The sequence below is a fragment of the Parasphingomonas frigoris genome (genome assembly GCF_036663815.1).
Taxonomy (GTDB): Bacteria; Pseudomonadota; Alphaproteobacteria; order Sphingomonadales; family Sphingomonadaceae; genus Sphingomonas.
This window is the reverse complement of record NZ_JAXOJQ010000012.1, coordinates 1-51,567: the sequence shown is the minus strand read 5'-3', so window position 1 is coordinate 51,567 and position 51,567 is coordinate 1. Positions and strand designations below refer to the sequence as shown.

40 protein-coding genes and 5 pseudogenes are annotated in these 51,567 nt (G+C 64.1%); 26 read left to right on the top strand and 19 right to left on the bottom strand.

The features are described from left to right. Window positions 1–258 (bottom strand): annotated as a pseudogene (locus U1872_RS20985) (prolyl oligopeptidase family serine peptidase); the annotation flags it as partial. Window positions 259–734: 476 nt separating this feature from the next. Between U1872_RS20985 and U1872_RS20980 the strand changes: the two are divergent. The 5 genes from U1872_RS20980 to asd all read left to right on the top strand — a co-directional run bounded on the left by U1872_RS20980 (window position 735) and on the right by asd (window position 2,962). Beyond that, window positions 735–1,043 carry a hypothetical protein gene (locus U1872_RS20980; RefSeq protein WP_332794840.1) on the top strand — a complete coding sequence of 103 codons (309 nt, stop codon included), beginning with the start codon at window positions 735–737 and terminating at the stop codon, window positions 1,041–1,043. Beyond that, complete coding sequence (locus tag U1872_RS20975) at window positions 1,018–1,371, top strand: hypothetical protein (RefSeq protein ID WP_332794839.1); 354 nt, start codon at window positions 1,018–1,020, stop codon at window positions 1,369–1,371. Before U1872_RS20980 ends, U1872_RS20975 begins: the two co-directional genes overlap by 26 nt. Window positions 1,372–1,642: 271 nt before the next feature. Continuing rightward, on the top strand, window positions 1,643–1,846 hold the full coding sequence (locus U1872_RS20970) for a hypothetical protein (RefSeq protein WP_332794838.1): 204 nt from the start codon (window positions 1,643–1,645) through the stop codon (window positions 1,844–1,846). Window positions 1,847–2,111: 265 nt separating this feature from the next. Further along, window positions 2,112–2,324: a phosphatidylserine decarboxylase gene (locus tag U1872_RS20965; RefSeq protein ID WP_332794837.1), complete on the top strand. Its 213-nt coding sequence runs from the start codon at window positions 2,112–2,114 to the stop codon at window positions 2,322–2,324. After that, complete coding sequence (gene asd / locus U1872_RS20960; protein ID WP_332794843.1) at window positions 2,321–2,962, top strand: archaetidylserine decarboxylase; 642 nt, start codon at window positions 2,321–2,323, stop codon at window positions 2,960–2,962. Before U1872_RS20965 ends, asd begins: the two co-directional genes overlap by 4 nt. A gap of 144 nt (window positions 2,963–3,106) precedes the next feature. Here asd and U1872_RS20955 read toward each other — a convergent pair. Together U1872_RS20955 and U1872_RS20950 are read right to left on the bottom strand one after the other, a co-directional pair. Beyond that, window positions 3,107–3,238: pseudogene (locus U1872_RS20955) on the bottom strand (methyltransferase); the annotation flags it as partial. 157 nt (window positions 3,239–3,395) lie between these two features. Continuing rightward, entirely contained in the window at window positions 3,396–4,232 is an 837-nt protein-coding gene (locus tag U1872_RS20950; protein ID WP_332794836.1) for a helix-turn-helix transcriptional regulator, read from the bottom strand. Between the two features lie 96 nt (window positions 4,233–4,328). On the opposite strand from U1872_RS20950, the gene U1872_RS20945 reads away from it, so the two are divergent. Next, on the top strand, window positions 4,329–5,231 hold the full coding sequence (locus U1872_RS20945) for an SDR family oxidoreductase (RefSeq protein ID WP_332794835.1): 903 nt from the start codon (window positions 4,329–4,331) through the stop codon (window positions 5,229–5,231). Between the two features lie 246 nt (window positions 5,232–5,477). Further along, entirely contained in the window at window positions 5,478–7,061 is a 1,584-nt protein-coding gene (locus U1872_RS20940) for an MFS transporter (RefSeq protein ID WP_332794834.1), read from the top strand. 270 nt (window positions 7,062–7,331) lie between these two features. Here the strand turns inward: U1872_RS20940 and U1872_RS20935 are convergent, their stop codons facing one another. Next, on the bottom strand, window positions 7,332–9,593 hold the full coding sequence (locus U1872_RS20935) for a hypothetical protein (RefSeq protein ID WP_332794833.1): 2,262 nt from the start codon (window positions 9,591–9,593) through the stop codon (window positions 7,332–7,334). Continuing rightward, window positions 9,590–10,375, bottom strand: coding sequence for a hypothetical protein (locus U1872_RS20930; protein WP_332794832.1), 786 nt, complete (start codon window positions 10,373–10,375; stop codon window positions 9,590–9,592). The genes U1872_RS20935 and U1872_RS20930 overlap by 4 nt, the downstream gene beginning before the upstream one ends. Before the next feature lie 369 nt (window positions 10,376–10,744). Here U1872_RS20930 and U1872_RS20925 point away from each other — a divergent pair, with 369 nt between their 5' ends. From U1872_RS20925 to cobA, 8 genes are all read left to right on the top strand, one after another. After that, complete coding sequence (locus U1872_RS20925; RefSeq protein WP_332794831.1) at window positions 10,745–11,323, top strand: ANTAR domain-containing response regulator; 579 nt, start codon at window positions 10,745–10,747, stop codon at window positions 11,321–11,323. Beyond that, window positions 11,320–12,534, top strand: a complete 1,215-nt coding sequence (locus U1872_RS20920) for an ABC transporter substrate-binding protein (RefSeq protein WP_332794830.1) — start codon at window positions 11,320–11,322, stop codon at window positions 12,532–12,534. The genes U1872_RS20925 and U1872_RS20920 overlap by 4 nt, the downstream gene beginning before the upstream one ends. 184 nt (window positions 12,535–12,718) lie before the next feature. Beyond that, entirely contained in the window at window positions 12,719–14,002 is a 1,284-nt protein-coding gene (locus U1872_RS20915) for a nitrate/nitrite transporter (RefSeq protein ID WP_332794829.1), read from the top strand. Next, window positions 14,002–15,219, top strand: a complete 1,218-nt coding sequence (locus U1872_RS20910) for an alginate export family protein (protein ID WP_332794828.1) — start codon at window positions 14,002–14,004, stop codon at window positions 15,217–15,219. Before U1872_RS20915 ends, U1872_RS20910 begins: the two co-directional genes overlap by 1 nt. Further along, a complete protein-coding gene (gene nirB / locus U1872_RS20905) occupies window positions 15,216–17,684 on the top strand; it encodes a nitrite reductase large subunit NirB (RefSeq protein ID WP_332794827.1) in 2,469 nt (822 codons plus the stop codon). The genes U1872_RS20910 and nirB overlap by 4 nt, the downstream gene beginning before the upstream one ends. After that, window positions 17,681–18,025, top strand: a complete 345-nt coding sequence (nirD, locus tag U1872_RS20900; protein ID WP_332794826.1) for a nitrite reductase small subunit NirD — start codon at window positions 17,681–17,683, stop codon at window positions 18,023–18,025. Before nirB ends, nirD begins: the two co-directional genes overlap by 4 nt. Continuing rightward, window positions 18,022–20,604, top strand: coding sequence for a molybdopterin-dependent oxidoreductase (locus U1872_RS20895; protein ID WP_332794825.1), 2,583 nt, complete (start codon window positions 18,022–18,024; stop codon window positions 20,602–20,604). The genes nirD and U1872_RS20895 overlap by 4 nt, the downstream gene beginning before the upstream one ends. Next, entirely contained in the window at window positions 20,591–21,457 is an 867-nt protein-coding gene (gene cobA / locus U1872_RS20890) for a uroporphyrinogen-III C-methyltransferase (RefSeq protein WP_332794824.1), read from the top strand. Before U1872_RS20895 ends, cobA begins: the two co-directional genes overlap by 14 nt. Window positions 21,458–21,639: 182 nt before the next feature. Here cobA and U1872_RS20885 read toward each other — a convergent pair whose 3' ends face one another. Genes U1872_RS20885 through U1872_RS20860 form a run of 6 tightly spaced genes read right to left on the bottom strand, consistent with a single transcriptional unit; the run spans window position 21,640 to window position 31,098 of the window. Further along, window positions 21,640–22,302, bottom strand: coding sequence for a phosphatase PAP2 family protein (locus U1872_RS20885; protein ID WP_332794823.1), 663 nt, complete (start codon window positions 22,300–22,302; stop codon window positions 21,640–21,642). A gap of 32 nt (window positions 22,303–22,334) precedes the next feature. Further along, window positions 22,335–24,668 carry a TonB-dependent receptor gene (locus tag U1872_RS20880; RefSeq protein ID WP_332794822.1) on the bottom strand — a complete coding sequence of 778 codons (2,334 nt, stop codon included), beginning with the start codon at window positions 24,666–24,668 and terminating at the stop codon, window positions 22,335–22,337. Window positions 24,669–24,714: 46 nt separating this feature from the next. Further along, entirely contained in the window at window positions 24,715–25,647 is a 933-nt protein-coding gene (locus U1872_RS20875; protein ID WP_332794821.1) for an ATP-grasp fold amidoligase family protein, read from the bottom strand. Further along, window positions 25,644–28,718: an efflux RND transporter permease subunit gene (locus U1872_RS20870; RefSeq protein WP_332794820.1), complete on the bottom strand. Its 3,075-nt coding sequence runs from the start codon at window positions 28,716–28,718 to the stop codon at window positions 25,644–25,646. The genes U1872_RS20875 and U1872_RS20870 overlap by 4 nt, the downstream gene beginning before the upstream one ends. Next, on the bottom strand, window positions 28,718–29,758 hold the full coding sequence (locus tag U1872_RS20865) for an efflux RND transporter periplasmic adaptor subunit (protein WP_332794819.1): 1,041 nt from the start codon (window positions 29,756–29,758) through the stop codon (window positions 28,718–28,720). Before U1872_RS20865 ends, U1872_RS20870 begins: the two co-directional genes overlap by 1 nt. After that, entirely contained in the window at window positions 29,755–31,098 is a 1,344-nt protein-coding gene (locus U1872_RS20860) for a TolC family protein (protein WP_443025426.1), read from the bottom strand. Before U1872_RS20860 ends, U1872_RS20865 begins: the two co-directional genes overlap by 4 nt. Before the next feature lie 193 nt (window positions 31,099–31,291). Between U1872_RS20860 and U1872_RS20855 the strand changes: the two genes are divergently transcribed. The 3 genes from U1872_RS20855 (at window position 31,292) to U1872_RS20845 (ending at window position 34,399) form a co-directional block, all read left to right on the top strand. After that, complete coding sequence (locus tag U1872_RS20855) at window positions 31,292–31,969, top strand: winged helix-turn-helix domain-containing protein (protein WP_332794842.1); 678 nt, start codon at window positions 31,292–31,294, stop codon at window positions 31,967–31,969. After that, window positions 31,953–33,311 (top strand): HAMP domain-containing sensor histidine kinase, encoded by a 1,359-nt coding sequence (locus U1872_RS20850; RefSeq protein ID WP_332794817.1) that lies wholly within the window; start codon window positions 31,953–31,955, stop codon window positions 33,309–33,311. The genes U1872_RS20855 and U1872_RS20850 overlap by 17 nt, the downstream gene beginning before the upstream one ends. Window positions 33,312–33,397: 86 nt before the next feature. Then, window positions 33,398–34,399: a YncE family protein gene (locus U1872_RS20845; RefSeq protein WP_332794816.1), complete on the top strand. Its 1,002-nt coding sequence runs from the start codon at window positions 33,398–33,400 to the stop codon at window positions 34,397–34,399. 518 nt (window positions 34,400–34,917) lie between these two features. Here the strand turns inward: U1872_RS20845 and U1872_RS20840 are convergent. Further along, window positions 34,918–35,964 carry an IS110 family RNA-guided transposase gene (locus U1872_RS20840; protein WP_332794815.1) on the bottom strand — a complete coding sequence of 349 codons (1,047 nt, stop codon included), beginning with the start codon at window positions 35,962–35,964 and terminating at the stop codon, window positions 34,918–34,920. 218 nt (window positions 35,965–36,182) lie between these two features. Continuing rightward, window positions 36,183–36,461 (bottom strand): annotated as a pseudogene (locus U1872_RS20835) (tyrosine-type recombinase/integrase); the annotation flags it as partial. Between U1872_RS20835 and U1872_RS20830 the strand changes: the two are divergent. Beyond that, entirely contained in the window at window positions 36,342–36,728 is a 387-nt protein-coding gene (locus U1872_RS20830; protein WP_332794841.1) for a winged helix-turn-helix transcriptional regulator, read from the top strand. The pseudogene U1872_RS20835 and the gene U1872_RS20830 sit on opposite strands and share 120 nt — an antisense overlap. A gap of 293 nt (window positions 36,729–37,021) precedes the next feature. Here the strand turns inward: U1872_RS20830 and U1872_RS20825 are convergent, their stop codons facing one another. Together U1872_RS20825 and U1872_RS20820 are read right to left on the bottom strand one after the other, a co-directional pair. Beyond that, a complete protein-coding gene (locus tag U1872_RS20825; protein WP_332794814.1) occupies window positions 37,022–39,349 on the bottom strand; it encodes a TonB-dependent receptor in 2,328 nt (775 codons plus the stop codon). A 104-nt stretch (window positions 39,350–39,453) separates the two neighbouring features. Beyond that, window positions 39,454–41,031, bottom strand: coding sequence for a carboxylesterase/lipase family protein (locus U1872_RS20820; RefSeq protein ID WP_332794813.1), 1,578 nt, complete (start codon window positions 41,029–41,031; stop codon window positions 39,454–39,456). Window positions 41,032–41,187: 156 nt separating this feature from the next. Here U1872_RS20820 and U1872_RS20815 point away from each other — a divergent pair. Next, window positions 41,188–42,333: pseudogene (locus U1872_RS20815) on the top strand (Tn3 family transposase); the annotation flags it as partial. A 300-nt stretch (window positions 42,334–42,633) separates the two neighbouring features. Here the strand turns inward: U1872_RS20815 and U1872_RS20810 are convergent. After that, window positions 42,634–43,314, bottom strand: a complete 681-nt coding sequence (locus tag U1872_RS20810; protein ID WP_332794812.1) for a response regulator transcription factor — start codon at window positions 43,312–43,314, stop codon at window positions 42,634–42,636. Then, entirely contained in the window at window positions 43,315–44,880 is a 1,566-nt protein-coding gene (locus tag U1872_RS20805; RefSeq protein ID WP_332794811.1) for a sensor histidine kinase, read from the bottom strand. Window positions 44,881–45,133: 253 nt separating this feature from the next. Between U1872_RS20805 and U1872_RS20800 the strand changes: the two genes are divergently transcribed. The 5 genes and pseudogenes from U1872_RS20800 (at window position 45,134) to U1872_RS20780 (ending at window position 47,439) form a co-directional block, all read left to right on the top strand. Beyond that, the gene (locus tag U1872_RS20800; RefSeq protein ID WP_332794810.1) at window positions 45,134–45,688 is read left to right on the top strand and encodes a hemerythrin domain-containing protein; all 555 of its coding nucleotides are present in this window, start codon (window positions 45,134–45,136) and stop codon (window positions 45,686–45,688) included. Between the two features lie 11 nt (window positions 45,689–45,699). Further along, entirely contained in the window at window positions 45,700–46,143 is a 444-nt protein-coding gene (locus U1872_RS20795) for a response regulator (RefSeq protein ID WP_332794809.1), read from the top strand. 3 nt (window positions 46,144–46,146) lie between these two features. Continuing rightward, complete coding sequence (locus U1872_RS20790; RefSeq protein WP_332794808.1) at window positions 46,147–46,611, top strand: BLUF domain-containing protein; 465 nt, start codon at window positions 46,147–46,149, stop codon at window positions 46,609–46,611. Between the two features lie 116 nt (window positions 46,612–46,727). After that, a pseudogene (locus U1872_RS20785) lies at window positions 46,728–47,063 on the top strand (DDE-type integrase/transposase/recombinase); the annotation flags it as partial. Between the two features lie 52 nt (window positions 47,064–47,115). Continuing rightward, window positions 47,116–47,439, top strand: a complete 324-nt coding sequence (locus tag U1872_RS20780) for a hypothetical protein (protein ID WP_332794806.1) — start codon at window positions 47,116–47,118, stop codon at window positions 47,437–47,439. Between the two features lie 10 nt (window positions 47,440–47,449). Here the strand turns inward: U1872_RS20780 and U1872_RS20775 are convergent, their stop codons facing one another. After that, the gene (locus tag U1872_RS20775; protein WP_332794805.1) at window positions 47,450–47,977 is read right to left on the bottom strand and encodes a lysozyme inhibitor LprI family protein; all 528 of its coding nucleotides are present in this window, start codon (window positions 47,975–47,977) and stop codon (window positions 47,450–47,452) included. Between the two features lie 1,229 nt (window positions 47,978–49,206). On the opposite strand from U1872_RS20775, the gene U1872_RS20770 reads away from it, so the two are divergent. After that, entirely contained in the window at window positions 49,207–50,145 is a 939-nt protein-coding gene (locus tag U1872_RS20770; RefSeq protein ID WP_332794804.1) for a GGDEF domain-containing protein, read from the top strand. A 609-nt stretch (window positions 50,146–50,754) separates the two neighbouring features. On the opposite strand, the gene U1872_RS20765 is transcribed toward U1872_RS20770, so the two are convergent. Continuing rightward, complete coding sequence (locus U1872_RS20765; protein ID WP_332794803.1) at window positions 50,755–51,285, bottom strand: P-loop nucleotide/nucleoside kinase family protein; 531 nt, start codon at window positions 51,283–51,285, stop codon at window positions 50,755–50,757. Between the last annotated feature and the right edge of the window lie 282 nt (window positions 51,286–51,567).

The following is a 51,567-nucleotide window of genomic DNA, read 5'->3' as shown; positions in this document are numbered from 1 at the left end:
CTCGCCGTGCGCGAAGGTCGGTGCGGGGATGCGATCTTTGGCCGACGCGATCTCGAGCGCTTGAGCGTAAAGCGTCGAATAGCGCCGGTCGGACTCCAGGACCGCGACACTGCGCGCGTTGTGCACATTCACCCAGTCCATCGCGCGCGGGGAGCTCACTTCCTCGAGCCAGAGGTACGGATCGTCCGTGCTCGACTGGGCGGGGGCCGCCGAAGGTGCAACGATGGAGAGTAGAAGTGCCGCTGGTATCAGACGCATCATCGACGTGGCTCGCGTTATTGATCGGCCAGTAGGTACATGTCGGTTAGCTGATCGCGAAGGGTATTTTCATCGTCGGACGACCGCGAAAGCCCTCCAAGGTTTATCCGTTTTAGCGGCTTCGAAAATCACAGCGCGTGCGATTTCCGGCTCGCTGCTTGTTTGCCGAGAGCAAACTGGCTCAAATCAATTTCGAACCGAAAAAAGCGTCCGCCTTCGGGGAAACAAAGGTACTTTGGGATCGACTGGGATTGGCTCCTCGCCGCCGCCAAGCTACCGGTCAGCGTAACGAAAAATGCCGAGTGCGCGGGCTTATTCTTGATCGCTGTGGACCGTGTGGGGGCGAGGACGGCGAACGGATAGTCGGTACCCCGTTCACCGTGCGCAAAATATCATACTTCGCCGTGCCCGATCCCTCCGCCGCGCGTTAAACACTTACGGCGATCGCTTGGCTCGCCCGAAAAGGGATTATTGTCATGCCGACGACGCTTACCGCCAACTTCGCGACCCGCCGCGAGGCCGATATGACGGTCGAACGCCTCGTCCAAGAGCTGGGCGTCGAGCGAACCGACATTTTCGTTGTGGCCGCAGGCGCTGATAACACCGCAGGGGACGAAGTCGCCGGGGCGGATGCCGAGCCGGGCGAGCCAAGACACGAAGCCAGCGACGACGCGGCGCTGAACGGACGGGTCACCGTGTCCGTCGACGTCGAGGACGATGATCGTGCCGACGAGATCCGGGGCGCCTTCGCCGAATTCAATGCTGCCGATGTCGCGATCGGGTGACGCGGGCCGTGCGTCCAGGCCGCGGGTCACGCCGGATGGGCGCTATATCGTGGTGCGGGGACGGCTGTGGCGCGCCGCCAACCCGCATCTTGAACCGGGGCACCGCAACGCACTCGTCGACGAGTTGATGCAGGCCCGCCGTGCCGTCGCGTCCGCGCGGCGGGCGGGTGTTTCCGAGGACCGTGCGCACGGCGCGGTCCAGGCTGCCAAGGTCGCGCTCGGCGAGCGCGGCCCGGTCTGGTGGGAAGACGGTGCCCCCGACCTCAACCGCCATATGGCACGAACAACAAGCTATGCGGACTGGTACGCGTCAGGACCCCGTTCGTGATGGATAGAGGTGCGGGCGCCATCGCCAAGCAATGTTCGATCCGCCGCTTAAAGGTGCTTTTAAGCAGTTTCTGGGTCATTGGGGACGGCGGACGACGAGCTGGATCGGCACCACGACCAATGCGATCGCTAGGATCGGGAGGCCTTGCTTATGTCAGAGGCCGCACCGATCACGCAGATGAGTGCCGGGATTGCATACCTTGTTCATTCGAGTTGCTGACATGCCGGCGGTCGCTATGCTGCTAAATGGCAAGAGGAAGTGAGGGCGCCCGTTGGCAGACGATCGATTCGATGAAAGCACCGAGGTGCGTCACTGGATGCAGGCCGCTGCTTTTATGGAAGCCCATGGGGAACGCTGGCCTGATGAAGCCTTCGCGAACTTCAGGGCTGTTGACGCCGTCGATCGTCGGAAATCCAAGCAGTGGTTAGAGATGATCGACAAGATGACGACTATCGCGGAAGCGCCACGCCATTAGGCTAAGCGCCTCAATCCGGCCCGTCCGGATCGACGTCTTAATCGGTCCGGCGCGCATAGGAACGGCTGGAGGGTTATCAAAACACCTCGATCGCAGATGAGGCGGATGGTCGCGGCCGGTATCGCTGCCCCGACCGCCCATACTGCCGATATAGTGGTTCTGTGGGCATTTTGGAGTGCGCCGTGTAGGAGATGTGCTTCATGAGATGCTCGCGTAGCGGAACTATTGACCGTCACATCCGCTGGCCGATACTCGAGGGTCCAAGATGTCCGATCGCTTTACTATCCTGGTTCAATATGCCCTGCCAAAACAACGCCTGACCCTTTTAGCTGGTCGCATCGCCCGGGCGCGAGGTGGTGCGATGACCACCCGACTAATCCGGTGGTTCGTCGCCCGATACGGGGTCGATATGAGCGAAGCCGAGAATTCGGATATCGCTAGCTACGCCAGCTTAACGACTTCTTCTCGCGGCCTCTGAGAGAGGGTGTTCGCCCACTAGCGCATGCTGACTTCATCTGCCCGGTCGATGGCGCGATCAGCCAAATCGGGGAGATCGACGATCATCACATTGTGCAGGCCAAGGGACACCGGTTCACCACTACCGAACTGATTGCCGGTGACGGCACACTGGCAGCCGAGTTTCGTCATGGCAGTTTCGTGAATCTTTATCTGTCGCCGCGTGACTATCACCGTCTGCATATGCCGTGCGCCGGCAGTTTGATCAGCATGAGCTACATTCCGGGCACTCTGTTTTCGGTAAACCCGGTCACTGCGCGCGGCGTGCCCAATCTGTTCGCGCGAAATGAACGCCTCGTATGCGTATTCGAGAGTTCGGATCACGGTACATTCGTGATGGTTCTCGTCGGAGCAACAATTGTCGGGAGCATGGCTACCGCATGGCACGGTACCGTCAACTCGAAGCGTACTGGCAAGCTGACGGAATGGCGCTACGCCAATCAAGAGGTAGCTCTCAAGCAGGGCGAGGAAATGGGGCGCTTCCTGCTTGGTTCGACGATCGTCATGCTGTTCCGGCAGGGAACGATCGCTTTTGATGAGAGCTGGATGCCAGCGCGGCCGGTGCGGCTTGGTGAGCGCATGGGCGATCACCCGATTTGACGCCCGAGCCTGAACCAACACACCTATCCTGAAACAGTCTATGATGAAATGAACGGATGTCGGGTCTTTGGAAGCGCTCGCCCGATCCTAGAAGTCCGGAACTGGGTCCTCTCCGCCGGAACGCTAAGCGACCGATTGGTGGGATCACTTCGGCTTTATGAACTTCAACGTCACCCTGTCGCTCTCGCCAATGGCAGCATAACGCGCCCGATCGTGATCACCGTCCGCAAAGCCCGGTGGCAGTGTCAAAACCCCCTTGGGTATCTCCAAGGTGTCGAGTCAGCGCCGTAGGATATATCGGGAGGGTGAAGTGCCCGTTTACATCTATGGTTGGCGATGTGCCGTGAACACACCGCCGAGATCGGGAAAGGGGGGAATGTAGGTCTCAGGCCTAGTTGTGGGTCGTATTTTCTGTCTCGGCGGGGCGATCCACTCAGCTTTCGCGAGCGTCCAGCAGAATTCGCAATCGCTCTGCGTCTGCTGCCGAGGCGGGATTATATATAATCATTCCGAGTTCCGGCCTCCCTTCAACTGCGAACGACGAGAACTCCATGGCGAGCAGTCCTGCCTCAGGGTGATGGATGCGCTTTATCCCCTCACCGTGAGCGACCACGTCGTTGTCTTGCCACAGCGCCTCGAACTCGGGGCTGATGCGGGACAATTCAGCGACAAGGTTGGTCACCGCCGCGCTGCTGTTGGCGCCCGCCCGCGCCACGTCTGCACGAAAGGCTCCAACGACGAAGCGCGCAACACCTTCCCAGTCCGCGTTTCGAACCCGGATATGGTCGCTGCCGAACATCATGCGAAGGATGTTGCGCCCTTCACGCGGCAGCTTGGCATAGTCTGTCAGCAGCACCGCCGCCGCCAGGTTCCAGCCCACGACATCCCACATCGCTGTCTTGATGATCGCCGGGCTCAGCACCATTCCGTCGAGCACCCGCTGCAGCCGTGGGGAGATGCCGTCGACCGGCAGATAGCGCGCCTCTGGCGGACGGCCGAGGCCCAGCATGTAGATGTGCTCGCGCTCCGGATCGGTAAGCATCAGGCCCTTGGCGATACGGTCGAGCACGTCGGCTGACGGCGCGCCGCCGCGACCCTGTTCGAGCCAGGTGTACCAGGTCGGGCTGATGTTCGCCCGGGCAGCCACTTCCTCGCGGCGAAGCCCAGGGGTGCGTCGCCGACCGCCGACAAACCCCAGGGCCACCGGGTCAAGGCGGGTGCGGCGATCGCGGAGATAGGCTCCAAGCGGATTGGGCGCTTCGCTGGCCATGATTGATCCTGTTAGACGGTATACCATGATAAGGTCACTACTTTAACACTCTCGAACCGGCCGCGATATGCCTTTCCGGCAAATGGGAGATTTGAAATGCGCGTGTTCCTCACCGGTGCGACCGGCTTCATCGGCTCGCAGGTCGTTCCCGAACTCATCGCGCGCGGCCATCAGGTGCTCGGGCTCGCCCGTTCCGACGCCGGCGCGCGGCACCTCGAAGCGGCCGGTGCAGGCGTCCATCGCGGTGACCTGGAACAGCCTGAGACGCTCGCGAGCGGCGCGGCGGCGGCCGATGCGGTGATCCACTGCGCGTTCGACCATAATTTCGCGACGTTCTTTGAAAATACCAAGAAGGACGAACGCGCCATCGCCGCGATGGGCGCGGCGCTGGAGGGGACCCAGAAACCGATCCTGATCACCTCGGGCGTCGGCATCGGCACGCCGCTGAACGGCGGCCCGGCGACCGAGGACGTGCTCAACCCGCGCCATGCCAACCCGCGCATCGCGACCGAACTCGCCGGCGCGGCGCTGATCGCTCGGAGCATCGACGTGCGCACTATCCGGCTGCCGCAAGTCCATGACACCACCAAGGCCGGCCTGATCACGCCGTTGGTCGCCGAGGCGCGCCGATCCGGGGCGGTGGCCTATGTCGGCGAGGGGCAGACGCGCTGGTCGGCGGCACATGTCAGCGATGTGGCGAAGCTGTACGTCCTGGCGCTGGAGAAGGGCGAACCGGGTGCGCGCTACAATGCGTCGGTAGAGGAGGGCGTCACCGCCCGCGCCATCGCCGAGGCGCTTGGAAAGGGAACCGGGCTGCCCGTCCGCTCAGTCGCAGCCGACGAAGTCGAGCAGTATTTTGGCTGGATGGCACCCTTCGCAGTGCTCGACATGATTGCGTCGAATGCCTGGACCCGCGCGCGGCTTGGGTGGGAGCCGACGGGCCCCGATCTGCTCACCGACCTCGCCGCGATGGACTTTTCGCCGCCCGCCGAGGCCTGATCCTGCAACGATCGCTGGCAAGCGGAATCGCCGAGCAAGCGAGCAACCCATCACCCCCGTGATAAAGGAGTAAGAGATGCTTCCTGGCACATGAACGAGCGGCCGGTGTTGGAAAGCCGCGCTGACGCACTGAATGTCGGCAATTGGATCTGAGCAGTCCGGGTGCGACAGGGTGCACCTTGCGCCCCCGCTGGACGTCGTGGTGGATCATGGGCAAGCCCAAGGCGCACATGGGGGCGATCAGACATGAAGGCTTTGAGCAGCACACTTTCGGACCGTCAGGCGCTGTGGGCCTTCTTGCTTGGCTGCCTGGCAGTCACAGTGGGCGTGTGTGCCCATTTGCCGATGTTCGCGATGGCGCGGGCGATGCACTACCGTCTGGCCGGCATGCCGATGGACACGCCGATGCTAATTGGCATGGCGCTGATCGTCGCCGGGACGCTGCTCGCGGGCTATGGCCTGTTGCCACGCAATTTGGGGGCGCAGCGCGCTTCCGCGGCCTATATCGTTGTCGCAGCGCCTGAGGACGCCCCGCTGGGGCCGGCACATTGGGGGCTGATGGGGGTGCTGGTCGTGGCGCTGGTGATCGACGTGATGAAGCCGGCCTCGCTCGGGTTCACCGTGCCCGGCATGATCAGCGAATATGGCGTGCCAAAGAAAACCGTCTCGCTGGTGCCGTTCTTCGCGCTGGCGGGCACTGTGACGGGATCGGTACTCTGGGGCTGGATCTCGGATGTGTATGGGCGCAAGGCGTCGATACTGCTGTCGGCGGTGATGTTCGTTGGCACCTCGATCTGCGGCGCCATGCCGTCGCTCGCCTGGAACATCGCGATGTGTTTCATGATGGGCGCCGCGGCGGGTGGCATGCTTCCGGTGACTTACGCGCTGCTCGCCGAGATGATGCCGAGCCGTCATCGCGGCTGGAGCTTAGTGCTCGTCGGCGGACTGGGGGCGGTCGGCGGCTATTTCGCGGCCAGCGGCCTATCGGCGGTCCTGCAGCCGATCTTTGGCTGGCGGATCCTCTGGCTCGCCAACCTGCCGTCTGGCCTGCTGCTCGTTGCACTGGGCGCGCTGATCCCGGAGTCGGCCAAGTTCCTGCTAGCACGTGGACGAGTCGAAGAAGCGGAGCAGGTCATGCGCCGTTTCGGAGCAACGGCGCATCGCGCAAGCGATACAGGGATCGCACCGCAGCGCGGCGCCACAGCGCTGACTGGGCTGCACTTGTACGGAAAACTGGCCGCGCTCAGTATCTGCGCGCTGTCCTGGGGCCTGGTAAACTTTGGTCTGCTCCTCTGGTTGCCAGCAGATCTTGTGGCCAAGGGTTATTCGGTCGGCCTGTCTAGCCGACTCCTTGCCGAAAGTGCCTTGATTGCTTTCCCGACAGTGTTCGTCGCGGCGCTGCTGTACAGTCGATGGAGCACCAAATGGGCGCTGGCCACGATGATTGCCGTTACGCTAGCTGGTTTGTTCTTGGTCCTACAGCTCGAAGCGAGCGGAACGGGGAGTCCGGTCCTGCCAGTCGCGTTGCTGATCGTCGGTACGAACGGCATCATCGCGACCGTGCTGCCCTATACCGCTGAAAGCTTCCCGCTCGCGGTACGCGGCCGGGCAACGGGCTGGGTGGCCGCCTGTACCAAGGGTGGCGGCCTGCTGGCCCAGGGCCTGACGATCTCTGGAGTAGTGTTCTCGATGGGCGTGTCGTCTTTGCTGGTGATGATCCCGACCGCGATCTCGTTCGGCCTGGTGGCTTGGTTCGGCCGCGAAACGCGAGGGCGCGACCTGCGGGATCTCGACGTCGACACCGCACAGCCCGAACAAACGGCGGCATAGGCACTGTCCGCAAAGCTGCAGCGGGAGCAGCGTTCAGTAGTTAGATACGTCTCATGGGAAGATTTTGGCTAGATGAACGAACGTCTGGTTCTGGCATACGCTAAAGGCAGCGTGAACGTTCGGAACTGGGTCAACTGAGCCGAAGCAGGGCGGCTGCTTCACGGATGACGCAGGCCTAGTTGATGTCCGGCTACCGCCGATCGGACTTTCGTATGGTTAAGGGTGATGGTTGTTCATAGAGGCAAACCCCCGTTGATAATCCCTACGACGTCAATCGTAATAATAGGGCGAACGACGCGTCCATACGGATCCGCGATAGCGTAAGTGGAGCAGCTGGAACGCCTTGTAGCCAACCCGGTCATGCGCATGACCCCAATGCGTGATGCGGATTAGCCAATAGAGGGCTTCGGGAGACCGCGGATCGCGCGGATTGGACTGAGCATAGGCCAGAAGCCCACCCCAGGCCGAGATACCGCCGGCCCGAAAATGGTCTTTGCTCTGGTCATTGAAGAACAGCAAGCGGTCGCGCTCCGACTGCGCCTTGGTCTGCTGCGTCGCGGCGAAACTCGGCAGCCGCAACGGGAATATCCCGCTGCCACAATTGCTGAAACAAACCAGGTCGATATCTTTATCGCCAGTGGACCATCCCCACGGACTATAGCGCCCCGCGCCGGGAGGATCGACCGGTGCGCCCGCCGCGCGCGCTGCGATCATCCAGTCCACCCAGTGGCCCTGCCAATGGCGCAAGGCGCCTTGCGGACGGACATAATCGGTAAAGTCGGGCGAGACGCCGGGAATCTTCGCCAGCACGAAATATTCGGCAAAGCGCTTGGACGGCCCCGGTCGCGTCCGACGGATCGTCACCCAATCCCTGCGAAGTGCAGGCAACAGGTCGACAAGCTCGCCGGCAAGCCGATCGATCGCCTGATCGTCCTGGAGCTGGACCGCACGGCCATAGTTGGTGAGCGCAAGGTCGAGGCGGAGCAAGCGCGGCAGTCCGGCGCCGGCAGCCATGCGCGTGCGCAGCGGCAGCCGGTCGAGAAGCGCTTTGGCCTCGGGCCCGATCGCGACGACGGGCCCGTTCTGGCTGACCTCGGCGAGCGTACTGTCCGCCCGCAGCCAGTCGGCTTCGCGGCAATTTTCGGGCGCCTCGGAACAGAAGGGCCGGCGCAGCGCGAAACGCATCATGTCGGCAAGGCTTGTCGCGAGCTGCGTGCGTAGGGCGAGGAACAAGTTGCGGTCCGAGCTCGAGAGGTCGGAGGCCAGGATTGCATCGACACGGTCGCGCAGATGCGTCGGATCGCCGGCGCTAAAGGTCAGCCGTATCTGATGATATTGAACGGTCAGCCATGCCGGGCTCGCCCTTGGCACGGCAGCGGCTGCGGCGACGAGGCTGCGGGTGGCGCCATCCCCAGGTTGCGCCAGAGCGAGCGCGGCGATCAGCCAGTGCAACTTTCGGGTCGCGGTCCAGCGCTCGGCGGCGTGCGCCGCAGCGGGCACGTGGTCATAGCTGTGCAGCGTGGTCAGCCAGTCGGCAATGTCGGGGCGAGGCGTGTATCGGGGGCTTAGCGTCGTGTAGTCGCGCAGGCCCTTGGGCAGATCGGGCGTCGGCGTTTTGGCGTTCAGCTCGCCCTCGAGCCGCCTGAACAACAGGTCGGGCTGATCGCGATAGGCGAGCGCGCGCAACATCCCGCGCACTTCGCCGTAACCATAGGCACTCGGCTGTGCCCGCAAGAGCGCGATGGCGGCTCGTGCGGCGCCAAACGTTTGCGGCGTGGGATGCGTCAGCGCAGCCCGATGGCGCGCACGCGCCGCAAGATACAGGCCCTTCGTTTGCCACGGGGAGGCGCCGTCCTGGGCGATCGCCCGGAACCTCCTGAACGCTTCCTCGCTCTGCCCCTTATAGAGCGCGAAGGCCGCCTCCTGATACGCGCGGTCGGCCTTCAGCCATTGCGGTGTGCCAGCCATGGGAGCGGGCAGCACAGCATCCGATTTGCTGCACGCGTTGAAGACCGCGTTCTGGGTGATGAGCCAGGCCGCGACAGCGGGGTCGTTCGCTCCATAGCGGGCCACCCGATCTTTCAGCGTCGTCGCAGCGACGTCGAATGCGTCACGAAAACAGTTGGGGATCCAGGTATAGTTGGGGCCGGGAAGCTCCGTCGCGACCCAGCTCGAAACATGCCACACGCCTGGCACCAGCTCGGTCGCTTTCGACCATCCCGGCATGCCGCCATCGGGACTGCCGCCATAGGCCGGAATGTCACAGCAGCTCGCGTTGAGTGCCGCTCCCGCGGCGTCGCCGACCGGCAGCCCGTTGCTCAGGCGCCATTGGAGATACAGCAGCCCGTCCGATGAACTCGCGAGCAGGACTCCCATCTTGCCTCGGTAAAGCCGGGCCCGCTCGGCCGGGTTGCCGCCGTGGCGATCGATAAAGGTCGTCGAGGGACCCATGTCGCCCGATCCGACCGCCGGTTGGGCCACCAGACCAGACATCACAAGCACCGACACCAACGTCGCCGCCAGACGTTTCATCGCCACGCCTCCACCACGTGTTGCGCCCGGCGGAACGACTGCTGCGTCCAGCTGCGCGGATTGAAAAGATAGACGCGCCGTCCTGGCTGTGCACGAGCGATCGGAGAATCGCTCGATATCGCAACGGCGGCGCGGCACCGAGGATTGCGGAAATCGCCGCCGTCCGCCAGCGTCTTGATGATCGCAGGCCCATCTTTTTGCATGCGAAACAGCATCGGCACGATTTCGTCGACCGGCGCGGATTGCAGCCAGTCATCGTCCATGCACCACGACGCCAGCGCGGTGATCGACAGTTCGGTTTTCGGTGGCAGAGCGCGGCGCAGATCGGTGAGCGCCTGGAGCAGAATTTGCCGCTCCGACTTCCGCACTTCAAAGTCGAGCTGAACGCGCGGTGCGGGCGTCGCCGTCGCATAGAAATGGATCGCCGCAGCGAGTTGGGCGCGCAGGGCCGGGCTCCACCGGAGCGGCTCGCTATGGTCGATCTGAACATGGACCAGCGCCGTCGAGGGCCGCTTCGTGCTCCTCAGCGGGAAATAGCGCCCACGTGCCTTGAGCGCGTCCCCTCGGATCTCGATAAACCCAGTCTGGATCGCGATGTCTGCATCCGGGTGAAACCGCAGATCCTCGGGACGCTCCCATGCCCATAAAATCAAACGCGAACGAGCGGGCTTGCCCTGCCTTGCATCGCAACCGGCCAGAATCAGTACAAGGGAGAGGAGAAGAGCGGCGCGCACGCCTGAGCTTAACGTCCCCGCTGCATCGCGGAAGAGCGATGTGGTCATTGTGTGCCTCAGCCAAGATGGCGCGGATACGCATCTTGACCACGGCGGCTGCTCATGAACCAACGTCCGGAGTTGGGCAACGCGGGAAGCAGCCAAATGGCCGCTTTTGGGTTGTCGCTGCTGCGGCGGGTGTCGACCAAACCCGCTCATTCAAATCAGCTTTGGTAAACGTCCGATACCGACAAAAGCTGCCGATTAGGCTGCGCAGAGCGTCCGGTCAGCAGTGCGCCCTATATCGCCGCTTCCATGATATATTTGCAGTCCCAGAATCTGTCGTCGTAGGCGCGCTCACGGTGCGAGTACATCGTACGCTTAATCAGCTTTGGTCTTCTAGGTCATCGGTCTAAGGGTTTCGTGGGGGATACGCATTTGCGGATTGCGATTATCGATGAAAGTGCCGCCCGCGCGGCCGTGATCGAGGAAGGTCTGCGCGATGCGGGGCTGAGTGACGTCACGATCTTTATCGACCGCCGCGGCATCGCCGCACGGCTGGAGTCGCTGTCGCCCGACGTCGTGCTGATCAACCTCGCCAATCCGCATCGCGACGAGCTCGAGGAACTGTTCGCTTTGTCGAAGGCGATGGCGCGGCCGGTCGCGATGTTCGTAGACCAGAGCGATGTCGCCGGAATCGAGGCGGCAATCGACGCGGGCGTGTCGGCCTATGTCGTCGACGGGCTCAAGAAGGAGCGCATCCGTCCTATCCTCGAACTCGCGATCCGCCGCTTCCGAGCGTATTCGCGGCTGCGCACCGAACTCGACGAAGCGCGGTCCGCGCTCGCCGAGCGCAAGACGATCGACGAGGCCAAGGCGCTGCTGATGAAGAAGCGCGGGATCGACGAACCCGCGGCTTATGCCGCGCTTCGCAAGGCGGCGATGGATAGTGCGCGGCGGATCGGCGACGTCGCCGACGCGATCGTCACCGCCAATCGGCTGATGGGGGATTTATGACGACAACGCCGTTCCGCATCGGTTTCCTGCCGCTGGTCGATGCCGCCCTGCCGATTCTCGCGCGCGAACTCGGGTTCGCCGAGGCCGAGGGCATCGCGCTCGAGCTCGTGCGCGACATGAGCTGGGCGACGGTCAACGACCGGCTGCTGTATGGCCATAGCGATGCTGCGCATCTGCTCGCGCCATTGGCGATTGCTACAACGCTGGGGTTGGGGCGACCCGCGACCCCACTGTCGGTGCCGTTCGTGCTCGGGCTCAACGGCAATGCGATCACGCTGCGGCCCGATCTTGCCGCGCAGGTCACCGCGGTGGGTGGGCCGGGCGACGTCGCGGTAATCGGTGCGCGGCTTGCCGAAGTTGCGCGGGCGGCACGCGAGCGCGGCACGCCGCTGCGGTTCGGCGTGGTGCATCGCTATTCGAGCCATAATTACATGCTGCGCTATTGGCTGATCGGCTGCGGGATCGATCCCGACGCCGACGTCTCGATCGTCACTGTCGCACCGCCCTTCGCCGCCGACGCGCTCGCGGCGGGCGAGATCGACGGCATTTGTGTGGGCGAGCCGTGGAACAGCGTCGCGGTCGACCGCGGTGTCGGAGTGATCGTCGCGGTGACTTCGCAGATCTGGCTGCGTGGCGTTGAAAAGGTGTTGGCGATGCGCACCTCGCGGATGGAGGAGGATCCCGACCTCACCCACCGCCTGCTGCGCGCGCTCTACCGGGCGGGCATCGCCTTCGTCGATCCGGCGCAGCGCGAGGACATCGCTGCGATCCTGGCTGGTCCCAACTATCTCGACGGGTCGGCGACGCTGATCGGCCACGCGATTTCGGACCGCATCGTCTTTGCGCAGGGGGCCGAGCCGATCGACGTGCCCGACTTCATGTTCCAGCATCGCGAGGCGGCCAATTTCCCCTGGGTCAGCCAGGCGGCGTGGCTTTATGCGCAAATGTGCGTCGCTTGCCACGCGGCCCCGAACTCAGCCGATTATGACGCGGCGCAACGCGTCTTCCGGCCCGACGTCTATCGCGCCGCGCTGCGACCGCTCGGCGTGCCGCTGCCGGGTGCAAGTTCGAAGCTCGAGGGCGGGATCGCCGGGTCGCTTGGTGTTGGTACGACGCAGGGGCGCTTGATCCTCGGTGCCGACCGGTTCTTCGACTCCCGCAGCTTCGATCCGGCCGACCTCGCGAGATATCTGGGCGGATTCGAAGCATAATGGGGCACACCGCAGAAAATTGTTGCGTTGCCGCGCGAATCGATGCAGCTTTTGACCATCGTCGAGACGCTGCAATGGAGTAGCGTCTTCGGCATCACCAACATTCTGGCAAAGTCGCCGTCGCGTCTCGAATGATCGAGCGCCGCGGCGGCTTTTTTGCGTTTGCTCGAGGGGGATCGGGACGATGACGCAGTTGCAGACCGAGTTCGACGCGGGGCTGGTGGGGACCAGTGCGCGATTCAAGGCGAAGCCGGGCGCACCGGCCGCGACGGGCTTCTGGCAGAGCGGGCATCGCCCGACGCTGATCGCCGCCTTCCTCTATTTCGATCTCGCCTTCATGGTGTGGGTGCTGCTGGGTCCGCTCGCGCCGATCATCGCCAAGGAATTGGCGCTGTCGCCCGCCGAGAAGGGGCTGATGGTCGCCGTGCCGACGCTCGCGGGCGCGGTGCTGCGGCTCGTCAACGGCCTGCTGGTCGACGCGATCGGGCCGAAGAAGACCGGCGCGATCGGGCAGATCATCGTCATCGCCGGCCTGTCGATCGGTTGGCTGTTCGGGGTCAACAGCTTTGCGGGCACGCTCGCGCTCGGCGTCGTGCTCGGTTTTGCGGGCGCAAGCTTCGCGGTCGCGCTGCCGCTGGCCTCGCGCTGGTATCCGGCCGAGCATCAGGGCAAGGCGATGGGGATCGCCGGCATGGGCAATTCGGGCACCGTGCTCGCCTCGCTGTTCGCGCCGATGCTCGCCAAGGCGTTCGGGTGGAACGCGGTGCTGGGGCTCGCGGTGATCCCGCTGGCGATCGTGTTCCTGCTCTACACGGCGATGGCTAAGGATTCGCCGAGCCAGCCCGCGCCCAAGCCGTTCGCCGCCTATCTGTCGGTGCTCAAGGAAGCCGACACCTGGTGGTTCATGCTGTTCTACGGCGTGACCTTCGGCGGCTTTGTCGGGCTTGCCGCCAGCCTGCCGGTCTATTTCACCGACCGTTTCGCGCTGACCCCGGTGACGGCGGGCTATTGCACCGCGGCGTGCGTCTTCGCGGGATCGCTGGTGCGGCCGATCGGCGGCGCGGTGGCGGACAGGATCGGCGGGATCAGCACGCTGACCGCGGTCTATCTGCTGGCGGCGCTCGTTCTGGTCGCGATCAGCACCGCGCCTGCCTCGCTGGTCGTCTCGCTCGGCCTGTTCCTGCTGGTGATGGCGACGCTTGGTTTCGGCAACGGCGCTGTGTTCCAGCTCGTGCCGCAACGCTTCCACAGCGAGATCGGCGTGATGACGGGCGTGGTTGGCTTCGGCGGTGGGATCGGCGGCTTCTACCTCGCCTCCTCTCTCGGCTTCGCAAGGCAATGGACCGGCAGCACTTCGCCCGGCTTCCTGATCTTCGCCGGGCTCGCGGTCGTCGCCTTGCTCGGCATCCTCAAGGTCAAGCGCCACTGGCGCGGCAGCTGGACCGCGGCGAACGGAGCGCGGATCTGATGCGCGCGCTGGCGCTCCTCGCGCTGGGAGGGCTGGTGGCGACACCAGCCCTCGCCGACCCGCTCAAACTGACCCCGCTGATCGATGCCCGCCTGCGCTACGAGCATGTCGAGCAGGCACCGCTCGCCAAGGATGCCGACGCGGTAACGATCCGGATCCGTAGCGGGTTCGAGGCAAAGCTCAGCGATTTCAGCTTCCTCGCCGAATCCGAGGCAACGCTCGCGATCAACCCGGCGTATAATAGCGGGCTCAACGGCAAGACCGCTTTTCCGATCGTCCCCGATCCGCAGAATGTCGAGCTCAACCGTCTGCAGCTGCAATATCACGGGTTCAAGCAGACCGTCGTCACCGTCGGGCGGCAGGCGATCAACCTCGACGACCAGCGCTTTGTCGGCGCGGTCGCGTGGCGCGACAATGAACAGACCTTCGATGCGGTGCGCGTCGAATGGTCGGCGATCCAGAACCTCAAGGCCGACGTCACATATGCGAACAACGTCCGCACGATCTGGGGGATCGACGGCGGCAATCGCTTCGGTCCGGCGCGGCTGGGCGAGATCGGCGGCGACAATGTCTTCGCCAATCTCGGCTACAAGACCAGCCTCGGCACGCTGACGGGCTTTGCCTATCTGGTCGACCAGGACCAGCGGCAGGTGTTCGTCAATTCGAGCCAGAGCTATGGCGGCCGCTTCGCCGGGGCCTATCCGCTCAGCAAGACGCTCAAGCTGACATACTTCGCGAGCTTCGCGTCGCAGCGCGACTATCACCGCAACCCCAACCGCTATCACGCCGATTATTATGCGGGCGAGCTCGGCCTTGCCGCTAAGGCGCTGTCGCTGACCGGCGGGTATGAAGTGCTCGGCGCGGACAAAGGCGTTGCGGTCACCAGTTTCCAGACCCCGCTCGCCACGCTCCACAAGTTCAACGGCTGGGCCGACAAGTTCCTCGTCACCCCGCCCAACGGCCTGCGCGATGCCTATGGCGCGGTCGGCTATTGCTGGAAGAAGGTCGCCCGGATCGATGCGATCGGCCTGACCGCTGTCTATCACCGCTTCGACAGCGATCGGCTCGGCCAGCATTATGGCAACGAGGTCGATGCCCAGCTCAGCGTCAAGCAGGGCCGCTACACCGCGCTCCTCAAATATGCCGATTATCGCGCCGATCGCTACGCGACCGACACCAAGAAGCTCTGGCTCTCCCTCGATTGGGCTTTCTCATGACCAAACCGCATCTGATCGTCATCGGCAACGGCATGGCGGGCTGCCGCGCGGTCGAGGAAATCCTCGCGCGCGATGTGGACCGCTATCGCATCACGATCTTCGGCGCCGAGCCGCACGTGAACTATAACCGCATCATGCTTTCGCCGCTGCTCGCCGGGGACAAGTCGTTCGACGACATCGTGATCAACGATCTCGCCTGGTATGCCGACAATGCGATCGAGCTGGTGGCGAGCGACCCCGTCGTCGCGATCGACTGCAAGATCCAGACCGTCACCGCGCGCTCGGGCCGGGTCGAGAGCTATGACACGCTGATCCTCGCGACCGGCTCGGACCCGTTCATCATCCCGGTGCCGGGGCATGACCTGCAGGGCGTCGTCACCTTTCGCGACATGGACGATGTCGGCGCGATGCTGCGCGCGTCCGACGCCGGCGGCGACGCGGTGGTGATCGGCGGCGGTCTGCTCGGGCTCGAGGCGGCGCACGGCCTGTCGCTCCGCGGCATGAAGGTGACCGTGCTCCACATCATGCCGACGCTGATGGAGCGCCAGCTCGACGAGGCGGCGGGGTGGCTGCTCAAGGACGCGCTCGAGGCGCGGGGCCAGACGATCCTGACCGGCGCCGACACCGCCGAAATCTACGGCCAGGGCAAGGTCGAGGGCGTCCGCCTCAAGACAGGGCAAGAAATCCCGGCGGCGCTGGTGGTGATGGCGGTCGGCATTCGCCCCAACGTCAAGCTCGCGCGCGCCGCGGGCCTGGCGATCGGGCGCGGAATTCATGTCGACGATCATCTCGTGACCTCGGACGCTAACGTGCTCGCGGTCGGCGAATGCGTCGAGCATAACGGCCTCGTCTATGGGCTCGTCGCGCCGCTGTGGGACATGTGCCGCAGTCTTGCCGACGGCCTGGTCGCGACACCCTCGGGCTATACCGGCTCGGTCACTTCGACCAAACTGAAAGTCTCGGGGATCGATGTCTTCTCGGCGGGCGATTTCTCGGGTGGCGAGGGCTGCGAGGACATCGTCATGCGCGATGCCGCCCGCGGCATCTACAAGCGCGTCGTGGTCAAGGACGACCGCGTCATCGGCGCGGTGCTGTACGGCGATACGCAGGACGGCAACTGGTACTTCGACCTGCTCAAGAAGCAGCAGGATGTCGCCGAGATCCGCGACGCGCTGATCTTCGGCCAGGCGTTTGCCAGCGGGGGAGCGGCATCGGCAAACCCTAATGCGGCAGTCGCGGCGCTGGCGGACGACGCCGAGATCTGCGGCTGCAATGGCGTTAGCAAGGGCAAAGTGGTCGGCGCTATCGCGGACGGCGCGTGCACACTCGATGCGGTGCGCGCCTGCACCAAGGCCTCGGCCTCGTGCGGGTCGTGCACCAATCTGGTCGAGGGGCTGCTCGCGGTGACGCTGGGCGAGGCGTTCGACGGCGAGCGTACCGCGCCTACCGTGTGCAAATGCACCAGCTTCACGCATGAGGACGTCCGCCGGCTGATCCTCGAGAAGGACCTCAAGGCCATCCCGCAGGTGATGCAGGCGCTGCACTGGACGACGCCCGATGGCTGCTCGTCGTGCCGCCCCGCGCTCAATTACTATCTGCTCTGCGCCTGGCCTGGCGACTTCGTCGACGACAACCAGTCGCGCTTCGTCAACGAGCGGATGCACGCCAACATCCAGAAGGACGGCACCTATTCGGTCGTCCCGCGGATGTGGGGCGGTGTCACCAACCCCAAGGAATTGCGCGCGATCGCCGATGTCGCCGAGAAATACGAGGCGCGGATGGTCAAGGTGACCGGCGGCCAGCGGCTCGACATCTTCGGAATCAAGAAGGAGGATCTGCCCGCGGTCTGGGCCGATCTCAACGCCGCGGGCATGGTCAGCGGCCATGCCTATGCCAAGGCGCTGCGCACCGTGAAGACGTGCGTCGGCTCGGAATGGTGCCGCTTCGGGACGCAGGATTCGACCGGTCTCGGGATCAAGACCGAGCAGATGACCTGGGGCAGCTTCATGCCGCACAAGTTCAAGATCGCGGTGTCGGGCTGCCCGCGCAATTGCGCCGAGGCGACGATCAAGGATTTCGGCGTGATCTGCGTCGATAGCGGATACGAACTGTCGATCGGCGGCAATGGCGGGATCAAGCTGCGCGGCACCGATTTCCTGTGCAAGGTTGCGACCGAGCAAGCGGCGCTCGATCATTGCGCGGCGTTCATCCAGCTCTACCGTGAGGAAGCACGCTATCTCGACCGCACCGCGCCGTGGGTCGAGCGCGTCGGGCTCGACTATATCAAGCAGCGCATCGTCGAGGATGTAGACGGCCGCGTGGCGCTGACCGCACGCTTCCACTTTTCGCAGCGCTTCATGCAGGACGATCCCTGGGCGAAACGCGCGGCGGGGGAGGATTACAAACTCCACCAGCATCTCGCCGAAATCCGTCCGCTCGCGGCGCCTGCGTTGGTGACGGCATGAGTGCGGTCGGCGAATGGCTGGACATCGGTCCGGTCGACCAGCTCCCCGCGCTCGGTGCGCGCACGCTGCCGGTGCGCGGCGGGCGCGAGATCGCAATCTTCCACACCGCCAATGGCGAGGTTTACGCGCTTGCCAACCAGTGCCCGCACAAGCAGGGGCCACTCAGCCAGGGGATCGTCCACGACACCACGGTGACGTGTCCGCTGCATAACTGGCGGATCTCGTTGGTCACGGGCGAGGTGCTGGGCGAAGACAAGGGGTGCGTGCCGGTGATCCCGGTCAAGATTGATGGTGGCCGCATCCTGATCGGCCGCGCGGCGGCGCTGGAAGGCGTGGCTTGACGACGGTCAAGACCACTTGCGCCTATTGCGGCGTCGGCTGCGGCGTGCTCGCCACGCCCACCGGCGCACGCTCTGCGACGATCGCAGGCGACCCGGCCCATCCGGCGAATTTCGGCAAGCTCTGCTCCAAGGGCACCCATCTCGGCGAGACGATCGGCCTAGAAGGCCGCTTGCTCCACCCGATGATCGGCACCCGCCAGGCGAGCTGGGACGATGCGCTCGACCATGTCGCGCAGCGGTTCGCCGCGACGATCGCCGAATATGGCCCCGACAGCGTGGCCTTCTATGCCTCGGGCCAGATGCTGACCGAGGATTACTACGTCGCCAACAAGCTGATGAAGGGCTTCATCGGTACCGCCAATATCGACACCAATTCGCGCCTGTGCATGGCGAGCGCGGTGGCGGCGCATGTCCGCGCGTTCGGCGAGGATGTCGTGCCGTGCAGCTACGACGATCTCGATGTCGCCGACCTGATCGTGCTGGTCGGATCGAACACCGCCTGGTGCCATCCGGTGATCTGGCAGCGGATTGAGGCGGCGCGGGCGGCGCGCGGCACAAAGCTGGTGGTGATCGACCCGCGCCGCACCGAGACCGCCGAGCGTGCGGATCTCCATCTCGCGATCGCACCCGACAGCGACGTCGCGCTGTTCACTGGACTACTCGCGCACATGCGCTCGAGTTGGCGGCTCGATGGCAAGGCGCTGGCCGAGCGCGTGCACGTCCCCGACGGCTTCTGGAAGACGCTGCCGAACCCCGACGTAGCGCGCGTCTGCGAAATCGCGCCCGCCGACCTGCTGGCGTTCTACGATCTGTTCGCGGATCACCCGCACACAATCACGCTGTTCAGCCAGGGCGTGAACCAGTCGACCAGCGGCACCGACAAAGCGAACGCGATCATCAACCTCCACCTCGCCACCGGCCGCATCGGCAAGCCCGGCGCGGGGCCGTTCAGCATCACCGGCCAGCCCAATGCGATGGGCGGGCGGGAAGTCGGCGGGCTCGCCTCGGCGCTCGCAGCGCACATGGGTTTCTCCGATGCCGAACGGAACCGCGCGCAGCGTTTCTGGCAGTCGCCGACGATCTGCCCTGGGCCGGGGCTCAAGGCGGTCGACATGTTCGAGGCGATGGCCAAGGGCAAGATCAAGGCGGTGTGGATCATGGCGACCAACCCCGCCGTCTCGATGCCCGATGCGCGGATGGCGCGCGTCGCGCTCGCCAATTGCCCGTTCGTCGTCGTGTCGGATTGCATCGCCGAGACCGATACGTTGCGCTTTGCGCAAGTTAAGTTGCCCGCGCTCGGTTGGGGCGAGAAGGACGGCACGGTCACCAATTCCGAGCGCCGCATATCGCGCCAGCGCGCCTTCCTTCCGCCGCCGGGCGACGCGCGCGCCGACTGGTGGCAGGTCGCCGAGGTCGCACGGCGCATGGGCTTTGCCAGTTTCGACTTTCCGACTGTCGCGAGCGTCTTTCGCGAATTCGCCGCGCAGACCGGCTTCGAGAATGCCGGCACGCGGGTGCTCGACATCTCCGATCGGGCGACGATCACCGACGCGGCCTATGCAGCGATGAAGCAGTTTCAATGGGGCGGCACCTCGCCCTTCGCCGATCGCGCCTTCCCGACGCCCGACGGCAAGGCGCGGCTCGCGCCCGTCGTTCACGTGCCGCGTGATGACGCCAGCCGCGCCCACCCGCTGCGACTCAACACCGGCCGTTACCGCGACCAGTGGCACACGATGACGCGAACCGGCCTGTCGCCCAAGCTGTCGCAGCATCGCCGCGAACCTTTGGTCGAGGTTCATCCTGACACCGCACAGCGGCTCGGGCTCGTCGATGGCGGTCTCGCGCGGGTCGAGACCCCGCATGGCTCGAGCATCTTTCGCGTCGCTGTCACGCCCGACCAGCGCCGCCGCGACCTGTTCGTGCCGATCCACTGGAGCGACCAAACCAGCGCGGGCGGTCGCGCGGGTCTGTTGCCGGGGCAGGATCGTGATCCGATCTCGGGCCAGCCCGGCTTCAAGAACACCCCCGCGCGCGCCGGATCGTACAAGCCCGACTGGACCGGCTTCCTCGTCTCGCGCGCGCGGCCGGGCATCCCGGATTGCGCCTATTGGACACGAATCCGCACCGCGCATGGCTGGCTGGTCGAACTGGCTGGCGAAGGCGATCCCGCGGCGATGACCGCGCTGATGCCCAAGGGCGAGCGCGCCGAGATGATCGACGCACGCCGCGGCGTAGTCCGCTCGGCGATGCTGGCAGAGGGGCAGTTGCAGGCGGCGTTGTTCGTCTCGCGCAGCGCCGCCCTGCCGCCGCGTGACTGGCTGATCGGGCAGCTCGGCACGAAAGAAGCCTCGTCGTTCGAAGTGCTTGCGGGGCGCCCGACTACTCCTGCCCCCGATCGCGGCGCGATCGTTTGCGTCTGCTTCGACGTTTGCCTCAATACCCTGTTAGCCGCGATCACCGACCAGCGGCTCGTCACCGTGGAGGCGGTCGGCGCCGCGCTCAACGCCGGTACGAATTGCGGTTCGTGCCGCCCCGCCATCGCCAAATTGCTGCCCGCGCAGGAGAGTGTCCATGTCTGATCTCATCGCACCCGGCGAGGTGTGGTTGGTTGGCGCCGGTCCCGGCGACCCCGATCTGCTCACGCGCAAGGCCGAGCGGCTAATCGGCGCGGCCAGCATCGTCTTCTACGATGCGTTGGTCGGACCGGGAGTACTCGATTTGATCCCTGCGCATGTCACGCGCGTCTCGGTCGGCAAGCGCTCGGGCCGCCATTCCAAGACGCAGGGCGCCATCGACGCGCTTTTGGTCGAGGCTGCGCTCGCCGGGGAGCGGGTGGTGCGGCTGAAGGGCGGTGATCCCTCGATTTTCGGCCGCTCGACCGAGGAAATCGACGCGCTTACGAGCCACGGCCTTCGCGTGCGGATTTGCCCCGGTATCACCGCGGCGAGCGCCGCGGCGGCCAGTGCTGGCGTGTCGCTGACTCAGCGCGGATCGGCGCGTCAATTGCGTTTCGTAACCGCCCATGCGCGTGCTGGCGAGCCGCTGGATCTTGAATGGGCGGCGCTTTCAGATCCCTCGGCGACCCTCGCCTTTTACATGGGGCGCGGCGCGGCGGCTGATATCGCGAGCCAGCTTATCGCAAACGGCCTCGCACCCGTCACCCCGGTGCTGATCGCGAGCGATGTCAGCCTTCCATCGGAACGTCTCATCCATACCCGACTCGATTTGCTGGCGCTAGTGACCGATCGTTCCTCAGGTGCCGGCCCCGCGTTAATCTTGGTCGGAGAAGCAATGCGTGCCCAAATTGCGCCGAAACTTGTCCGGGCTGCGTACGAGGCTAGCGGCAGCGGCACTCTCGCTGTCGGTATGCTCACGGTGTCGTCATTCTCCGATGGCCAGTGTCCGTCCGAAGAACGCCTCGGCGCCTATTAAGCAGGAATGGCCCGAGGCACCTGCTGACCACAGCCGGTCGTTCACATCCGTTCCGTTTGAGGTCGGGTCCTGACAAAAGCCGCCTATCGCACCGATCGAAGCAGACTATCGGCAAAGCAGCATGTGGGGTCGGCCATTCGGGATCGGAGCCCCCCCCCAAAAAAACCTGACGTTCCCATCCGCTAGCGCCGCGCAATGTCAGCCGCGACCAGTTCCTGCCGCGCCGAATCGAACGCCGCGCGAAACGTCGGCGTCGTCATAAGCCGTTCCGCGATCAGAAGCCCTAGCGCCTGACCTGCGCTTACGTCGCTGCGGTAGTGCTGTTCGCACACGATCCGGCTCTGGCCGTAAGCCGCGGCGCGGTCGAGCAGCGCTCCGGCCTTTTCCGGGACCAGTCGCGCCAGCGGGTCACCCATCGAGAACGCCATTGAGGTGTGGCCACTGGGATAGCTCGACAGCGGATCGTCGTTGCGCTTGCATGCCTTCAGGGTGGGGTCCGCGATATAGGGGCGGGGACGCTGGAAATGCGCCTTGCCGCGATCGACCGCGTCCTTCTCGCTCGCGCGTACGAGCGCCATAAGCACGGACGTTGCCGGGAGCCGTGCGAGGTCGAATTTCGGCCCGAGGACTTCTGTGAAAATCGAGGCATTCTTGGTGTCGCCATCGCGCCGCGCGTCGGCTTCGGTTGCTGGCGTGCGGGCGGCGCCCGCGGCGCGAAGCTCGGCGAGTTCCGCCGCCGCCTGGAGACTGTCTGGGCGAGGCGGCGGCGGAAGGACGAGTGCGACGTCGAGATCGGCTGGCGCCAACAGCGGCGCCAGATTCGGTGAGGGGGCAGCCGCGACCAACAGCGTAGCTGCCAAGACGAGCATGCGTCGCATCAGAAGATGAAGGTCAGTTGGCCGGTGATCGCACGACCAGGTTGGTAATAATATTGGTCGAAGTTCAGAGCGCTCACCACGCCGATCCCGACCGTGCCGCCGGGCCCAGCGGTGTTCTTGCCGGTGCTGATCTGCGTAACCTTCTGCGAATCGAGCAGGTCGGTCACGTCGATGCCGAGCCGGATCGGGCCGATGCTGTACGACGCGCCGAGGTTGACGGTGTTGTACGGATCGATCCGATAGGTATTGGCGAGATCGGCATATTGCGGCCCGGTCCATTTGTCGGTCAGCGAGAATTTGATCGGCCCGTGCTTGTAGAGCAAGCCGCCCGCGGCGGTCGACAGCGGCGCCTTGCCGATGATCGTGCGCGGGACGAGCAGCTTGGTCACGGGATCGGTGAAGGGATCGGTCTTCGCGTAATTGCGCGAGGCGTTGGCGAACACCGCGACCCCGTTGCCGAACGCGTAGGTGCCCTGCACCTCGAGACCCTTGTAAAGCGCGCCGCCGATATTGGTGAAGATCGTGCCCAGGCCCTGACCCGAGGTGTCGGTGTAGCTGTAGAATTTATTGGTGAAATCGATGACATAGACATCCGCGTCGAGCGACAAATGGCTGCCGTGATAGACCGCGCCGACCTGATAATTGGTCGACTTCTGCGGCACCGCATTGGAGAAAGTCGGGTTGTTGACGTAGAGCTGGCTGAGCGGCGGCGCGAGGAAGCCCTTGGCATATTGGCCGTAGACCGAGAAATTGCGCGCCGGCTGATAGTTGATCGTCAGGAAGGGCAGATCGGCGGCATAATCGTTGGCGACGCGCTGCGCATAGCGCGTCGTCTGGTTGTACAGTGCATCGATCTTGCGGCCGAAATCGACATGCTTGAAGCCGGGCGTGATCTTGAGCCCCTCAATCGGGCGAAGCTCGAGCTCGGCGAATTCCTCGGTGTGGTTGCCTCGCGATTTCTGGTCGAACTTGATGTAAAGCGGCGTTACCTGACCCGGGTTCAGGCCGGTCGCCGGTGCCGTCACGGCTTTCTCGACATAGTTGAAGGCACCGGTGTTGAGATCTACGTCGCGCTGCTGGCGATAGGTGTGGCTGAACTCGAGCCACGCCCCCGCTGTCAGCGTTGCAAACGATGCGAGGTCGATGCGCACCTTCGCGATATCGCCGAACACTCGATATTTGTTGGTCTTGGTATAGCCCGGAATATCGCCAACTATCTTGGTCTTACCGTCAGCGGCGACGGTGTTGTAGGCAGTGCCCGGCGCGACCGTCACGTCGGATGCGGACAACGTTTCATTGTCGTAATAATAGGTATAGGCGCGGTTTTCGAACACCGCGCCTGGCGCGAGATGCGCCTCGAGCTTGACGATCTCGAAATCGGTCGTCTTGTCGGTGTGGTTGTAGCCATAATATTGCGACGTCTTGGGGTCGGCGTTGAGGCCGTAATATTTCCCGTAGAGCAATTGCTGGAACAGCGTCGATCCGTCGCTGTCGGCCTGGTTGAAGCGGTTGCGATTGTAGGTGCCGAGCAAGGTCAGTGTCACGTCGGGACCGACGGGTACGATCACTTTGCCGAACAAATTGTAATTCTGATATTTGGAATAGCTCGTGCGGCCGTCGCTATGGACGTATTGGCCGGTGAACACCGCCTGTATCCCGTCCAGCTTCTCCATTCGGCCGGTCTGCAGGATGGCGCGCGCGAGATAGGTGTTGAAGCTGCCATAGGTGGCTTCGAGCGAGCCGCCGAAATCCTCGCGCGTGGCGCGCGAGAACAGGTTGAAATTACCGCCGAAGCTCTCCTGCCCGAGCTGGTTCGCATTGCCGGGGCCGCGATCGACGACGAGTGTCTCGATCGTGTTTGACGGGAAGAAGGTGGTCGAATGGTGAGTGGGGTCATTGGTGTCGCCGAACGGGACGCCGTCATAGGTGATGTTGTACTCGCCGTCCTGGAAACCTCGGATCTGCGCCTTCGACTCGGACAGCCCGATGCCGTTGTTGCCGCCATAATTGGATACGCTCGGCGTGATCAGCGCGATCTGGTTGAAATCGGCGGTGGCCGGCAGCGAATCCTCGATGAACGAACGCGACACGATCGCCTGTGGCTGCGTCGTCGCGAGCGAGGAGGTGACCGGGGCGAGCTCGTTCGCCTTGGTCGCGGTCACGACGATGTCCGACCCCTCGGCGATGTCGCTCTTCTGAGTCGGGTCGACCGCGGTCGGCGCTGCTGGAGCAGGCACTGTCTCGGCATGCGCACCGACGGCGAGCAACGATGCGGCGAGTGCAAGCGCGCTCGAGCCGAGAAAGCGTGTGCGCGCCCCGGTTTGGTCCGACATTTTGGTAATTCCCCACATCGGCCTCGTCTGGCCTGATACGGATCAGCTAACGCTCGACCGTGACAGTTTCGTTGCGTGGATGTTGCAAATCCAAGGTTGGGAATATGTAATCAGCCGCGCTCGCGGTGCATCCGGCTAGCCACATCGCGCCCATGATCGAATCAAGTCCAGGCGGATCGAACGGGTCGAGGCCCGACCCCGGATAGAAGGTCATCTCACCGAAGCGCGGCTGCCCCGACACTTCGTACAGATCGACGCGAACGAAAGCGAAGCAGGCGCCGAGATTTTCAGCCGCCGCGATCATGCGGCCGAGCGTGGCGGGGCAGGCGGGATCGCACTCGGCGCTCGGTGACGAGACGCGCTGCCAGTCGCGGTCGAAGATCAGCCAACGATGGTTGCCCTCGCGGCCGAGATGGACCTGGACGAAGGCGACCTTGCCGTGAAAGACATAGAATTTGTAGTCGATCGGCAAGGTGGTTCCGTCGCCGACGAAGGGCTCGACCAGCAGGCCGCGCGCGATCCCGCGATAGCCGTGTTCGTCGAGCCAGAACCCATAGTCACGGCGCATCCAGCGCGCGGCCGCTTGGCGAATGGCGCACCAATCCTCGCTACCGGTACGGACGAAGTGACGCTGGTTGCAACCGTGCCGCGATTTCACGACGAACGGGAGGGGCCAGCACGGCAGTTTCGGCAACACCGTGCCCGACCACAGCGTCGGCGTGACCCAGTCGGCGCCGAGGCGCTGCACGACGAAACCTTTCGCTGTCAGCTTGTCGATCAGCAGCGGCAACCGTGCATCGCGGTCGTAAAGCTTCCGGCACTGCACGAGTTCGGTAAAGCGGGTCGGGTTCCGCAGGCGCAACACCCTTCGGTGCCGCCAGAGATAGGTGAGATGGACCCGCAGCAACTGCCCGAGCGAGACGCGTGGCATCGTGTCGCGCGCCGCGGCCACGCCGGTGCGAGCGTTCCGGGGCGTCACACCGACACCACCGGCTGCGAGGCGCCAGATTGCCTGTCCTCGGACGGCAAGGTGAGACGGACCAGCACCGGCATCGCGAGCAGCACCAGCGGATATTGCAACAACAACCCCGCGATGATGGCGATCGCCAAGGGTTGCTGGATGCCGGAGCCCTGGCCGATCGCGAGCGCCAGCGGCAGCAGCGTCAGGATCGCGGCCAGCGTGGTCATCGTGATCGGGCGCAGGCGATTGCGGCTTGCCTCGCGCGTCGCCTCCGCCGGCGACATCGTTCGCGACAGTTCCTCGAACTCGGAAACGTAGAAAATCGCCATCTCGGTGCCGATGCCGATAATCATCGTCATCCCCATCAGCGCGGTGATGTTGAGATCGACCCCCGCCGCCCACAAAGCGGTGAACACAGCGGTGGTCGACAGCAGCGAACAACCGATGATGATCACCGGCAACCAGAAGCGGCGATAGAGGATCAACAGCAGCGCCAGTTCCGCCACGAGCGCCGCGCCGAACACCTTGACCAGCCCGGCAAACGCGATCTGCTGTTGCTGGTAAAGCCCGCCGAGGTCGTAGCGCACGCCCGGGCCGAGCACCCCCGGTCGGTCGAGCGCGGTCTTCACGTCGGCGACGGCAGCGCCGATGCCGCGCCCCTGGATGCGCCCGGTCACCGCGACAACGGGTTCGAGATTGTCGCGCGCGATTTGCGGCTGGCCGGTGACCGTTTCGATCGTCGCGACGCGCGACAGCGGGAAGACGTGCCCGTCGCTCGCGCGGATCGGTATTTGGGCGAGGCCGGTCTCGCTGATCGTCCTCGCGTTCGAAAGGCGCACCCGCACGTCGACCGCCTTGCTCGCTTGCGCGAGCGTCGTGGCGACGGTGCCGGTAAGCGCGGTGTCGAGCTGCGCCTCGACATCGGCGGGCACGACACCCTCGAGCCCGGCGCGCACCGGATCGACATGAACGTCGAGCGCGTCGCCTGCGAGTTGCACGCCGTCCTTCACTTCGAGCACGCCCTGGATCTTCCCGATCAGCGCCGCGACCTTCTTCGCTTCGCCCTGCAGAACCGACGGATCGGTGGCATAGAGCTTCACCTCGATCGGCTGCGGCACCGCGGTGAGGTCGCCGATCAGATCCTCGATCAGCTGTGCCACCTCGATCTCGACACCGGGCACCTTTGCAGTGATCTGCGCGGCGACGTCGCTGGCGATCTCTTCGGTCGGCTTGGAATGGTCCCCCTTAAGCCGGACGAAATAGTCGCCGTGATAGCTTTGTCCGAGATCCCCACCGAGCCCGGTGCCGAGCCGGCGCGAGAAGGTCAGCACTTCGGGATTGGCGTGCAACAGCGCGTCGATCTCGCTGATTTGGCGGCTCGATTCGTCGAGCGAGGTGCCGGCCGCCGTGAAATAATCCATCACGAACCCGCCTTCGTCGACCTTCGGCATGAAGCCGCTCGGCACGTTCGAATAGCTGACATAGCCGAGGATCAGCAGCGGCAGCGCGATCACGGCGAGCAGCCACGGCCTGGCGGACAGCCGGTCGAGGCCGCGATCGTGCAGCCGCGCAAGCGCGCCCTTGCCGGGCTCGCCGGGGTCGTGCCATTTGCCGAGGTCGACGAGCCAGAGGACCAGCACCGGCACGACGAACGCCGTCATCACCCAGGAGATGGCGAGCGCCGCCGCCATCGTCAGCGACAAGGCCTTGGAGAAGGCGCCGGTCACGCCGGTCAGGAACGACAGCGGCACGAACACGATCAGCGTGGCGAGGCTCGATCCCGTCAGCGGCGCCATGAATTCGCGCGCCGCGGGGATGACCGCCGCGTCGCCGACGGGCTTGCCATCTGGGCCCTTGGCGCCGGCGCGGCGCGCGATATGCTCGACCATCACGATCACGTCGTCGATCAGCAGCCCGACCGCCGCCGCGATGCCGCCGAGCGTCATGATGTTGAAGCTCATGCCGAGCATGCTGAGCACCAAGGCGGTCGCGGCGAGCACTGCCGGCACGACGATGATCGCGACCAACGTCACGCGCCAGCTGCGCAGGAACCACAGCAACACGAGCGCCGCCAGCAACAGCCCGATCAGCACGGCATCGCGCACGCTGGTGACCGATTGCGTGACGAGCACGCTCTGGTCGTACCAGCACACCAATCGCACCCCGCGCGGCAACGGGAAGGCGGCGAGCTTCTGCTGCACGGCCTGGGCGATCTGCACCGCATTGCCGTCGGGTTGCTCATAGATGTTGAACAGGACGGCGGGCTTGCCGTCCTCGACGATGCGTTGCCACACCGGGACGGCACCGTCCTGCACGCTTGCGACATCGCGCACGCGGACCACGCCGTTCGGGTCGGCGGTGACGACGATCGCGCCAACCTGCGCCGCGCTTGCCGTGCTACGGTCGGCGATGACCAGCGACAGCCGGCCGCGATCCTGCACTTGGCCGACCGCGCTCAACACGTTGCCGTTCTTGATCGCGGTGGCCAGGTCGGTCATCGACAGATTGTGGTCGGCGAGCCGGTGCGGGTCGGCAAGCACCTGCACCTCGGCCGTGTCGCCGCCCTGCACACCGACGCGGGCGAGGCCGGGCACCGACGAGAGCAAGGGCGTGATCTGGTATTTGGCGAGATCCTGCAGCGCGACCGGATCGGCGGTCTCGGACACCAGCGCATAGGAGATGATCGGGAAGACCGTCGGGTCCATCCGCCGTACGTCGTATTGCGTGCCGGTGGGCAGCGACGGGAGGGTCCGCCCGACCGCGGAATCGACGAGCAGGGTGCTGGCGACCATGTCGCGGCCCCAGCCGAAGTCGACCGAGATCTGTGCCGATCCGCGCGTCGTCTCCGACCGTACGTCCTGCACGCCCGGAATCGCGCGGATCGCTTCCTCGACCGGGCGCGTGACGGTGAGCGCAGCCTGGTCGGCCGGGCGGCTGCCCGAATCGAGATCGACCACGACGCGGGGGAAGGAAACTTGCGGGAACAGCCCGATTGGCAGTGACAGCGCCGCGAAGATCCCGGCCAAAGCCAGCGCGATCGCGATCAGGACGAAGGCGCGCGATTGCTCGCGCAGCAGCCGTTCGAGCATCAGCGCGCCCACCGAACCGCGTCGCCATCGCCGATCTGGTACGCGCCATCGACGATCAGCTTGCGGCGCGCGTCGAGCGGACCGGTCACGACGTCGCCGTCGTCCGACGCGAGCGCGATGTTGACCGGCACCGCCTTGGCCTTGCCGCCCGCGATCTGAAAGACGTGGGGGGGGGCGCCGGCGGTAACGACCGCGCGGTGCGGGACGACCCAGCCCGACACTTGCCCAGTCGTGATCGCGACCTGCATACCTTCACCGGGCAGCAACGTGCCGCTCGGGAACGCCAGGTCGACGTCGATCATCCGCGTCTTGGCATTGAGCGCGCTATCCACACGCAGCACGCGCCCGGCAAGCTTCCCGCCGCCGGAAAGCCGCACCAGCGTCGCCGACTGTCCGACCGCGATCTTGCCGCGCTCCGACGGATCGACCCCGGCGGTCACGACGATCCCACTTCCGCGCGCGACCGTCAGGATCGCAGCGCCCGCTGCGGGACGATCGCCCTGCGCGACGGCGACCGCGGTGACAATCCCGTCGAACGGCGCGGTCAGCGTGTGCGTGCCGCTCCCGGCACCATCGGCGCGCAACGCGGCGAGCGCAGTCCTCGCACCCGATACGGCCTTGTCGGCCTGGACGAGCTGGTCCTGCGTCGCGAGTTGCTGCGCCAGCAATTGGGCGGTCGTGGCGCGCTGTTTCTGCGCGGCCGCCAGCGCATCCACGGCTTGCGCATAGCTGCTGCGCGCGGCGGGCGCGGTGGCGAAGATGGCAAGCGCTTGGCCGGCGCGCACCGCTTCGCCATCGGCGATGAGCAGCCGCGTGACTTGGCCGGGTTGCGCCTCGCTCAATGTCTGCGTGCCGTTGAGTGCGGGGACGACCGAGCCGTACGCGGTGACCGTCTGCGGCAGCGACCCTTGCGTTGGCGCTACGACGGTGACGAGTGCGCTCGGCGCGGGCGTCTGTTCGGCATCCGGCGCGCCCGCGCTGCATCCGACAAGCGGGGCAACAAGCAGCGCGGCAAGCGGGAATACCGCGAGCGCTTTCATCGTGCTGCGCGCTCGACGGGAAGATCGACCGTCGGCAATCCGTCGCCGACCAGCGTCTGCAGCGCGATCTGTCGATCCAGCAACGCCAGTTCGAGCGTCATGATGTCTTGTTCCTTGGTAAAGCGGTTCGTCACGAGATCGACATAGCCGCGCTCGTCGAGATTGGAGGCTCCGAACGCCGCTTGCGCGCGCGTCGCGGCGAGTTGCACGGCGGGCAGGTCGCGGCGCGCGACTGCGAGTTGCGCCGAAAGTTGCTCCATCTCGGCGAGCAGCCCGCCGACCGTGCCGACCGCGGCGGCGAGGCGCGCGGTATAATCGGCGTGCAGCTGCGCGCGCGTGGCGTTGGCGATCGCGACATTGCCCTGGTTGCGGTCGAAGATCGGCAGCCCGAGCGCGGCAGTAGGGCCGCCGTTGATCACCTTCGAATTGTCGCCGGCGACGCTTCCGCCGAGGACGAGATCGGGAAATTGCGACAGGATCGCCTGGCGCACTTGCGCATCGGCGGCGGCATAGCCCATTCGCAGCGCGATCAGATCGGGCCGGCGGTCGGGCAGCTTGGCAAGCCCCGCGCGGATCGCCGCCGGATCGAACGACGGTAGATCCACGTTCGTCGCGAGCGGAACGACAACATCCGGCGCGAGGCCGAGCAGCGCGTTCAGCTGATGCAGCAGCGCCGATTGCTTCTGGTCGAGCGCATCGAGCGCGCTTCGGGCGGTTTGCAACGCCACCCGGTCGGGCGCGACCGTAACCAGCGTGACGTTGCGCGCGGCCAGCGCCTGTTCGAGCTTGGCATTGCGCGCGATCAGCAAGTGATATGCCGCGGCGTAGCTGGGGCGCATCTTCGCGCCGACGATCAGGTCGGTCGCGATCTGGCGCGCTTGGCCAGCGACCTGCCACTCTTGCCACACCATGTCGGCGGCGACCTGACGCTCGCTATCGGCAGCGGCGCGGCGGCGCGTGCGATAGGTAATCAGCGCCTTGATGTCCTGCGTGATCCCGATGCTCCAAGCGGGAACGCTGCCCGCGCCCGACAGTAAAGGCAGGAAGGCCCCGCTCAACGACGGATTCGGCAGAATCCCGGCTTGCCGGATCTGGCTCGCGGCGATTGCGCGCTTGAGCCGCGCCGCCTTTAGATCGGGATTGTTGGCGAGCACGAGATCGACCACTTGCGCCACCGACAAGGGCGCACCGGCACTCGGCGGTGCATGCTGCAACGTCGCAACGGCCGGCGCGAGCGCTGGCGCCTGGTCGAGCGGCAGCGCCGTATAGCGTGCGCATCCCGCCAGCAAAGCCAGGACGAGCACGCCCGCACCGGCGCGCGAACGCTGCAATGATCCCATGGCGCTGTGCATCATACTCCGGCTCGAACGGGCGGCAAAATTGGGGGGCAGACGATGGGAAACGCCCGCGCCGCGTCACTTGTAGTCCGTCCTAGTTGGGCTTTGAGCGAGCCGCAGGTTGTTTATTCCCAACTTGCGAGCATAGCGTGGTGCTTCGCATTGCGCGGCCAGGACAGAGCGGAGGGGGATGCCGTTGAAAGTGCTGCTGCTCGAAGATGACGAGTCGACGCGCGTGCATCTCGAACGCACGCTGGTTGCCGCCGGTCATGCCGTCGATGCTTGCGCGACTGGACCCACCGCGATCGCGCTCGGGTCCGGCACCGCTTATGCCGTCCTGATCCTCGACCGGATGGTGCCGGGGGTCGACGGCCTCGGTGTGCTCAAGGCGCTCCGTGCGGCCGGCGTGCAGGCGCCGGCGCTGTTCCTGACGGCGATGGACGGCGTGCATGACCGGGTCGAAGGGCTCGACGCCGGGGCGGACGATTATCTGGTCAAGCCGTTCGCGGCGATCGAGCTCGTCGCGCGCGTCAACGCGCTCGCGCGTCGCCAACCCGCGCAAGCCGTCGTGACGCTGCTGTGCGTCGCCGATCTCGAACTGGACCTGATCAAGCGGAGCGTGCGGCGCGCGGGGCGGTTGGTCGATCTGCAGGCGCAGGAGTTCAAGTTGCTCGAATATCTGATGCGGCATGCCGGGGAGATCGTCACCCGCACGATGCTACTCGAAAATGTCTGGTCGTTCCATTTCGATCCGCAGACCAACATCATCGAGAGCCATATGAGCCGGCTTCGCTCGAAGGTCGATCGTGGCTTCGGCACCGAGCTGATCCACACGATCCGTGGCGCGGGGTATCGCCTTGCTGCACTGGACTAACGCCTTTCGCAGCGGTGCGTTTCGCTTTGCGCTTTTGCTCGCGCTGGCCTTTGCCGCGAGTGCGACCTTGCTGCTGATCGTGGTCGAGCGCTCGGTCGCGCAATATGCCGTCGCTGCGACCGAAGGCGGGCTGCGTAGTGAAGCGGCGATCCTCCAGAGCGAGGATCGCGAGCTCGGCCGTCCCGATTTGCAGAAGGCGATCGACCGGCATCGCCGTGCCGGCGGCAGCGAGGCGTTCCGCTACCAACTGATCGACGGGGCAGGGCGTCGGCTGGTCGACGATCTCGGCGGCATCGCGCCCCGGCTCGGCTGGGGCAGCGTGATCGTGCGCGAGGAAGGCGACGCGCGCACCACCTTCCGCAGCCTCGGCGTGACGCTTGGCGACGGCGGCGTGCTGGTCGTCGCGACCGATACTTATGACATCCAGGACCTGCGCCAACGGCTCGATCGCTTCACGATACTGGCGGGCGTCGGCATCACGCTGTTCGCCTTGGTCGGGGGCTATGTCACCGGCGGGCTGTTCATGCGCCGGCTCGACCGGGTCAATGCGGCGATAGCCCGGATCATGGCGGGCAACCTCGCCGAGCGCCTGCCGACGATCGGCATCAGCCGCGAGTTCGACGCGCTTTCTGCCAACCTCAACGCGATGCTCGACCGGATGGCCGGACTGATGGAAGGGTTGCGGCAGGTCTCGACCGACATCGCGCACGATCTGCGCACGCCGCTGACCCGACTGCGCCAGCAACTCGAGGCGACTCGCGATGCCGGATCGGCCGCAGACCCTGTCGCGGGCGTGGAAAGTGCGCTCGAACAAATCGACGAAATTCTCGCGATCTTCCGCGCCTTGTTGCGGATCGGCACGCTGGAGGGTGGCGACGGCCGACAACGCTTCGGCCCGGTTGATTTGAGCGAGATCGTCGGGCGCGTTGTCGCTGCACATGCGCCGGTCGCGGAAGATGCCGGGCACTTGCTGGTTGCTGAGCACGCGCCCCACGTGAGGATCGAGGGCGATGCCGAACTGCTCGCCCAGCTCTTTACCAACCTGATCGACAATGCGATCCGCCACACGCCGGTCGGGAGCCGTATCGTCAGCACCGTGGCGGTGATCGATGGGCTGGTCGTCGCGCGTGTCGCTGATGATGGGCCGGGGATTCCGCCAGCGGAGCGCGCGCATGTGCTGACGCGCTTCTATCGCCTCGACCGGAGCCGCAACTTGCCGGGGGCCGGGCTAGGCATGTCGCTGGCGGGGGCAATCGTGGCGTTGCACCACGCGCGCCTCGACCTGCTCGACCATGCGCCGGGCCTCGAAGTCCGCCTGACGTTTGCGCGGGACGATCGCTAGGACCGTTGGGAATCGGTAACGTGACCCGCGTCCAGCGCTGCGCCAGAACGCTCGCCGTTACAGCCTTTATATCCCGGAGATCGTCAATGCGCGCGCCCATTCTTTCCCTGCTTGCCGCCGCCGCGCTGCCGCTCGTCGCTTCGGCTGCGCCGACCCCCGCGTATCGCCTGACGGAATCGATCGCGGGTCCGGATGGCGGATGGGACTATGCGCGCGTCGACGACGCGGGGCAGCGGCTGTACGTCGCGCGCGGCGACGCCGTCACGGTGGTGAATTTGGCGACCAAGGCGGTCTCCTCGATCGAGGCGCTACAGCGCGGCCACGCCGTCGTACCACTCCCCGGCGGCAAGCTACTGGTGACCAGCGGCAATGATGGCACCGTGCGGCTGGTCGATCTGGCGAACGGCCGCGAGAGCGCCAGCATCGCAGTCGGCAAGAAGCCGGATGCCGCGATCCTCGATGCGACCGCCAAGCACGCTTACGTCATGAATGCCGGCAGCGGCACGATCTCGGTGATCAATCTCGCGACCGCCAAGGTCGTTAAAACGATCGCCGTGAAGCCCGCGCTCGAATATGCGGCGTTCAGCACCAACGACATGTTGTTCGTCAATGACGAGGATGCGAACGAGATCGAAACGATCGACGTCGTCCGCGGTGCGATGGGCAAGCCGATCCCGCTTCCGGGTTGTGAAGGGCCGACCGGGCTTGGTTACGATGCCCGGCACGATCGGCTGATCGCGGCATGTGCCAACGGCAAGGCCGCGATCGTCGACGTCACGGCGCAACGCCTGACGGCGCTCGTTGCGATCGGCGCAGGACCGGATGCGGTCGTCATCGACGCGAAGCGCGGCCTCGCCTTCATCCCATGCGGTGCCAATGGAGTGCTCGAAATTCTGTCGATAGGAGGAATGACGGTCGAGCGCGTGGCAACGGTCAAGACCGAAATCGGAGCGCGTACCGGCGCGCTCGATTCCAAGACGGGGACGATCTATTTGCCAACTGCGAAGTTCGGCCCGCCGGTCGTCGGCACCAAGCGGCAACCGATGATCCCGGGCTCGTTTCATATCCTTTCTGTTCGCCCGGCATGACCGGTCGTCAGCGCTTTGCTCACCGCCGCCCAAGGTTCATCCCTGTCCGAATCCAATAATCATCACAAATAATTAGTTTGGCACCTGCCACTTCAGGCGGGCAACTCGAAAGTTCGCTTTTCACTGGCGCTCATTGGACCCTGCCGGACCGTTAGCACCACCCTCGATCGTTCAGCTCGACCAACTAGAGTGCGAACGTCGGCTTCTCTATCGCGGCTTAAGTCAACAGTCAGACGCCCCTCTCCGCCGCCGCGAGTGCGCCGGTCGTGACGGATGGGCAGGCGACTAAGTGAAATACTGGGTTTCTGCTGGGCTCGAGGTTGCCGCACGGGGTTCGTGCTTCTCTCCGGGGTCGGCACGCAACCGCCCCATGATGGGGTAAGAGAAAGCGACGTGGATCAATCTTTTGGACGCCCTCTCGATGGGGCTGCCGACGTTACGAACTCACGCCACCTTCGTCCCCGTGGGGACCTCTTTCTGCCGAGGCAGAACCGTAAAAACTCCTGTCTGAAATCGTATCAGGCGGCCGCGACCGCGGTGGTGGGTTCACTGCCCCAACGGAAGTCGGTGCCATCCGTCCACATGCGGTGCAGGACGACGGCCAGGCGACGTGCGACCGCGACGATGGCGCGCCGCATACCCCGGCGCTGCGCGACCTTCATCCCCCAGGCCTTGAGCCACGACCAATGCCGGCTCTGGGTCATCAGGATCTGCGCCGCTTCGTACAGCATCGTTCGCAACATGGTGTCGCCCGACTTGGAGATACCGCCGTCATAGTCGATTTCGCCCGACTGGTGCCGCCGCGGCGTCAACCCGACATGCGCGCCGACCGCTCTGGAATGGACGAAGCGCTGGGGTTGATCGATCGAGGCCCGATAGGTGAGCGCAACCACCGGGCCGACGCCTGGCGCGGTCATCAACCGCCGGCACACCGGATCATGCCGGACCGTGTCGAGCAGCATCTTGTGGAGCGTGGCCAGCTGCTGGCGCATTACCCGCCGCACCGTCAGCAACGGCTCGACGATCGCCGCTAGCCGCGGGAAGCCCTCGATCAGGTGACGGATACGAGCCTCGTACCTGATCGTGCTGACGACACCCACCTTGAGCCCGAAGTTGCGCAACGTGCCGCGCATGTCGGACTCGATGTCGATCAGCTTGCGCTGGACGAGCTTGCGGCTGGTCAGCAGCATGCGCTGTTCCTGCGCGGCCAGCGTCTTCACGTGCACCGGCTTGAACAGGCCGACCCGCATCATCTGGGCGATCCCGCGCGCGTCGTTGCGGTCCGACTTGTTGATCTGCTGCGCCTGCAACAGCGCCTTCATGTGCCGTGTCTCGACGCAGATCACCGGGAGGCCCGCCTCGCTCAGACCGTTCACCAACCACTGCGACAGCGGCCCGGCCTCGATCCCGACCCGCATGTAATCGCCGCCGACCGAGGTCAGCAGCACGGCAATGTCATCGGGCTCGGTCGGCACCTTGCGCTCGCACACGACCTTGCCGGCATCGTCCACCACGCACACCGACGTCTCCTTAACCGAGACGTCCAGACCTACAAAATGCGCCATCGCTCACACTCCTTCCCTCGATGCACGAGGTCAGGTCGACCCCGATCCAAGCATCGTACGTGAAGGGGCTGCAATCTCATCTGCTGTCGAAGTGCAGCCGCCGCGATACACCATCTTCTGTAAGAAATTGCTGTTCGGGCCACATCCTGGCCGGAACGACAGGTCGGTCTCAAAAGCGCGGTTGATCGGCCCCTCGCCATAGGCGAGGAGCCGACGGGTCAGATTTCGGTATTCTCGGCAAGGGCAAGTGCGTCTTCCACGTCGATGCCGAGATAGCGCACTGTGTTCTCGATCTTGCTATGACCGAGAAGGATTTGGACGGCACGAAGGTTGCCGGTTACCCTGTAAATGATCGATGCCTTCGTTCGGCGAAGCGAGTGCGTGCCATACTCGCTTCGCATCAGACCTACGCCGGCTACCCATTCATCGACAAGCCGTGCGTACTGGCGGGTGCTGAGATGCCCATTATGATCAATCCTGCTGGGAAAGACATGATCCAGGGACCGAACCGCTACGGGGCGCTCAAGCGGGCGGTGCGCGGGGTTAGCGACAAGATGCTGATTCAGCAATTGAAGGAGCTGGAAGCCGACGGCGTCGTTACGCGGAAAGATCATCAGGAAGTGCCGCCGCGCGTCGATTACACCCTGACGCCGCTTGGCCGTACCCTGGCCGTGGCGCTCGTCCCACTGTGCAATTGGGGGTCGGACAACATGGCGGAAGTTACACGCATCTTTGCCGAACGCGAGCAGTGGCATGCGAGATGAATGGATGTCCGCTTCCGGGGCTATGAAATGTGACCGCGATCGACCGACTCTGGGTCTTTTCGGACGGAAATCGGCCAACCGCAAGCGTTTGGGCTAATCAATAACGTTCGAATCTGGCCGAGGTGAAGATTGTTGAGCGGAACAGATTGGCGATCAGGACAATTTGCCGGCCCATACAGGGGTCACAGGATGCACTCCGCTATCTCCTGTTAGAACAGTGGTTCTAATACAGGCTGGCGGATCCCTGTCAAATCCGCCCCTGCACAAGTGCTTCGTCGAATCGCTCGCGGCTGTCAAAAGTGCGCATCGAACTGAAAGCCCCCTACGCGGCGCGAATTGGGATCGAGCAACTGCCACAGGCCGCCCCGCGCGAAAGCGTCGCTGGGGTAGATCTGCACCGGATAGACGCGATTGGTGAGATTGCGCACGAACAGCGCAGCCGACCAGGTGTCGCCAGCTTTCAGGCTGACGCGCGCGTTGAAAAGCGTTTGCGACGGGACGACATATTTGGGGTCGGCCGACAGATACATCGACTGCTTGGCGCGTGCTGTCGCGTCGCCGCCGACGACCAGCATGTACCGATCGTTCAACGGGAATTCCTGCTCGAGCGAAACCGTTGCCTTTAGGCGCGGAGCGTAGTTCAACTGCTCCCCGGACAGGTCCGAGAAATCGGCACCCCTGAATCCGGTGGGATATTTGGCGTCGTTGAAGATGCCGGAAATGTTGAGCGTGGTATGGCGCAGCGGCCGGCCGAACAGCTCGAACTCCACGCCCTTGCTGATGATCTTGGGCACGTTGATATTCGAGCAGAGAATGCCGGTCGGCGCCGAAACGCACGATTGGGTCTGGAAATTACGGGCCTTAGTGTAAAAGCCGTCGACCGCCGCATACAGCCGGTTGGCGATCAGCGTCTGCTTCACACCCAGCTCGAAGCTGATCGGACGTTCGGGCGCGATCCCCCTCAGGAAACGGATGGTCGGGCTCAAGGCGTCGCTGAACTGCGGCGCCTTGTAGCCGGTCGAGACGGTCGCGTAGACCATCGTGCTGCGGCTGAAGTCATGCTGCATACCGCCGCGCCACGTCAAGGCATCGGCGCTCGTACGGGCAGAGAAGGTATCCGGAACGCCCGCATTGATCGGATCCGAGATCCGTTCGGCCACGCGCGAGTGCGTGTAGCGCGCGCCGGCGATGAGGCGGGTCGCGTCGCCCAGATAGTAGGTCACGTTGCCGAACGCGGCGTAGTCCTCGGCGTTTGAATGGGATTGTTTCACACCGTCCGCCAGCGTGATGTCCCTGCCAACAAACGCAGGGTGGGCGATCAGGATGCCGTGCTGCCGATTTTCAAAGGTTGCGCTCTGGAAATAGGCGCCAACGACCCATTCAAGCTGGTGATTCTGTGCCGAGGCAAGCCGGACCTCCTGCGTGACCAGCGACCGGCTGGTCCGCTCCGGGTCGCCCGGAGCTCCGCTCGTTAGCGAGACCACCGGGTTGCACACGACGAAATCGCACCCCTGGAGATATTGGCGGGCAATCGCCGGGTTGATGCTGATGATGTCGGCCAGGTTGGTCTGGCCGACCGCGCGGTACGAACTGATCGAGGTGAGCGTGGTGGTGCCGAGCTTGAGGTCGAACTGCGCGGAGACACCCCCGATTTCGTTCGACATCGTGTTGGGATAGCCAGCGCAATTGTCGACGTTGGTCGGGCTGGGCGTAACGCCGCAGGCCGCCAGCGCCTGTGCCAACAGCGATCCGGCCGGCGCGGCACGCCAGATGAAGCCGCTGCCGCTCTTCGACCGGCTGTGGTTGTAATCGCCGATCAGGTTGAACGTGAGCGTATCGGTGATGTTCCAGAGGTAGCGGCCACGAAAGCCGAAATTGGTCTGGTCCGTCGAGTTCCCCGTGCTGCGATCGACCGAATTGCCGTCATTGTTGAAGAAATAGCCCGAAAGCCGAAGCGCCGACGTATCGTTGACCGCCAGGTTGACCGCGCCGCGCAGCGCGCTGCGCGAATATTGGGCCCCCAGGCCGCGGATCGCGAATTCGGACGACACGTAACCGGACGTTTCGCCGATGCGCGGCGAACGCGTCGTGATATTGAGCACGCCGGCTGACACCGAACTGCCGAACAGCGTGCCTTGCGGGCCCTTGAGTACTTCGACACGCTCGGTATCGAACAGGTCGCTGATGTTGGCATTGCCCAGGACGACGCCGTCGAGCACCACGCCGACCGACGATGCGGCCGTTGCATTGCCGATCTGGTTCGTACCGATTCCCCGCACGAACGCGCCGCCGCCGGGCGCTGCGGCTGGTGCGGTGAATTCTAGCGAGGCGCTGGCTTGCGACAGATCCTGAATGCCCTGCACGCCGCGGCGGGCGAGCTGGTCCGCCGAGACGACCGTCACCGCGATCGGCACCTGCTGGACGTTCTCGCTGCGCTTCTGCGCGGTCACGATGATGTCGGGGGCCATTTGGTCGTCGGCCGCCGTGTTCTCAGTCGCGGCGGCCGTCTGCGCAGGAGAAACGGCAGCGGGCGCCGCCTGCGCCTGCGCGGCTGTTGCCCAGCCCAATACCAGGACGGCGGTCGACGTAGCGAGCGATGATGCGAATGTGAGCTTCTTCATGGTCCATCCCCTAAGATGACGATTTGGATCGTTCGTGTGTAAAGTGCACGCCGTTGGATCGGCGCTGAAAGGAGCGGAAGTCGGCCGCGGAATCGCGGGCGCCGTCAGAACAGCGAGAGCTGGCCGCCCGACGCGACATAGGCGCGGAACACATCGAAGCGCGTTTTCGCGGATACCGGCCAACTGGTTCCGGGCGTGTCGCCGAGCGTCATGATCTTGCCCGGAGCCTCGCGCCATGACGGCCAGAGCGGCCCGTTGGCGACATTCGGATTGGCTATCGTCATGAACGCGACCCAGCGATCCTCCATCTGGCGCGAGACCTTGTGGTCCTTGGCCGTGAACCGGACGCCGGCAATGTCGAGCGCACCAAGAACGTAGGGAACCTCGGCGGTATGGAACGCGCCGAACCGCTTCGCATCCAGCCCCGGATAGCTGTGGTTGAACTGATACAGGTACAGCGGCGCCTGCTCGGCGGCGACATGCCGTTCGGCCCAGAGGATCAACTGCGCCATGTAGCGGTCGCGCCCGATCTGATCCATCGACTGCGACGCTTCCGTGCGCGTCGCGTGCGGATAGAGTGCGAGGAAACTCTCGGTGAAGGCGCCATAGCGTGTCTTCACATACTCGATGAAGGCTTCGGGCGTGACGTCGGGGGCGCCAAAGATGAAGGCTTCGTCCTTGTTGAAGCCGGCCATGACCGGAACGTCGGAGACGACCCGGCCATCGGCCGCGTCGGGGTTCATGGCGACCACCGTGCCATCGAGATTGGGCGCCATCAGGATGCGCGGGACGGCATTCTTGCTCGGCGGCGGCGATGCGGTAGCGGCGACGATCGCGTCGGGCGTCGCGGCGCGCAGCTGGGCAACGCTGGTCGCGCCAAGCTTGCGCGCCACGTCGACGCCGGTCTGCTCGGCCTGGGCGAGCGGGCGGATGTTCACCCCGAGCCCGGGCCCGCTCTGGATGATGGCGCGCGCGAACAGCCCTTTGGCGAGCGGGGATACCAGCAGGTCGCTGACCGCCGCGGCCCCCGCCGACTGGCCGGAGATCGTCACGTTCTGCGGATCGCCGCCGAATTGCGCGATATTGGCGCGTATCCATCGGAGCGCCGCGATCATATCCAGGATGCCGTAATTGCCCGAAGATTTCAGCGGGGATTCCGCGGTCAGCCCGGGATGTGCCAGGAAGCCGAACGCACCGAGACGATAGTTGATAGTCACCACCACCACGTCGCGCCGGGCCAGGTCTGCGCCGTTGTAGATCGGCACCGAGGTCGCGCCGCTGCCGAACCCGCCACCGTGGATGAAGAGCAGAACCGGACGCCGCTTTGCCGGCTTCGCGGGCGACCAAACGTTGAGGTAAAGGCAATCCTCCGACCGTGGGCCGACGGCTACGAACTCCGTTGTAAAAGGCCCGAACGGCTTGCCCTCGGTCTGATAGCAAGCGGCGGAAAAACGGGTCGCGGGACGCACGCCATTCCAGGGAAGCGGCGCAACGGGCTCGCGCCAGCGAAACGCGCCGACCGGCGGTCGGGCATAGGGAACGCCGAGGAAGACGTTGAGGTCGCCGTCGGTCTTGCCGGTGACGACACCGCTTTCGAGCACGGCGCGCGGTTCAGCGGCAGCGGCGCTCGCCGGGGCTGTCGCAAGCAGCAGGCATGCGCCGACCAACAGGCGTCGAACCATTCTCCATCCTCCCAAGTGGTGCGGGTCGGATTTGCCCGCAAATCCGCAACGCTTCGCAAACAAGCTATCCAGAATAACAGTAATTGCAATACTAATTCTATTGTCGCACGATTTTTTTGCAGCTGTCTTGGGGTCGGTTCGGGCTGAGGGCGAAATGACACCCTAGCCGCTGATGTGCCGGACGGGATCGATGACCTGGTGCTGGACCTTTACTGTCGCCTGCCGCCCATCCGCATCACCGACCTGATGCTCGAAGTGGACGCCGCGCTGGAGTTCACCGATGCCTTCACCCATCTGCGCACAGGTGTTCTGTGCAGCGACCAAATAGGCCTGCTCAACGTCCTGCTCGCCGAGGGATTGAACCTGGTTCTTCGCAAGATGGCCGAGGCGTCCAACACCCATGATTACTGGCAACTGTCCCGTCTCGCACGCTGGCATGTCGAAAGCGCGGCGATCGACTAAGCGCTGGCCAACGTGGTCGCCGCGCAAGGCGCGCTGCCGATGGCGCGGGTCTGGGGAATGGGCAACACTGCCTCGGCCGATGGCCAGTTCGACCCCGCCGCGCGGCAGGGCGAGGCGATGAACACGGTCAATGCCCGCTACGGCAACGACCCCGGCATCAAGGCTTGTACTCACGTCAACGACCGCTTCGCCCCGTTCGCATCGCGGACCATCCCCGCAACCGTCAGCGAGGCAGCCTATCTGCTCGACGGGCTGACGATGAACGAGGCCGGGTGACGGATCGAGGAGCAGTACGCCGACACCGGCGGGTTCACCGACCATCTGTTCGGAATCAGCGCCATGCTCGGTTACCGCCTCGTACTACGTATCCGCGACCTTCTGTCCAAACGGCTATACGTGTTCGATCCCGCGGCCACGCCGAGCGAATTGCGCCCGCTGGTGGGCGGTAAGGCACGCGACGCACTGATCGTATCCAACTGGCCCGACCTGTTCCGCTGCGCGGCTACCGTGAGCGCTGGGTAGGTCGCGCCGAGCCGCATCCTGCGCAAGCTCGCCGCCTATCCGCGGCAGAACGATCTGGCGGCCGCCCTGCGCATTTGCCGGCAGGGCGAGATCCGCGACCGCACCACCGAGGGCCAGGATTACCGGATCGCCGGCCTCAATCTGCTCACCGGCATCATCGTGTACTGGAATACCCTGCATCTCGGCCATGCCGCCGAGGCCCGTCGCCGCGAAGGCCTCGATACGCCCGATCACCTTCTCACGCATATCTCGCCGCTCGGATGGGCGCATATCCACCTCACCGGCGAATACCTCTGGCCCAAGGATATCGCTGCTTAGGGTGTCATTTCGCCCTCAGCCGGAACCGACCCCAAGATCGACGCCTGCGGGCGGGATCATAACGAGAGCCGTCCTCACACATCGCTTGGCTGGCTGACGCCGATCGAATATGCTGCCGCGACGGCCAAGATCGCCGCCGAATGAACGCCGGAAACTCACCTTCGAACTGGATGAGAAACCGGGGGACCCTCACTTCTAAGCTGGAATCAAAAAAACCCCATCCTGAACATCCTGTTAATGGCGTCACGGCGTAGGGACGAGCCGGCCCCGCCAAACGAGGTCCTGTCCGAAGTGACGGGATCAAGACAAAGTCGCCACTCCAGCCAGGCCCGCAATGCGCACCACCTCAGCAATCGATTTCGTGCCAATGCGCCCCATCAGATTCAATCGATGCATTTCGACAGTGCGGATCCCGATGCCAAGCTTCAGAGCTACCGCCTTACTGGACATGCCAGCAACAAGACCCTGCAGAACGTCGCGCTCGCGCGGCGTCAGCTGCCCGACGCGGGCAACTGCCTCCTTTCGCTCATGTGCAGCGTCTGCATGCGCAGGCAGGAGCGCGAAAAGACTGTTCAACATCTCGATCAAAGCGGCGTCGGTGAAGGGCTTTTCGAGAAAGTCCTTTGCTCCGCGTTTCATCGCTTGGACGGCGGTGGTAATATCGCCGTGCCCCGTCATGGCAATGACCGAAAGGCGGTGGATCCGCGCACCAAGGTCCTCGAGCACGGCGAGCCCGTCGATCTCAGGCATTCGGATATCGAGCAACACGCAACCCGCCGGAAGAATGTCGACCTCGTCGAGGAAGTCCCGTCCGGACGCGAACGCTCGTGTTGCATATCCCGCAGTGCTCAACGAGAATGAGAGCGACCGGCGGACCATGCTATCATCATCGACGATGTACACATGTGCCTGCGAAGGGATGGCTGCCGCAATTGAGGCCGCGCCTGACCCGCCACGGGAGGAATCAATTTCATCGCTCATCTACGCAACCTCCCCGTTCGCTTCCGTCTTGATGGGGCATTGCGGTATGGAGAAGCAGAAGGTCGACCCTGTCTTGTCACTCCCATCCAACCATATGCGGCCGCTATGCCCCTCGACGATAGTACGCGAGATGGAAAGGCCGAGCCCCATACCATCCTCTTTAGAGGACTCAGTCCACGAGAAGATCCCACGCGCCGCCCTTGCGGGTACTCCGTCGCCCGTATCGGTCACGCTCACCAACACCTGACCCTCGACAATACTTGCCTCGATCGTCACGCGATGCTGATCGACCGTAGCGACGGCTTCGCAGGCATTGCGCAAGAGGTTGATCACGACTTGTTGGATCTGCACACGATCGCCGACCATCGTTACACCGTCCGCCGACAAATCGACGATCTCGACCTCGTCGGCGCGCCCTGCGCCCACCAGTCGTACACACTCACCTATGGCTTCCTTCACGTCGAAGCGCGTCCGGTTGCTCATTCCTCTCCTTGTGAGGTCGCGAAGGTGCCGGATAATATCGCCGGCGCGTTGTGATGCCTCCTCGGTCGCACGCAACCCCTCCCGCAGCCGATCTGCGTTGGCGCCCGCCGGATCGATCAGCCGCTGACAGCCGGCTACATAAGTGGAAATCGCGGCCAATGGCTGATTGAGTTCATGCGCCAGGGTAGTGGCCATCGCCCCCATCGCGTTCACCCGGGATAGATGGATGAGCTCGGCTTGCATCAAGGCGAGGTCTTCCGCCGCCTCTCGTTCCGCCGTCACGTCATACCCTTCGCAGAACAGGCCGGTGATCTGGTTGCTCGCATTGCGAACCGGTTGATAAACGAAATTGATATAGTGGAGGGTCGCAGTCTCGCTTCCGGGAGATCTGAGGGTGATCGGCATGCTCGTGCCCAGGAACGGCTCCCCGGTCAAAAACACTTGGTCCAGGTGCTTGATGAAGCCCTGATCAGCGATCTCTGGAAGGACTTCCGCTACACCCCTGCCAACCAGATCATCGCGCCCGACAAGCCGTTTGTAGGACGCGTTGGCAAAGGTGAAGACGTGGTGCGGCCCCTCGGACGTGGCGATGAAACCCGGAGCCTGATCGTACAGGGCATGAAACTCATTTCGCTGCTTCAACATTCTGTCGATATGTCCGCCGAGTTCCACGAACGACAGAAAGTTCTGCCGTATCAATCCGGCTTCGTCACGCACCGGGCTAAGGTAGACCGCCGCGAGAAATTCACTCCCATCAGCCCGACGGCACTGAAGCTCCCACGTGCCATCTCTGCCGTCGGCGAGTGCCTCCTCGATCGACGATAGGCTGCTCCGGTCCGCCACATTGCCCAACAGGAACAGCAAATCCTTGCCGATAATCTCGGCGCGAACAAAGCCTGTCAGGGCCACGAAGCTGTCATTGACGAAGACGAGCGGGTTCAGCGTTCCCGCGGCATCCGTAAATATCATCGGCATTCGGGTGGTTTCCGCAGCGACCACAAAAGGCCCCAAGGCTCTGCGAAATGGCTCTACGCGCGCCTCGGCGGCGAGCTGCGGCTGGCTCTGATCAGTCGTTTCGCCCATATCGCCACCTGCCCCTAACGGCCGCTAGACCGCCCCTTGTCAGGAGCTATCATTGACCCAATAGCCGGGCCTGTCACCCAGTCTGATTACCGTAGTACTACGGTCACTTACCGTAAAACGATAGCAAGCCTTTCCGTGCGACTCAGCATGCACCGGGAGAATCCTCTCTCCAATGCCGTCAAGAGAACGGTACAACCTGTCGGTCGGCGACGTCCCCCCCCCAGTCGCCGATCGACTTCGGAAAGGATCCAGAGTGGACGTTGCGCGCCTTCTGCACGAACATTCAAAGCTGCGGTCATTGAGTGCCGCGCTAGTCGAGGTCGTTTCCACCACACAAGCATGCGATTTCGACGAGCTCGCGCGTCGCCGATGGGATCTCGCCCGCATGGTTCACATGCACCTTGCCTATGAAGAGCGTCAGCTGTTCGCTCCGCTAGCGGCGGACTTGCGGCCCGAAGTCCGGGCGGCAGCCATGAAGGCGAAACGGGGCGTCGAACAGTTGCACGGACTGTACAAGGAGCATGTGGAACGCTGGGACGCCGATGAAATTCAGAAGAGATGGCCTGAATTTCAGGTCGCGGTCAGGCGGATGGTCGGACGCATGCTGATGAAGATCGAGCACGAAGAAGCCGACCTCTTCCCGCTTGTCGCGAAGGATGTCGACGTCGACCGTTGCTGGAGGCCTGGAATGAGGAACTGGGCCGGCGACGGCGTCGCGTTGCAACCGCTCTTAACTGGCGGGACGTTACGCGTCGACGACGCCTCCGCACACGCTATTGCGCGCTACCCTGCGGCCTCACGACCGTGACACCGGTCCGCGTGCTGATTGTCGATGACTCGGTGACGATGCGCGCAATGCTCGAACAGGTCATCGTCGCGTCTTCAGGTTACCATGTCGTTGGGATCGCCGCAGACGCGGCTACTGCATTAACGCTCATGAAAAAGTGCCGGCCCGACGTTGTGACACTCGATATCAGGATGCCCGGCATCGATGGTCTCGAATTTCTTCACGGCATCAACGGAAAAAGCCATCCGCCCATCGTCGTAGTGTCCTCCATTTCAAGAGCCGGGACCTGTGAGACAGACGTTGCGCTCGAAGCCGGCGCCGTGGCCTGTTTTGACAAGGCTACCCTTCTAGCGGAGGTGCCGCGATTCCTGCGAACCCTGAAGAAGGCTGCTCAGCCCAAGAAATGTGCTACGAAACTAAGGTTTTGCCACGATCAGACAGATGGCTACATCCAGACAGTCGCGCCCAAGGTCTAAAAAATGGAACGATCTCTATTATACGTTAGCCGCCACGCGCTTTCCATGATGGACTGGGAAGCCACAGTCACGGAGATCGTTTCTGCTGCAGTGATCGAGAACGAGAGCGTTGGCATCAGCGGCTCACTTGTCTGCACACACGATCACTTCGCGCAGTTACTCGAGGGCCCCGGCGTCGCACTTGACGAGCTGATGAATCGCATTGAGCGCGATCAACGCCATACTGATATCACGGTGTTGCGGGTCGAAGCGATCTCGCGCCGCCGACTTCCGCACTGGTCATTAGCCTATAGTGGACCTTCGCTCTACGTCGAGCGCCAGATTGCGCCCCTGATCGCTTCGACGATGGAAACGAACGCTGTTCGCATTGAACGACTGATCACGTTGCTAGTAGGGCTGTCCAGTCACGTGTCCCTGCACGAACCTGGCTCGGCGCTTCCGACGATACGCTGTGACGGGTCGGACTGATCGCGAAAATCGTTACAGCGAAGCAACGGCAGGCGGCGTGGCTTCCTCACGCTCTCGGTCACGAAGGGCCAGCCAGGGCTCTGTCAGACCAACGAGGCGTCCGCTACCACGCGCCCGTGAGCCGCAAATCGAGAACCCTTCCTCCTAGCCCGTTCCGTCGCTTCAACTCGTCGCCGGAATTGATCCGCCTTGTCGTCATGATGTATGTGCGGTTCCCGCTATCGTTGCGGAACGTCGAGGATCTCCGGTTCGAGCGCGGAATCGACATTTGCCATGAGACAGTGCGGCAATGGTGGGGGCGGTTCGGCCCGATCTTCGCCGCCGACATCCGGCAGCCGCGGGTCAACCGGATGCGCGGCTTCCAGCAGCACTGGCGTTGGCATCTCGACGAGGTGTACGTGAAGCTCAATGGCGAGATGGTTTATCTCTGGCGAGCCGTTGATCACGAAGGCTGACACCATATTAGAAACCGCCTAAGCGGCGGGTGCCTGGAGGAAAGCAACGATGCGGACTTTGGCGGCTATCATTTTGATCGTGGTCGGATCAATCGGCACGCTATGCTTCGGCTTCCTAGCGCTGTTCACGGTAGGCGCGATCACCAGCAATGCCGAGGGTGTTGGCAGCCAGATTGGCGCGCTGCTGGTCACCGCAACGCCTGTTTTGTGCGGCGCGGCGGCCTGGTGCGGCTTCGTCGCGCTCACGGCATTGGCGGATCGTGCCAATACCGCCTTGCGGACGACTCAGCGCGCGCTGGGCGGCGGCGCCGCGCTTTCGGGGTTGGCAATGCTGTTCCTAACTATCGGCGGCCCGATGACGCGGCTATCTTGAAAGCCGGCGCTCAGCGATAGCATTCGAGCCACATCGTCCGCTTCACTATTTCGGACAGGGTGCAGCTGTTAAAGGCTAGCCCCGCAGCGCTGCCCCCGCCGGCGTCGTTGCCCACCGCCACGCAGTGTGCGTCGCTGTTCTTGATCCAGGTCCGTTCTGAGATGCGAAGCTTCGTCTGTTTCGCCTTCGGCAAGCGCGCCATGACGGCGCGATATGTGCGGTTCAGCATGTCGTCCTGCCGATCGATCTCGAGACCGTTGCAGTCGAGCATCGCCGACGTAACCCCGCGCGCCGCATCGCCGGTCTTGAAACAGGTGTGATAGGCCTTGGTATAACGGGCTTCGACTTGTGCCTCGGACTGCACCGGGGCGCCGAGGGCGAGCGTTGCGACGCTGAGCAGGACGGCAATGGACATCAAGAACTCCCATATTCGCTGATCGATTGAACAGAAGTCGGTTATCTCCGGACCAATATTAATCGCGGTAGACTGGCGAACGGAAAGGGCGAACTTGCTCCAATCGTTGGCGAGCCACGGCATTCGTAAGCCCAGTCGTAGACTTGGTCGTAGAGATGTCCTGCGAAGCGGCGGCTTCGAGATAGGGAGCTCGGCAAATCTGGACGGAATGCCACACCCTACATGAACTCTCTGCGTGATTGTGGCAAACATAGCTACCAAACAGGAGTTTGGGCAGCCGCAAAGCCTTTGCGGCGATGAGCGTCCCGGCTTCGTCGGCAGCTTATCGCGAGCGCCTGTCGATATCCTCGACTCATCATAAAGCTCACACACCGACCGGTCGGTATGTGGGTAAGGTTACGCGCGCGATGAGGCCGCGTCGGTGACCTCTAAGCCCGATACCGCACTGGGGGAAGGCCGCAGCCCTTTGCTTCGATCGCCCATCGAGTGAGGGAACATTGAGCAGGGGATAGACGGCTCGAGCGTCTGAAAGGAGAATGGATGGTCGCTAGAGCGAGTCGAAGACCCGCATGGCGCGCGAAGGCCAGGAGAGGGGTCAACATGGCGGTCACGCGACTGTGGGCTCAGTCCGATTATGCGGAGCTCAATGCCCGAATCACTGCTGGTGAGGATGTCCCCGCGATCGCAAAGGCTATGGGGCGCTCGCAGAAGACCGTCCGCAAGAAGATCCCGCTTCTTGAGCGATCATCGAGGCGCATTTAGCTTCCCTGCGTGGGTAGTACCTGTACGAACTGGTTGTTCCAAGGCCGGCAACACGATCGAGATGAACAGATGGCAAATTTGAAGAAACCCCCAGGCGAACGGATCTCGCCGGCGAAGCCGGCGTTCATCACCGCGGCGCGCCAGCGCGGCGCACACGAGCAACGCACCCTTGCGGCGACCGGCCGGTGCGGCGGCGCGCGCGCGGGCCTGGGGGGCAGCCGCTGCCGCACCCCCCGGGCAGAGCGAGAGTGTCGCGCGGTCACGACGATGCGCGCACCCTGTCGTCTTCACCAGAAGACGCAGTGTGCACTCCGCTGATCCGCGTTCCCTATCATCGCGGGCGTCAGCCTGCGCGCGCGAGCGATCGTCGCCCGCATGGGACGAGACGCAAAGCGGCTCGGTCGGAGCGGAGCGGAGATAGAGCGCGGCCCGCGAAGGCGCGCCTTCTCGGAATCTGCTGCATTGACGAACCTAGGTGTCGCGGCTCGCAATGATGACCGAGAAGGCGCGATCTTCATCGACCGTTAGGTGCGGAAGGCTTACGAACCACTCCGACGCCTTGGTGCGTTGCGTATCTCGGGAGTAGCGGTTTGAGACCTTGGGCACCTGACGACGCGAAGGCATCAGCCGTTCTCCAGCTGATCGCGGAGCATTCCAGCGATGTCATCGCCCTAGTTGGGCCTGACATGACCTTCAGCTATATTTCTGGCTCCTCCGAGCGGTTCTTTCTCCGATCGCCGTCCGAGGTGATCGGGCACCCTGTCTTCGAGTTCGTATTCCACGAAGATCTTCCGGTTCTTGTTGAAGCTAACCGGGTCGTAATGGGTGGCGGCTCGAATGATGCGACGGTCACCGTTCGCGTCATTCGCGGCGATGGCTCCCTGCTCTGGGTTGAAGTAGCCTCAAGGGTTGTCGAGCATCTGAACTCGGGGACCCCGGGGGACCGAGCCGTCATCATGCGCGACGTATCTCAGCGCAAGGCTCTTGAAGACGAGTTGCGTACCATGGCGATGAAGGACGGCCTTACCGGTCTTGGCAATCGCCGGGCGTTTGATGAGGCGCTTTCGGGAGAGTGGAAGCGGACGCTTGTTGCCAAGTCACAGATCTCGCTTCTGCTTGCGGATATCGATCACTTTAAAAAGTTCAACGACGCTCATGGCCATCAGGTGGGGGACGATTGCCTCCGCAGCGTCGCAACCGCGTTCCTTTCAGCAACCAGCGGCGATAAAGATGTGGTGGCCAGATATGGGGGTGAGGAGTTGGCCGTCGTACTACCTGAGGCTAACCGTGATCATGCTATGGACGTCGCTGAGCATATCAGGGCTGCGGTCGAGGCGTTGCAGATCCCCCACGGAGTAGAAGTAGGAGGGGTAATCACTGTAAGCATCGGCGTAGCTACCGCGCTCGCCCGTGACGGTGCAACAGCCAGAATGCCCCAGACTTTGCTGACCTCTGCCGACCGTGCACTATACCTCGCGAAGGAAGCCGGAAAAAACTGCTGCAAATCAGCAATTCTGCTGGCGAGCTAGCCACAGCTAATTCGCTATGGAGCTGTTAAAAACGTTCATCCTATGAACTTGGCTATCCCGTAAACGATGCTCAAACGGGAAAGAGTGTGTAGCTTCGTATCGCGTGCTTAATGGCCTGATAGGTGGAAGCATGGGACGCTAGGGGCGAACATGGCGGTCAATTTGAAGTTGCAGAAGGTCACAGATGCCGAGCCGGCACGGGGTTGGTCACCGGCCGAATTCTACGAGATCGTGGCTGACGGGAAGGTAGTTGGCACCATCCAGCTTCGCCTCGGGAACACGAGCTAAATGCGGATGTATGGCGGTCATGTAGGATACAAGGTCGAACCAGAACATCGCGGACACGGCTAAGCGAGCGAGGTGCTAACGGCATTGCGCCCGATTGCTCGCGGCCACGGTTTCGGAGAAGTCTGGATCACGGTTCGACCGGATAACACTGCTTCTTGCCGCACGCTGGATAAGGCAGGACCAAGCTACGAGGGAACCGTGGCAGTCCCGCGCAATAGCGACCTTTATGCACGGGGAGACCTATACATGCGGCGATACCGCCTATCCGTCTGAGGCTCCTGCACTCTCGCAAAAGGATGCTTTTTTTTGGTTTCGGCCGATTCACCGAAATACGCGTAGAACCTGCTCTGCGACCAACTCCAGATCGACGGTAACGCGGGTATCTACCCGGATAACATTTCCAATCCCGACTGGCCTATCATACTCCGCCAGCATCTCGGGCGGCATCTCCTTGAGCGGGTGAGCGGCATGATGGCCGGCTATGGCGGCCCGATCCTGGAAGCGCCTGGCGGCCTCGGCCGGGCCGCAATCGCAGTACACCTCAGCGATGGTCGCATCTAATGCGCCGAGTTGGGCGCGCTCATAGTCGCTATGCGGACGGAAATTGGCTTCAAGCACCGCCTGAGGCGTATGACCCGCCAGCATCCACAATAATTCCATGGCGGCCCCCCCGATCCGACGTGATGTCGCAAGGTCGCCTGCACCAGCTCCCAGCGCGTCGGTAAGCGTCTCCTTCACAAGATCTTTGGAAAAGAGCGCGAAGCCGAGCTGCCGCGAGAGCGGGACCGCCAACATCGTCTTGCCGGCACCCGGAGCGCCCGAGACGATGACGATCCGACGCCGCAGGGTCATTCTTCCCGCCCGGCAAAGGCTATGAGATTGCCACCGGGATCACGGAGGATGAACGTCCGTGCGCGCCATGCCTCGCGCTTGGCGGCGGGAGGCCATGCGGATGAACGTATCTGGGTCTTGGGGGGGGGGGGGGGGGGGGGGGGGGGGGGGGGGGGGGGGGGGGGGGGGGGGGGGGGGGGGGGGGGGGGGGGGGGGGGGGGGGGGGGGGGGGGGGGGGGGGGGGGGCGGGCGGGGGGGGGGGGCGGGGGGGGGGGGGGGGGGGGGGGGGGCGGGGGGGGGGGG

Bases quoted from the DNA above. Each gene is read 5' to 3' on its own strand.
- U1872_RS20820 (WP_332794813.1), bottom strand. From the start codon at position 41,031: ATGGTTCGACGCCTGTTGGTCGGCGCATGCCTGCTGCTTGCGACAGCC.
- U1872_RS20965 (WP_332794837.1), top strand. From the start codon at position 2,112: ATGTCCGATCGCTTTACTATCCTGGTTCAATATGCCCTGCCAAAACAA.
- U1872_RS20935 (WP_332794833.1), bottom strand. From the start codon at position 9,593: ATGAAACGTCTGGCGGCGACGTTGGTGTCGGTGCTTGTGATGTCTGGT.
- U1872_RS20775 (WP_332794805.1), bottom strand. From the start codon at position 47,977: ATGCCGTGGCTCGCCAACGATTGGAGCAAGTTCGCCCTTTCCGTTCGC.
- U1872_RS20790 (WP_332794808.1), top strand. From the start codon at position 46,147: ATGGAACGATCTCTATTATACGTTAGCCGCCACGCGCTTTCCATGATG.
- U1872_RS20920 (WP_332794830.1), top strand. From the start codon at position 11,320: ATGACGACAACGCCGTTCCGCATCGGTTTCCTGCCGCTGGTCGATGCC.
- U1872_RS20880 (WP_332794822.1), bottom strand. From the start codon at position 24,668: ATGTCGGACCAAACCGGGGCGCGCACACGCTTTCTCGGCTCGAGCGCG.
- U1872_RS20915 (WP_332794829.1), top strand. From the start codon at position 12,719: ATGACGCAGTTGCAGACCGAGTTCGACGCGGGGCTGGTGGGGACCAGT.
- U1872_RS20780 (WP_332794806.1), top strand. From the start codon at position 47,116: ATGCGGACTTTGGCGGCTATCATTTTGATCGTGGTCGGATCAATCGGC.
- U1872_RS20765 (WP_332794803.1), bottom strand. From the start codon at position 51,285: ATGACCCTGCGGCGTCGGATCGTCATCGTCTCGGGCGCTCCGGGTGCC.
- U1872_RS20940 (WP_332794834.1), top strand. From the start codon at position 5,478: ATGAAGGCTTTGAGCAGCACACTTTCGGACCGTCAGGCGCTGTGGGCC.
- U1872_RS20810 (WP_332794812.1), bottom strand. From the start codon at position 43,314: ATGAGCGATGAAATTGATTCCTCCCGTGGCGGGTCAGGCGCGGCCTCA.
- U1872_RS20950 (WP_332794836.1), bottom strand. From the start codon at position 4,232: ATGGCCAGCGAAGCGCCCAATCCGCTTGGAGCCTATCTCCGCGATCGC.
- U1872_RS20840 (WP_332794815.1), bottom strand. From the start codon at position 35,964: ATGGCGCATTTTGTAGGTCTGGACGTCTCGGTTAAGGAGACGTCGGTG.
- U1872_RS20870 (WP_332794820.1), bottom strand. From the start codon at position 28,718: ATGCTCGAACGGCTGCTGCGCGAGCAATCGCGCGCCTTCGTCCTGATC.
- nirB (WP_332794827.1), top strand. From the start codon at position 15,216: ATGACCAAACCGCATCTGATCGTCATCGGCAACGGCATGGCGGGCTGC.
- U1872_RS20975 (WP_332794839.1), top strand. From the start codon at position 1,018: ATGCTGCCGATGTCGCGATCGGGTGACGCGGGCCGTGCGTCCAGGCCG.
- U1872_RS20945 (WP_332794835.1), top strand. From the start codon at position 4,329: ATGCGCGTGTTCCTCACCGGTGCGACCGGCTTCATCGGCTCGCAGGTC.
- U1872_RS20805 (WP_332794811.1), bottom strand. From the start codon at position 44,880: ATGGGCGAAACGACTGATCAGAGCCAGCCGCAGCTCGCCGCCGAGGCG.
- U1872_RS20865 (WP_332794819.1), bottom strand. From the start codon at position 29,758: ATGAAAGCGCTCGCGGTATTCCCGCTTGCCGCGCTGCTTGTTGCCCCG.
- U1872_RS20980 (WP_332794840.1), top strand. From the start codon at position 735: ATGCCGACGACGCTTACCGCCAACTTCGCGACCCGCCGCGAGGCCGAT.
- nirD (WP_332794826.1), top strand. From the start codon at position 17,681: ATGAGTGCGGTCGGCGAATGGCTGGACATCGGTCCGGTCGACCAGCTC.
- U1872_RS20825 (WP_332794814.1), bottom strand. From the start codon at position 39,349: ATGAAGAAGCTCACATTCGCATCATCGCTCGCTACGTCGACCGCCGTC.
- U1872_RS20930 (WP_332794832.1), bottom strand. From the start codon at position 10,375: ATGACCACATCGCTCTTCCGCGATGCAGCGGGGACGTTAAGCTCAGGC.
- U1872_RS20910 (WP_332794828.1), top strand. From the start codon at position 14,002: ATGCGCGCGCTGGCGCTCCTCGCGCTGGGAGGGCTGGTGGCGACACCA.
- U1872_RS20860 (WP_443025426.1), bottom strand. From the start codon at position 31,098: ATGGGATCATTGCAGCGTTCGCGCGCCGGTGCGGGCGTGCTCGTCCTG.
- U1872_RS20845 (WP_332794816.1), top strand. From the start codon at position 33,398: ATGCGCGCGCCCATTCTTTCCCTGCTTGCCGCCGCCGCGCTGCCGCTC.